General features: G+C 66.5%; 52 protein-coding genes and 1 tRNA gene (1 of these 53 cut by a window edge). 33 read left to right on the plus strand and 20 right to left on the minus strand.

Annotated elements, in window-relative coordinates; translation table 11 throughout:
- Positions 1-127: 127 nt before the first annotated feature.
- The 5 genes from IV112_RS18385 to IV112_RS18405 all read right to left on the minus strand — a co-directional run bounded on the left by IV112_RS18385 (position 128) and on the right by IV112_RS18405 (position 5,786).
- Complete coding sequence (locus tag IV112_RS18385; RefSeq protein ID WP_304005946.1) at positions 128-892, minus strand: TIGR01458 family HAD-type hydrolase; 765 nt, start codon at positions 890-892, stop codon at positions 128-130.
- Between the two features lie 123 nt (positions 893-1,015).
- Entirely contained in the window at positions 1,016-1,657 is a 642-nt protein-coding gene (locus IV112_RS18390) for a response regulator transcription factor (protein WP_304005948.1), read from the minus strand.
- Positions 1,654-2,817: a sensor histidine kinase gene (locus IV112_RS18395; protein ID WP_304005950.1), complete on the minus strand. Its 1,164-nt coding sequence runs from the start codon at positions 2,815-2,817 to the stop codon at positions 1,654-1,656. Before IV112_RS18395 ends, IV112_RS18390 begins: the two co-directional genes overlap by 4 nt.
- Before the next feature lie 138 nt (positions 2,818-2,955).
- A complete protein-coding gene (locus IV112_RS18400) occupies positions 2,956-4,362 on the minus strand; it encodes a sigma-54-dependent transcriptional regulator (protein ID WP_304005952.1) in 1,407 nt (468 codons plus the stop codon).
- Positions 4,359-5,786 (minus strand): sensor histidine kinase, encoded by a 1,428-nt coding sequence (locus tag IV112_RS18405; RefSeq protein WP_304005955.1) that lies wholly within the window; start codon positions 5,784-5,786, stop codon positions 4,359-4,361. Before IV112_RS18405 ends, IV112_RS18400 begins: the two co-directional genes overlap by 4 nt.
- Before the next feature lie 433 nt (positions 5,787-6,219).
- Between IV112_RS18405 and ccmA the strand changes: the two genes are divergently transcribed.
- From ccmA to ccmI, 9 genes are all read left to right on the plus strand, one after another.
- Positions 6,220-6,870, plus strand: a complete 651-nt coding sequence (gene ccmA / locus IV112_RS18410) for a cytochrome c biogenesis heme-transporting ATPase CcmA (protein WP_304005957.1) — start codon at positions 6,220-6,222, stop codon at positions 6,868-6,870.
- A complete protein-coding gene (gene ccmB / locus IV112_RS18415; RefSeq protein WP_304005959.1) occupies positions 6,864-7,532 on the plus strand; it encodes a heme exporter protein CcmB in 669 nt (222 codons plus the stop codon). The genes ccmA and ccmB overlap by 7 nt, the downstream gene beginning before the upstream one ends.
- Positions 7,533-7,648: 116 nt before the next feature.
- On the plus strand, positions 7,649-8,437 hold the full coding sequence (gene ccmC / locus IV112_RS18420) for a heme ABC transporter permease CcmC (protein WP_304005961.1): 789 nt from the start codon (positions 7,649-7,651) through the stop codon (positions 8,435-8,437).
- Positions 8,434-8,631, plus strand: coding sequence for a heme exporter protein CcmD (ccmD, locus tag IV112_RS18425; RefSeq protein ID WP_304005962.1), 198 nt, complete (start codon positions 8,434-8,436; stop codon positions 8,629-8,631). Before ccmC ends, ccmD begins: the two co-directional genes overlap by 4 nt.
- Positions 8,628-9,074, plus strand: coding sequence for a cytochrome c maturation protein CcmE (ccmE, locus tag IV112_RS18430; RefSeq protein WP_304005964.1), 447 nt, complete (start codon positions 8,628-8,630; stop codon positions 9,072-9,074). The genes ccmD and ccmE overlap by 4 nt, the downstream gene beginning before the upstream one ends.
- Positions 9,075-9,137: 63 nt before the next feature.
- Positions 9,138-11,141: a heme lyase CcmF/NrfE family subunit gene (locus tag IV112_RS18435; protein WP_304005966.1), complete on the plus strand. Its 2,004-nt coding sequence runs from the start codon at positions 9,138-9,140 to the stop codon at positions 11,139-11,141.
- On the plus strand, positions 11,138-11,665 hold the full coding sequence (locus tag IV112_RS18440; protein WP_020164244.1) for a DsbE family thiol:disulfide interchange protein: 528 nt from the start codon (positions 11,138-11,140) through the stop codon (positions 11,663-11,665). Before IV112_RS18435 ends, IV112_RS18440 begins: the two co-directional genes overlap by 4 nt.
- Position 11,666: 1 nt before the next feature.
- Positions 11,667-12,140, plus strand: coding sequence for a cytochrome c-type biogenesis protein (locus tag IV112_RS18445; RefSeq protein ID WP_304005969.1), 474 nt, complete (start codon positions 11,667-11,669; stop codon positions 12,138-12,140).
- Positions 12,137-12,982, plus strand: a complete 846-nt coding sequence (ccmI, locus tag IV112_RS18450; RefSeq protein ID WP_304005971.1) for a c-type cytochrome biogenesis protein CcmI — start codon at positions 12,137-12,139, stop codon at positions 12,980-12,982. Before IV112_RS18445 ends, ccmI begins: the two co-directional genes overlap by 4 nt.
- A 511-nt stretch (positions 12,983-13,493) precedes the next feature.
- Here ccmI and IV112_RS18455 read toward each other — a convergent pair.
- Both IV112_RS18455 and IV112_RS18460 read right to left on the minus strand, forming a co-directional pair.
- Positions 13,494-13,982 carry a hypothetical protein gene (locus IV112_RS18455; RefSeq protein WP_304005973.1) on the minus strand — a complete coding sequence of 163 codons (489 nt, stop codon included), beginning with the start codon at positions 13,980-13,982 and terminating at the stop codon, positions 13,494-13,496.
- On the minus strand, positions 13,975-15,102 hold the full coding sequence (locus tag IV112_RS18460) for a cupin domain-containing protein (protein ID WP_304005975.1): 1,128 nt from the start codon (positions 15,100-15,102) through the stop codon (positions 13,975-13,977). Before IV112_RS18460 ends, IV112_RS18455 begins: the two co-directional genes overlap by 8 nt.
- Positions 15,103-15,183: 81 nt before the next feature.
- Between IV112_RS18460 and rlmD the strand changes: the two genes are divergently transcribed.
- Positions 15,184-16,506, plus strand: a complete 1,323-nt coding sequence (gene rlmD / locus IV112_RS18465; protein WP_304005976.1) for a 23S rRNA (uracil(1939)-C(5))-methyltransferase RlmD — start codon at positions 15,184-15,186, stop codon at positions 16,504-16,506.
- A 105-nt stretch (positions 16,507-16,611) separates the two neighbouring features.
- Here rlmD and IV112_RS18470 read toward each other — a convergent pair whose 3' ends face one another.
- Positions 16,612-17,301 carry a Bax inhibitor-1/YccA family protein gene (locus IV112_RS18470; protein WP_304005979.1) on the minus strand — a complete coding sequence of 230 codons (690 nt, stop codon included), beginning with the start codon at positions 17,299-17,301 and terminating at the stop codon, positions 16,612-16,614.
- 140 nt (positions 17,302-17,441) lie between these two features.
- Here IV112_RS18470 and IV112_RS18475 point away from each other — a divergent pair.
- The 5 genes from IV112_RS18475 to IV112_RS18495 all read left to right on the plus strand — a co-directional run bounded on the left by IV112_RS18475 (position 17,442) and on the right by IV112_RS18495 (position 20,330).
- Positions 17,442-17,531, plus strand: a tRNA-Ser gene (locus tag IV112_RS18475).
- 174 nt (positions 17,532-17,705) lie between these two features.
- The gene (locus IV112_RS18480; protein ID WP_304005981.1) at positions 17,706-18,665 is read left to right on the plus strand and encodes a restriction endonuclease; all 960 of its coding nucleotides are present in this window, start codon (positions 17,706-17,708) and stop codon (positions 18,663-18,665) included.
- 19 nt (positions 18,666-18,684) lie between these two features.
- Positions 18,685-19,389 carry a TIR domain-containing protein gene (locus IV112_RS18485; protein ID WP_304005983.1) on the plus strand — a complete coding sequence of 235 codons (705 nt, stop codon included), beginning with the start codon at positions 18,685-18,687 and terminating at the stop codon, positions 19,387-19,389.
- A 324-nt stretch (positions 19,390-19,713) separates the two neighbouring features.
- Entirely contained in the window at positions 19,714-19,989 is a 276-nt protein-coding gene (locus IV112_RS18490) for a type II toxin-antitoxin system Phd/YefM family antitoxin (RefSeq protein WP_304005985.1), read from the plus strand.
- Complete coding sequence (locus tag IV112_RS18495) at positions 19,989-20,330, plus strand: type II toxin-antitoxin system RelE/ParE family toxin (protein ID WP_304005987.1); 342 nt, start codon at positions 19,989-19,991, stop codon at positions 20,328-20,330. Before IV112_RS18490 ends, IV112_RS18495 begins: the two co-directional genes overlap by 1 nt.
- Positions 20,331-20,333: 3 nt before the next feature.
- Here IV112_RS18495 and IV112_RS18500 read toward each other — a convergent pair whose 3' ends face one another.
- From IV112_RS18500 to rlmM, 3 genes are all read right to left on the minus strand, one after another.
- A complete protein-coding gene (locus IV112_RS18500) occupies positions 20,334-20,774 on the minus strand; it encodes a DUF4124 domain-containing protein (protein WP_304005989.1) in 441 nt (146 codons plus the stop codon).
- Positions 20,775-20,941: 167 nt separating this feature from the next.
- Entirely contained in the window at positions 20,942-22,390 is a 1,449-nt protein-coding gene (locus IV112_RS18505) for a DEAD/DEAH box helicase (protein WP_304005991.1), read from the minus strand.
- Positions 22,391-22,728: 338 nt separating this feature from the next.
- Positions 22,729-23,829: a 23S rRNA (cytidine(2498)-2'-O)-methyltransferase RlmM gene (rlmM, locus tag IV112_RS18510; protein WP_304005993.1), complete on the minus strand. Its 1,101-nt coding sequence runs from the start codon at positions 23,827-23,829 to the stop codon at positions 22,729-22,731.
- Between the two features lie 98 nt (positions 23,830-23,927).
- Between rlmM and IV112_RS18515 the strand changes: the two genes are divergently transcribed.
- The 4 genes from IV112_RS18515 to ugpQ are packed head-to-tail and all read left to right on the plus strand — an operon-like array spanning position 23,928 to position 27,341.
- On the plus strand, positions 23,928-24,977 hold the full coding sequence (locus tag IV112_RS18515) for an aldo/keto reductase (RefSeq protein WP_304005995.1): 1,050 nt from the start codon (positions 23,928-23,930) through the stop codon (positions 24,975-24,977).
- Between the two features lie 47 nt (positions 24,978-25,024).
- Positions 25,025-26,410 (plus strand): extracellular solute-binding protein, encoded by a 1,386-nt coding sequence (locus IV112_RS18520; RefSeq protein WP_304005997.1) that lies wholly within the window; start codon positions 25,025-25,027, stop codon positions 26,408-26,410.
- Positions 26,380-26,616 carry a hypothetical protein gene (locus tag IV112_RS18525; protein ID WP_020164255.1) on the plus strand — a complete coding sequence of 79 codons (237 nt, stop codon included), beginning with the start codon at positions 26,380-26,382 and terminating at the stop codon, positions 26,614-26,616. Before IV112_RS18520 ends, IV112_RS18525 begins: the two co-directional genes overlap by 31 nt.
- Positions 26,613-27,341 (plus strand): glycerophosphodiester phosphodiesterase, encoded by a 729-nt coding sequence (ugpQ, locus tag IV112_RS18530; protein WP_304005999.1) that lies wholly within the window; start codon positions 26,613-26,615, stop codon positions 27,339-27,341. Before IV112_RS18525 ends, ugpQ begins: the two co-directional genes overlap by 4 nt.
- Before the next feature lie 3 nt (positions 27,342-27,344).
- On the opposite strand, the gene IV112_RS18535 is transcribed toward ugpQ, so the two are convergent.
- Complete coding sequence (locus IV112_RS18535) at positions 27,345-28,178, minus strand: substrate-binding periplasmic protein (protein ID WP_304006001.1); 834 nt, start codon at positions 28,176-28,178, stop codon at positions 27,345-27,347.
- 187 nt (positions 28,179-28,365) lie between these two features.
- On the opposite strand from IV112_RS18535, the gene IV112_RS18540 reads away from it, so the two are divergent.
- Both IV112_RS18540 and IV112_RS18545 read left to right on the plus strand, forming a co-directional pair.
- The gene (locus tag IV112_RS18540; RefSeq protein ID WP_304006003.1) at positions 28,366-29,748 is read left to right on the plus strand and encodes a sensor histidine kinase; all 1,383 of its coding nucleotides are present in this window, start codon (positions 28,366-28,368) and stop codon (positions 29,746-29,748) included.
- On the plus strand, positions 29,745-30,395 hold the full coding sequence (locus IV112_RS18545; protein ID WP_304006005.1) for a response regulator transcription factor: 651 nt from the start codon (positions 29,745-29,747) through the stop codon (positions 30,393-30,395). Before IV112_RS18540 ends, IV112_RS18545 begins: the two co-directional genes overlap by 4 nt.
- 7 nt (positions 30,396-30,402) lie before the next feature.
- Here IV112_RS18545 and glpK read toward each other — a convergent pair whose 3' ends face one another.
- Positions 30,403-31,914 carry a glycerol kinase GlpK gene (gene glpK, locus IV112_RS18550; RefSeq protein ID WP_438362262.1) on the minus strand — a complete coding sequence of 504 codons (1,512 nt, stop codon included), beginning with the start codon at positions 31,912-31,914 and terminating at the stop codon, positions 30,403-30,405.
- Between the two features lie 192 nt (positions 31,915-32,106).
- Here glpK and IV112_RS18555 point away from each other — a divergent pair, with 192 nt between their 5' ends.
- From IV112_RS18555 to IV112_RS18565, 3 genes are all read left to right on the plus strand, one after another.
- Positions 32,107-33,129 (plus strand): LLM class flavin-dependent oxidoreductase, encoded by a 1,023-nt coding sequence (locus tag IV112_RS18555; RefSeq protein WP_304006009.1) that lies wholly within the window; start codon positions 32,107-32,109, stop codon positions 33,127-33,129.
- Positions 33,130-33,226: 97 nt separating this feature from the next.
- On the plus strand, positions 33,227-35,845 hold the full coding sequence (gene alaS / locus IV112_RS18560) for an alanine--tRNA ligase (protein WP_304006011.1): 2,619 nt from the start codon (positions 33,227-33,229) through the stop codon (positions 35,843-35,845).
- Entirely contained in the window at positions 35,842-36,135 is a 294-nt protein-coding gene (locus IV112_RS18565) for a hypothetical protein (RefSeq protein WP_304006013.1), read from the plus strand. The genes alaS and IV112_RS18565 overlap by 4 nt, the downstream gene beginning before the upstream one ends.
- Positions 36,136-36,197: 62 nt before the next feature.
- On the opposite strand, the gene IV112_RS18570 is transcribed toward IV112_RS18565, so the two are convergent.
- The 4 genes from IV112_RS18570 to IV112_RS18585 form a co-directional block, all read right to left on the minus strand.
- Positions 36,198-37,037, minus strand: a complete 840-nt coding sequence (locus tag IV112_RS18570; RefSeq protein ID WP_304006015.1) for an HDOD domain-containing protein — start codon at positions 37,035-37,037, stop codon at positions 36,198-36,200.
- A gap of 19 nt (positions 37,038-37,056) precedes the next feature.
- Complete coding sequence (locus IV112_RS18575; protein ID WP_304006017.1) at positions 37,057-38,292, minus strand: EAL and HDOD domain-containing protein; 1,236 nt, start codon at positions 38,290-38,292, stop codon at positions 37,057-37,059.
- 123 nt (positions 38,293-38,415) lie between these two features.
- On the minus strand, positions 38,416-39,792 hold the full coding sequence (locus IV112_RS18580; RefSeq protein ID WP_304006019.1) for a phosphomannomutase/phosphoglucomutase: 1,377 nt from the start codon (positions 39,790-39,792) through the stop codon (positions 38,416-38,418).
- Positions 39,793-39,900: 108 nt separating this feature from the next.
- A complete protein-coding gene (locus IV112_RS18585; protein WP_304006020.1) occupies positions 39,901-40,470 on the minus strand; it encodes a TetR/AcrR family transcriptional regulator in 570 nt (189 codons plus the stop codon).
- A 115-nt stretch (positions 40,471-40,585) separates the two neighbouring features.
- Between IV112_RS18585 and IV112_RS18590 the strand changes: the two genes are divergently transcribed.
- The 3 genes from IV112_RS18590 to IV112_RS18600 all read left to right on the plus strand — a co-directional run bounded on the left by IV112_RS18590 (position 40,586) and on the right by IV112_RS18600 (position 44,147).
- A complete protein-coding gene (locus tag IV112_RS18590) occupies positions 40,586-41,338 on the plus strand; it encodes an electron transfer flavoprotein subunit beta/FixA family protein (protein ID WP_019918690.1) in 753 nt (250 codons plus the stop codon).
- A 10-nt stretch (positions 41,339-41,348) separates the two neighbouring features.
- Positions 41,349-42,284 (plus strand): electron transfer flavoprotein subunit alpha/FixB family protein, encoded by a 936-nt coding sequence (locus tag IV112_RS18595; RefSeq protein ID WP_304006023.1) that lies wholly within the window; start codon positions 41,349-41,351, stop codon positions 42,282-42,284.
- Between the two features lie 78 nt (positions 42,285-42,362).
- Entirely contained in the window at positions 42,363-44,147 is a 1,785-nt protein-coding gene (locus IV112_RS18600) for an acyl-CoA dehydrogenase (RefSeq protein ID WP_304006025.1), read from the plus strand.
- 204 nt (positions 44,148-44,351) lie between these two features.
- Here IV112_RS18600 and IV112_RS18605 read toward each other — a convergent pair whose 3' ends face one another.
- Together IV112_RS18605 and IV112_RS18610 are read right to left on the minus strand one after the other, a co-directional pair.
- Positions 44,352-44,948, minus strand: a complete 597-nt coding sequence (locus tag IV112_RS18605; RefSeq protein WP_304006027.1) for a response regulator transcription factor — start codon at positions 44,946-44,948, stop codon at positions 44,352-44,354.
- 5 nt (positions 44,949-44,953) lie between these two features.
- Positions 44,954-46,885 carry a sensor histidine kinase gene (locus IV112_RS18610; protein ID WP_304006029.1) on the minus strand — a complete coding sequence of 644 codons (1,932 nt, stop codon included), beginning with the start codon at positions 46,883-46,885 and terminating at the stop codon, positions 44,954-44,956.
- Between the two features lie 294 nt (positions 46,886-47,179).
- Between IV112_RS18610 and IV112_RS18615 the strand changes: the two genes are divergently transcribed.
- The 5 genes from IV112_RS18615 (at position 47,180) to IV112_RS18635 (ending at position 53,103) form a co-directional block, all read left to right on the plus strand.
- A complete protein-coding gene (locus IV112_RS18615; RefSeq protein WP_304006032.1) occupies positions 47,180-48,331 on the plus strand; it encodes a methyl-accepting chemotaxis protein in 1,152 nt (383 codons plus the stop codon).
- 13 nt (positions 48,332-48,344) lie between these two features.
- Positions 48,345-48,713, plus strand: coding sequence for a response regulator (locus IV112_RS18620; protein ID WP_024300513.1), 369 nt, complete (start codon positions 48,345-48,347; stop codon positions 48,711-48,713).
- Between the two features lie 20 nt (positions 48,714-48,733).
- Complete coding sequence (locus IV112_RS18625) at positions 48,734-49,057, plus strand: STAS domain-containing protein (RefSeq protein WP_304006036.1); 324 nt, start codon at positions 48,734-48,736, stop codon at positions 49,055-49,057.
- Between the two features lie 20 nt (positions 49,058-49,077).
- Complete coding sequence (locus tag IV112_RS18630) at positions 49,078-51,333, plus strand: chemotaxis protein CheA (RefSeq protein WP_304006038.1); 2,256 nt, start codon at positions 49,078-49,080, stop codon at positions 51,331-51,333.
- 159 nt (positions 51,334-51,492) lie between these two features.
- Entirely contained in the window at positions 51,493-53,103 is a 1,611-nt protein-coding gene (locus tag IV112_RS18635) for a methyl-accepting chemotaxis protein (RefSeq protein ID WP_438362263.1), read from the plus strand.
- Between the two features lie 6 nt (positions 53,104-53,109).
- Here IV112_RS18635 and IV112_RS18640 read toward each other — a convergent pair whose 3' ends face one another.
- Positions 53,110-53,295, minus strand: a complete 186-nt coding sequence (locus tag IV112_RS18640; protein ID WP_304006043.1) for a hypothetical protein — start codon at positions 53,293-53,295, stop codon at positions 53,110-53,112.
- Here IV112_RS18640 and IV112_RS18645 point away from each other — a divergent pair.
- Positions 53,294-55,339, plus strand: the 5' portion of a protein-coding gene (locus IV112_RS18645; protein WP_304006046.1) for a methyl-accepting chemotaxis protein. 186 nt of this gene lie beyond the right edge of the window; 2,046 of the gene's 2,232 nt are visible here — the first part of the coding sequence; its start codon is at positions 53,294-53,296; its stop codon lies beyond the right edge, outside the window. The genes IV112_RS18640 and IV112_RS18645 overlap by 2 nt on opposite strands.

Below are 55,339 nucleotides of genomic sequence, written 5' to 3' on the forward strand. Positions count from 1 at the left end.
AGCTATTCCTACGCTTGCCAGGGCAGAACATACAAGCGAGCTTGCTCGCGATTGCTGGCTTGATCGAAGCCTGCGGCCCATGACAGCCGCGTCGCGGCCAAGGCTGCTCCCACCGCGGTCAGCCCGTCTACAAGAGGCGGGCGGCAAAGCTGGCAAAGTCGTTGTCGATGGCCGCGGGGTGGATGTCCGGGTGGTGCTCGTCCGCTGCCGCGTACTTGCCGGTGCGCACCAGCACGCCGGCGATGCCGGCCGCTTGCGCGCCGCCGATGTCGTCGCGCAGGTCGTCGCCGATCATGATGGCTTCTTCTGCGCGCACGCCAGCGGTGTCGAGTGCGGCCTGGAAGAAGGGGGCGGCGGGCTTGCCGGCGATCTCGGCTTGCACGCCGGTGCTGTATTCCAGGCCGGCGACGAAGGCGCCCATGTCGAGCGACAGGCCGTCCTCTTCCTTGAAGTGACGGTTGCGCGCCATCGCGATGAAGGGCAGGCCGCGCATGACGAGGCGGAAGGCGGTGTTGAGCTGTGCGTAGTCGAAGCAGTGGCCGGCGTCACCGAGCACGATGGCGTCCGGCTCGGCTGCGTCGGGCCCGACTTCGTCGCGCAGGTCCGGATGCACGATCCAGTGCGGATGCAGGCTGCGGCTGCGCACGAGATTCATCGTCGCGCCGGGGGCCGTCAGCAGTTCCTCGTCGCGCACGTCCAGACCCAGGGCCTGCATCTTCGCGACCAGCGTGCGCCGCGGCGTGCGGGTGGTGTTGGTCAGGAACACGAGCCTGAAGCCGGCGGCGCGCAGTCGCGCAAGCGCCTCGATCGAACCGGGAATGATCTGGTCGCCGACGTGCAGCACACCGGCCAGATCAATCAGCAGGGCTTTCGGGTTTGCGGGCAGAGACATGGCGTTCTCCTTCGTTCGATGCGGCGCGCCGTCCTTGCAGGAGCGGTCTTCTGACCGCGACCACAGCGGAGGTCAAGGAGCCTGCGCGTGATTACAGGCTCTGTCGCGGCCAGAAGACCGCGCCTACAGGGCCACCAGCTGATGCCGCGCGGCGAAGCTCACCAGTTCGACCGGATTCTTGATGTCGAGTTTGTCGAACAGCCGCGCGCGGTATGTGCTGATGGTATTCGCCGACAGCGACAGTTCCCGTGCGATATCACCGACCGTGTGACCGCTGGCGAGCAGCTTCAGCACCTGCATTTCGCGGTTCGACAGACTGTCGAGCGGGCTGGCGGGGGTGTCCGCGCGGACGCCGAAGGCGAGGCGTTCGGCCAGTTCCGGCGTGACGAAGAGGTGACCGCCGGCGACGCGGGCGATGGCGTCGAACAGCTGCTCCGGCGAGCAGCCCTTGTTCAGATAGCCGGCGGCGCCACTCTTCAGTGCGCGCACACCGAACTGCGATTCCGGGTAGGTCGACAGCATCAGCACGGCGACCCTCGGAAACTCGGCGCGCAGCTGCTTCAGCACGTCGAAGCCGTCGCGGTCGCTCAGTGCGATGTCGAGCAGCACGACGTCGGCGCCGTCGCCGCGCAGCAGGCGCATCAGATCGGGTCCGCCCGCTGCTTCGCCGACCACGGCGATGGCCGGATTCTCGCCGAGGATCTGCGCGATGCCCCGGCGCAGCATTAGGTGGTCGTCGACGATGATCACGCGCACCGGCTTCATCGCGTCGACTCCGGTACCCGCAGATGCACGGTGGTACCGGCGCCCGGCGTGCTGTCGATACGCAGTTCGCCGCCGAGTGCGCGGGCGCGCTCGTACATGCCGAGCAGGCCGAAGGAGGTCGGTTGCGCCGGCACCTGCATGCCGCGGCCGTTGTCGCGGATGCACAGTTCGATCGCGCTGGCCTGGCCGGTCACTTCGACATTCACCGCGCTCGCCTCGGCGTGCCGGGCGACGTTGGTGAGCACTTCCTGCACGATGCGATAGACGGCGATTTCGGCGCTGCGGCCAAGGCGCCGTTCGGGCTCCGCGTCGTTCAGCGTCAACGTGCAGCGCAGGCCGCGGCGCGACTGCATTTCCTGCAGCTGCCACTCGATCGCGGCCCACAGGCCGAGGTGGTCGAGCACGCCGGGACGCAGGTCGGTCAGTATCCGCCGCACCGCGCCCAGCGCCTGCTGGGTGACCGCCATCATGTCGTCGAGCTTGCGCTCCAGTGCACCGTCGTGCGCGAGTCGCGGGCGCAGCCAGTTCAGGTCGAACTGCAGCGCGGTCAGCGAGGCGCCCAGTTCGTCGTGTACCTCGCGCGCGATGTGCGTGCGCTCGTCTTCGCGCACCTGCTGCAGGTGGGCGGACAGCCGCTGCAGGGCGCTGTGCGACTGCTGCAGCCGCGCGTTGGCGTCCTGCAGCGCGGCGGTGCGCTCGGACACGCGGCGCTCCAGTTCGACCTGATTGGCGCGCAGCACGGCCTCGGCGCGCTTGCGTTCGGTGATGTCGGCGAAGGTGACGACGGCGCCGACGATCTGGCCGGCGTCGCGGATCGGGTAGCTGGTGTATTCGGCGGGGAAGGCGCTGCCGTCGCGTCGCCACAGCACCTCGGACTCGATGCGCACGCCCTGGCCTTCCTGGAAGGCGCGGAAGATCGGGCACTCATGGACGTCGTAGTTGCGGCCGTCGGAATGTGCGTGGTGGATCAGGTAGTGCATGTTGCGGCCGAGCACTTCGTCCGGCTCGAAACCGATCAGCTCGGCGCCGGCGCGGTTGATGAAGATGCAGCGGCCGTTCTGGTCCACGCCATAGATGCCTTCGCCAGCGGACTCGAGCAGCATTTCGAGCTGGTGGCGCCAGGCGGCGTGATGCGAAAGATGATGGAGATTGGCGAACACGTCGTTGCGTCGGCACAGGGGTGCCGCTGCCTTGCATCAAGCGTGCCACGCCGCCCGCCACGCCGATATCGCGGCGGGGCGCGGGTTTGCGCGGGGTGCGACCGACGGGCGCCGGTGCCGTGCCCCGTTCTGGTGCGCTCAGGCCGGTACGTCGCGCACGCGCAGTGCGCCGTCAGCCTCGTCCGCTTCGATCAGGCCCTGTTCTTCGTAGCGGCGCAGCTTGCGCCACAGCGATACGCGGTCGATGCCGAGCAGGCGGGCGGCCAGCGCGCGGTTGCCGCCGACGCCGGCCAGCACGTCGAGGATGTGATTGCGCTCGACCGCCTCCAGCGTGCGCACCTCGTTGCTGCCGCGACCGGCGGCGTGGCCGGCCGGCGTGCCGAGGCCGGGCGGCAGATCCTCCTCGGCCAGCATGGTGCCGCCGGCCAGCGCGACGCCGCGCTCGATGATGTTCTCCAGTTCGCGCACATTGCCCGGGTAGTCGTAGGCGCACAGCTTCTGCATTGCCGGCGGCGCAATGGCGGTGACCTTCTTGCCCATGACCTGCGCCGCGCGGCGCACGAACTGCTGGGCCAGCAGCGGAATGTCGTCGCGCCGGTCGCGCAGCGGCGGCAGCTGCAGCGTCACCACGTTGAGGCGGAAGTAGATGTCCTGCCGGAACTGGCCGGCCTCGACCGCGGCGCGCGGCTCGCGGTTGGTGGCGGCGAGGAAGCGGACGTCGGCGCGGACCGGCTCGGTACCGCCGACGCGCAGGTATTCGCGCTCCTGCAGCAGACGCAGCAGCTTCACCTGCATCGCCGCCGACATTTCGGTCACCTCGTCGAGAAACAGCGTGCCGCCCTGAGCCGCCTCGACCAGACCGCCGCGCGACTGCTGGGCGCCGGTGTAGGCCCCCTTTTCATGGCCGAACAGTTCGTTGGCCAGCAGTTCCTCGTTCAGCGCGCCGCAGTTGATCGCGACGAAGGGGCCGCTGGCGCGCCGGCTGTGCGCATGCACGTGGCGGGCGAGCAGTTCCTTGCCGGTGCCGGTTTCGCCGACGATGAGCACATTGCAGTCGGTCGGCGCCACGCCGCGGGCGATGTCGAGGATGGCGCGCATGCCTTCGTCGCGCGTGATGATGCGTTCGTCGGCGGCGTGCTCGACCAGCTGGCGCAGGCGCTGGTTCTCGGCACGCAGCTGCGCCTTGTCGGCGGCCTCGCGCACCAGCTTGCGCACTTCGCCCAGGCGAAAGGGCTTGGATACGTAATAGAAGGCGCCGGTGCGCATCGCCTCGACCGCCGATTCGGTTGTGGCGAAGCCGGTCACCACCAGCACCTCCATCGCGGGCCAGGCCTCGCGTGCGCGACGCAGCAGTTCCAGCCCGTCCATGCCGGGCATCTTGACGTCGGTCAGCAGCACCTCGTAATCGTTCTGGCGCAGCAGCGCCAGCGCGGCGTCGCCGTTGTCGGCGGTGGTGACGTCGAGGCCGTCGCGGCGCAACGCGGTGGCCAGGCCCTCGCGCGCGACCGCTTCGTCGTCGACCAGCAGGACATGTGCAGTGCTCATGCTTTCTCCTCCGCCGGTATCCAGAGCGTGACGCAGGTCCCGCCGTCCGGTTCGTTGTGTATGCCTGCCTTGCCGCCGTGTTCGGCGGCGATTTCATGCACCACGAAAAGCCCAAGCCCCGAGCCCTTGCCGACCGGTTTCGTGGTGAAGAAGGGGTCGAACACGCGCGGCAGGTTGCGCGGTTCAATGCCGGGGCCGTTGTCGCACACCGAAATTTCGGTGCCGCCATCACGCGCGCTGCCGCGCACCGTGATGTGTGGCGCGATGCCTGCCTCGACGCAGGCTTCGAGCGCGTTGCGGATCAGGTTGAGCAGGGCCTGCTGAATGCGCTGGCCGTCGGCGTGGATGTGCAGTTCGGGCTCGATCTGCAGTGTCACCGCGTCGGCCGCGTCCGGCCGCTCGGCGCGCAGCAGCGCGACGGTTTCCTCGACCAGCGGCCGCAGCGGCTGCCGAACCAGCGCGAAGCGGCTGTCGCGTGCGAAGTCGAGCAGGGTGCGCACGATGCGCTGCGCGCGCTGCACCTGGTCGTCGATCTGCTCGACGAAACCGTTGATCTGCGCCGGGTCGCAGACGTCGCGCTCTTCCAGCAGCAGCTGCGCATTCAGCGAAATGTTCGAAAGCGGATTGTTGAGCTCGTGCGCGACGCCGGACAGCATGGTGCCGAGCGAGGCCAGCCGTGCCGTGCGCAGCACCGCGAGCTGGCGCTCTTCGAGGTCGCCGAGTGCGCGGTTGAAGGCGGCGACCAGGGCGGCGATCTCGTCGTCCCGGTCGCGCGGCGTCAGGCGTGCAAGATTGCCGGTGCCGATGCGCGCGAGATCGCTTTCGACCTCGCGCAGCGGTGCCACCACGCGTCGCGTCACCAGCTGGCCGATCACCAGCACCAGCGCGACGGCGGCGATCATGATCGTGTACAGCTGCGATTCCTGGCCGGACAGCGCGCGCCGCATCGCCTCGCGCGCCTGATCGGACAGGCGCTCGCTCTCCTCGAACGCCTGCTTGCCGACCTCGGTCATGCGCTCTTCCAGTGGCGAGATCGGATCGGTCGGGCGGATGCGGCGCTGCAGCCGGTCGTCGAGCAGGTCGCGCCAGTCGTGCAGCGACTGTTCGAGGTCCTCCAGCGCGAAGCCAGGCGCGGCGCGCTGCATCAACGCGCGGTCGCGGGCGATCAGCGTGAGCGCCTCTTCCGCCTTGCCGACCGCCGACTTGAGTTCGGACGGCTTGCGGAACAGCAGGTAGTTCTTTTCCAGGCGCCGCGCTTCGCGTACCACGTCGTGCATGCGCGTGACGTGGTGTTCGTCGTCGACGCGCGACAGTAGCAGGCGCACCTGTTCGAGAGCGGCGAACACCAGCAGCACGAACAGCGCGCCGAGCACGATGTAGCCGAGCAGGATCTTGCCGTGCAAGGAACGGGGCAGCAGTTTCATGAATTGCATGCTGCAACGTCGCGTTGCGAATTTCAACAGCGACCACATGCGCGCAAGCGCCTGTTTCATGTGGACTTTCGGCAGGCGGTCGTAGGGGCGAGCGTGCACGCGCTGCAAGTTGCAACGAGCGCTGGCGGTCCATACGAGGGGTGGGTTGTAAAGCATAAATAAATCAATGCTTTGCGTTTTTCGCTAGAGGTGGCACAGCGCCTGCTAGGAAATCCGTGCCAGCCTCGCAGTGACGATTTTGAAGGCTCCTCGGGTCGTTGCTGCGGCGAGGCTTGCAATGGGGAGGCCGGTCGACCTAGCGGACAGCACCGGTTCTTTTGGCGGCTCGCGAGCAATCGCGAGCCGTTTTTCTTTGCGCCGCACGCCGCCTGGCGGATTCGGCGATAATTCGCCGCCTTTCAACGCCCCGCACCCCGCCTCCCGCATGGCCGATCCCGCTGTTCCGCTGATTTCTACGCACGCACTGGCCTGCACGCGCGGCTCGGCACGCCTGTTCGCCGGGCTGGACCTCGCCGTGGGTGAGGGCGAGCTGCTGCACGTGGCGGGCGCCAACGGCAGCGGCAAGACCAGTCTGCTGCGCATCCTGTGCGGGCTGTCGGAAGCCGAATCGGGTGAGCTGCGCTGGTGCGGGCAACCGGCGGGCAAGGTGAAGGACGAGTGGCGCGCCGGGCTGCTCTATCTCGGTCACCGCAACGCGGTGAAGGACGATTTCACGCCGCTGGAGAACCTGCGTGCCAGCGCGGCCATCGCCGGTGAAGCGATGGACGAGGACACCGCGCTGCGCGCGCTGGTCGACATCGGCCTCGGCGCGCGCCTCGACGTGCCGGCGCGCAGCCTGTCGCAGGGGCAGCGCCGTCGCGTTGCGCTGGCCCGTCTGCTGTGCGGCACGCGCGCCCGGCTGTGGATACTGGACGAGCCCTTCACCGCGCTCGACGTGCGCGCGGTGGCGCAGCTGGCCGAAGCGATGGCCGCGCACATCCGTCGCGGCGGCGCCGTCATCTACACCACGCACCAGCCGGTGGATATCGACGTGCCGCGCCGCGCGCTGCTCAATCTGGACGATTACTCATGCTGAGCGTGTTCGCCGCCGTGCTGCGTCGCGACCTGCTGCTGGCCTGGCGCCGCCGTTCCGACGTGCTGACTGCGCTCGGCTTCTTCCTGCTGGTGACCAGCCTGTTTCCGCTCGGCGTCGGGCCGGAACCGGACCAGCTTTCGCACATCGCGGCCGGGGTCATGTGGGTGGCGGCGCTGCTTGCCACGCTGCTGTCGGTGAGCCGGCTGTTCGAGGCGGACGAGGCGGACGGAACCCTCGAGCAGATGTTGCTGTCCGTGGAGCCGCTGGCAGTGATCGTGCTGGCCAAGGTGTGCGCCTACTGGTTGCTGACCGGATTGCCGCTGGTGCTGATCGCGCCGCTGATCGCGCTGCAGTTCAGCCTGACGCCGGACGAGACGCTCATCGTCTGCGCGACGCTGCTGATCGGCACGCCGACGCTGTCGCTGCTCGGCGCCGTCGGCGCATCGCTGACGCTGGGCCTGCGCGGTGGCGGCGCGCTGATCGCGCTGCTGGTGCTGCCGCTGTACGTGCCGGTGCTGATCTTCGGCGCGGGGGCGATCGACGCCTGGCGCGCGGGTCTGGGCATCGCCCCGCACCTGGCCTTGCTCGGTGCCTGCCTGCTGGTGGCGCTGGCGGTAGCGCCGCTGGCGAGCGCTGCTGCATTGCGCATCGCCCAAGATTGATAGGGGGCCAAACCGCACTCGGTTAAACTTGCGGTTTTGCCGTCGGCCCCCGCCGAGACACGCGCGTTGTATCTGCGCACACCGAGTAATCAGAACCTGGGCTAGCCGCTTCGTTGATGTCCGAATCACAGTCTTCCGCCGCGCGCGCGCCGTCGTCCGGCTTCAACTTCTTCCATTACGCCAGCCCGCAGACCTTCTTTCCGCTCGCCGGAAAGCTGCTGTGGCCGAGCTGGATCGCCGCCGTGGTGCTGACGCTCGCCGGCCTTTACATCGGCTTCTTCGTCGCGCCGACCGACGCGACACAGGGCGACAGCTACCGCATCATTTTCATCCACGTGCCGGCGGCCTGGATGTCCATGGTGGTCTATCTGGCGATGGCCTTCTGGTGCGCAGTCGGCCTGGTATTCAACACGCGCCTGTCCTTCATGATGTCGTCGGCGCTGGCGCCGACCGGTGCGATGTGGGCTTTCGTCGCGCTGTGGACCGGCGCGCTGTGGGGCAAGCCGACCTGGGGCACCTACTGGGTCTGGGACGCACGGCTCACGTCCGAACTGATCCTGTTCTTCCTCTACTGCGGCTACATGGCCCTGCAGGCAGCCATCGACGACCCGCGCCGGGCCGATCGCGCCGGCGCGCTGATCGCCATCGTCGGCGCAGTGAACGTGCCCATCATCTATTTTTCGGTGAAATGGTGGAACACGCTGCATCAGGGCGCGTCTGTAAGCCTGACGGCTGCGCCGACCATGGCCACCACCATGCTGACCGGCATGCTGGTGATGGCGCTGGCGGCCTGGGCCTACACGATAGGCGCGGCGCTGGTGCGCGTGCGCGCCATCATGATCGAACGCGAGCGGAACACCGACTGGGTGCGCCAGCTCGCCAGCAACGGAGACAGCAAGACATGAACTGGGAAAGCGCCAGCCATTTCTGGGCGATGGGCGGCTACGGCTTCTTCGTCTGGGGTTCCTACGGCGTGACTGCTGCGGTCATTGCAGCCGAACTGTTCGCGCTGTCCCGCCGCATGACGAAGGCGCGTGCGCAGGCCCGGCGCGACGTCGCGCTGGAGCGCATCGACGCCGACAAGCGGGGCCGCGCATGAAACCCCGCCACAAACGTTTCGCACTGGTCGCTGCCGGCATCGCGCTGCTGGTCGGCGCGGTCACGCTGGTGCTGAATACCTTCAGCGACAACATGGTGTTCTTCTTCAGCCCGACCCAGGTCGCGGCGAAGGAAGCGCCGCAGGGCCGCACCTTCCGCATCGGCGGCATGGTTCAGGACGGCAGCCTGGAGCGCGGCGCCGACGGTACGTCGGTCCGTTTCATCGTCACCGACACCGCCAACACCATCACCGTCACCTACAAGGGCGCGCTGCCGGACCTGTTCAAGGAAGGCAAGGGCGTGGTCGCCCAGGGCAAGCTTGGCGAGGACGGCGTGTTCGCCGCCAGCGAGGTGCTGGCCAAGCACGACGAGAACTACATGCCGCCTGAAGCCGCGCACGCACTGGAACAGGCGAAGAAGGCGCAGAGCACGGTCGTTCAGTAAGCCGCATCCACTCCGCTCCGGCGCTTCGGGCCGGAGCACCACGTTTCACGGGCAGGAGCCATCATGTTTCCCGAACTGGGCAATTTTTCGCTGTCGATCGCGCTGGCGCTGTCGGTGCTGCTGGGCGTCGTTCCGCTGGTCGGTGCGCAGCGCGGCGACGCGCGGCTGATGGCGGTCGCGCGACCGCTGACGCAGGGCGTGTTCGTGTTCGTCGCCTTCGCCTTGTTCTGCCAGATCCAGTCCTTCGTGCTGAACGACTTTTCGGTGCTGAACGTCGCCACCAATTCGAACTCGACGCTGCCGCTCGAGTACCGTGTCGCCGCCGCCTGGGGCAGTCACGAAGGTTCGCTGCTGCTATGGACCTTCATGCTGGCGCTGTGGGCGCTGGCGGTCAGCGTGTTTTCGCGCCGTCTGCCGCCGGACATGGTGGCGCGCGTGCTGGCCGTGCTGGGCTGGGTCGGCGTGGGCTTCCTCGCCTTCATGCTGGCCAGTTCCAACCCCTTCGACCGCCTGCTGCCGGCGGCCGCCGACGGCCGCGACCTGAATCCGCTGCTGCAGGACCCGGGCATGATCTTCCACCCGCCCATGCTCTACATGGGCTACGTCGGCTTTTCGGTCGCTTTCGCCTTCGCCATCGCTGCGCTGATCGGCGGCCGGCTCGACGCCGCCTGGGCGCGCTGGTCGCGCCCGTGGACCACGGTGGCCTGGATGTTCCTGACGCTGGGCATCGCGCTCGGCAGCTACTGGGCCTACTACGAACTGGGCTGGGGCGGCTGGTGGTTCTGGGACCCGGTCGAGAACGCGTCCTTCATGCCCTGGCTGGTCGGCACCGCGCTGATACATTCGCTGGCGGTGACGGAGAAGCGTGGCGCCTTCAAAAGCTGGACCGTGCTGCTGGCCATCGCCGCCTTCTCGCTGTCGCTGCTCGGCACTTTCCTCGTTCGCTCCGGGGTGCTGACCTCGGTGCACGCCTTTGCCACCGATCCGGAACGCGGTGTGTTCATCCTCGCGCTGCTGGTGTTCGTGATCGGCGGCTCGCTGCTGTTGTTCGCGATCCGTGCGCCGTCGGTCGGGCTGGGTGGCGGCTTCGCGCTGCTGTCGCGCGAAACCTCGCTGCTCGCCAACAACGTGCTGCTGGCGGTCGCCACGTCGGCGGTGTTGCTCGGCACGCTCTACCCGCTGTTCCTCGACGCGCTGGGCATGGGCAAGATTTCGGTCGGCGCGCCTTACTTCGATGCAGTCTTCGTGCCGCTGATGACGCCGGTGCTGTTCCTGATGGCCATTGGGCCCTTCGTGCGCTGGAAGAAGGACGAAGCGCCGGGGCTGGTGCTGCGCCTGCGCTGGGCGTTCGCGGTCAGCGTCGTCGCCACGCTGGTGATGATGGTGGCGACCGGGCACTACACGCCTATGCTGGGCCTGGGCGCCTTCACCGTCGTGTGGATCGCTGCCACCAGCGTGCAGCATCTGGTCGAGCGTCTGCGCGGTCGCAACGGCGACGGCAGCTGGATGGCCCGCGCCCGCGCGCTGCCCGGCGGCTGGTGGGGCATGTGGCTGGCCCACCTCGGGGTGGCGGTAAGCATCGTCGGCATCACGCTGGTCAAGGGCTTTGAGCAGAACGCCGACCTCAAGATGGCGCCCGGCCAGACGGCGACGCTGGCCGGCTACACCTTCAAGTTCCACGGCGCCTTCGAGCACGCGGGTCCGAACTACGACGCCGCCCGCGGCCGCATCGAAGTGACGCGCGACGGCAGGCCGGTGGCGATGATGCACCCGGAGAAACGCATGTACCGCGTGTCGCAGATGCCGATGACCGAAGCGGCCATCGATTCCGGTTTCACCCGCGACGTCTATGTGTCGATGGGCGAGCCGCTGCCCGATGGCCAGGCCTGGATCGTCCGCATCTTCTACAAGCCCTTCGTGAACTGGATCTGGGTGGGTGCCCTCATCATGGCACTGGGCGGCATCATCGCCGCCGCCGATCGCCGTTACCGCAAGCTCGCCCAGCGCGACGCGAAACAGGGCGCGCGCGACGGTGTGGCGACGCCGGTCCGGGAGCAGCACGCATGAAACGCTATCTGTGGCCGCTGGGCCTTTTCCTGGTGCTGGCGGGTTTCCTGTTCGCCGGCCTCTACCTGAACCCGCGCGAGGTGCCGAGTCCGCTGATCGGCAAGGCTGTGCCGGCCTTCTCCATCCCCCAGCTGGCGGCGCCCGACAAGACCTTCTCGCCGGCCGACATGAAGGGCAAGGTGTGGCTGGTGAACGTGTGGGCGTCGTGGTGCGTGTCCTGTCGCCAGGAGCATCCGCTGCTGGTCGAGCTGGCGAAGACCGGGCTGGTGCCCATGGTCGGCCTGCACTACAAGGACGAGCGCGACGCCGGCATGAAGTGGCTGGCCGAGCACGGCGACCCCTACCTGCTGTCGGCGCACGACCGCGACGGCCGTGTGGCCATCGATTTCGGCGTCTATGGCACGCCGGAAACCTTCATCGTCGACAAGACTGGCGTCATTCGCTACAAGCACACCGGCCCGCTGACGCCGCAACTGCTGCGCGACGACATCCTGCCGCGCGTCAAGCAGCTCGAGGCATCCTGACATGCGACGTTTGATGGTGTTGCTGGCAGCATTGATGCTGCCGTTTTCCGTGCTGCACGCCGAAGAGGCAAAACCGCTGGCCGACGACCCGGCGGTCGAGGCGCGGGTTCAGAAGCTGGGCGAGGAACTGCGCTGCCTGGTCTGTCAGAACCAGAACATCGCCGACTCGCACGCGGATCTGGCGATGGATCTGAAGAAGCAGTTGCGCGAGCAGATCGCCGCCGGCCGCAGCGACGGCGAGATCAAGGACTTCATGGTCGAGCGCTACGGCGATTTCGTGCTCTACCGTCCGCCGCTGAAAGCCACCACCGTGCTGCTGTGGGGCGGCCCCTTTGCGTTGCTGCTGATCGTCGTCGTGCTGCTGCTGCGCCGCCTGCGCAGCCGTGCCGAGCGGGCTGCAGTCGCCAACACACTGAGCGCCGATGAACACGAGCGCGCCCGCGCGCTGCTCGCCGGCGAGGAGAACAAGGTTTGACCACATTCATGATGGGCGCGGCGGCGATGCTTGCCGTCGCGCTGGCTTTTGTCGTCCTGCCGCTGCTGCGCGGCCGCAGCACTCAACCGGCGGACGCGCAGCGCGCGCTGACGCTTGCCATCCACCGCGATGCGCTGGCGGAACTGGACCGTGATCTGGCGGCCGGCCTGATCGACGACGCGCAATACCGCATTTCCTGCGCCGAACTGGAGCGCCGGGTGCTCGACGAGGCCGGTGCGGCAAAGTCGCCTTCAGCGAAGGGCAGCGGCCGCTGGGTGGCCATCGTGTCGGCGCTGATGGTGCCGGTGATCGCTGTTCCGGTGTATCTGGCGCTCGGTCACCCGCAGGCCATCGATGCACCACGCAGCAGTCCGCCGCAGGCCGAGGGCGAGGTGACGCCGGAACAGATACAGGCCATGGTTGCGCGACTTGCCGAGCGGATGAAGGCGGAGCCGGACAACGCCGAGGGCTGGTCGATGCTGGCGCGTTCGTACTTTGCGATGGGGCGCTTCGACGAAGCTGCCGACGCCTATTCCAGACTGGTGAAGATCGTCGACGGCGACGCCCAGGTGTGGACCGATTATGCGGACGCGGTCGCCATGAAGCAGGGGCGCAATCTGGCCGGCGAACCCGAGCAGATGCTTAAGAGGGCGCTCGAACTGGACCCGGACAACGTCAAGGCTCTGGCGCTGGCCGGAAGTGCAGCGATGCAGCGGGGTGACGCTGCCGCCGCACGTGTGCATTGGGAGCGTTTGCTGAAACTGCTGCCGGCGGATTCTCCGTTGATCGAGCCCATCAAGGAAAGCATGGGAGAGGCTGCCGCGGGTGCTGCGGCGAAGTAGGTGAGCGGGTAGCGCTTGCCGCGGCGAACGCTGCGGCGATGCGGAAAAAGGTCTTGCGATTACGGAAGCACAAAAGAAAAAAGCCGGCTTGCGCCGGCTTTTTTCATGCTCGCGGAAGAAGGATTACTTCTTTTCTTCAGCCGGGGCAGCCGGAGCAGCAGCGTCAGCCGGAGCGGCCGGAGCAGCGTCAGCCGGAGCAGCCGGGGCAGCGTCAGCCGGAGCGGCCGGAGCAGCATCAGCCGGAGCAGCCGGAGCAGCGTCAGCCGGAGCGGCCGGGGCAGCAGCCGGAGCGGGTTCGGCGGCCGGAGCCGGGGCTTCTTCCGGCTTCGAGCAAGCGGCCAGGGCAGCGGCGAGGATGGCGGCGAGGAGGAGGGACTTTTGCATTTTGATTTCCTTGGCTGTTGGCTACAACGTGAATTCGGTACAACACCCGATCGAGCTAGCGACCTCGATCAGCCCAAAATAGTAGCACGAGCGTCACGGATCAAGTTGCAGCGCTGGAAACAAGGTTTTACAAGCCAAGCTTTGTTGTGCTTATGCAACATGAACAACTGTCCCAGATCTCGGCGAATCGACCACTGTAGCCGGCGATCTCGGTGGCATCGGCGCGCACGTGCTTGCCCCGCCAGTGCGCGTGGTGAGTCCGGATCACCGCGCCAGCCGAGCCGTTCAGCATGAAGGTTTCGCTCAGATGCCGCAGCGTGCGCGGCAACTGACGGATATGCAGGCGGTGTGATTGTGCGGCGCACAGCGCCCACAGACGGGGCATGTGGTGCTGCAGCGGTCCGGCGTCGTGCAGCACGATGCGCACCTCGGCCCGCGGCGACTGTGCGAGGGCCCGGGTGAGTGCCTCGACCGCGAGGCGCGAATCGAGCGCAGTGTCGCGCAGATCGATGTCGAAGATGTCGAGCGAGCGGTCGATCTGCGCGATCAGTGCGCCGATCGCCGCCTGATAGCCGGCGCGATCGTCGAAACGGAAGACACCCGTCGACTCAGTCAATGACCGCTCCGCTGTGCAGGAAGCCGTCGCAATACCAGTCGTAGAGCAGGTCAAGCGTGCCTTCGTGGTCGGCGATCCGGGCGACGCTGCGGGCGCTGGCAAGCTCGCGCAGGGTGTCGGTACTGCCGGGGGGCAGTTCCACCGGTTCGCCGTTGATCCAGAACTGGCGGCCACTGCGCAGCAGCAGCGTCCGGCCGTCCAGTCGCACGCCGTGCTTCGACACCTGCTGCGCAAAGCGCTTCGGCGTCAACGGATCATCCGGCGGATCGAAGAACACGTGCGGCTTCGGTTCGCTCAGATAGCCGCCGAGGAAGGCTTCGACGTCCTTGCGCGACCACTTGATGGTGTTCAGCACCGCCTCGACCCTGTCTATCATCGCCGCGGGCAGTTGCGCCGGATCGGCCTGCAGCGCTAGATCCGGGTCGGCGTACATGCCGGGCATGCAGACTTCGTCGCGCAGGTAGTCGAGGAAGCCGGTCGCCAGTTCCTGCATCGACGGCGTGCGGAAGCCGATCGAGTAGGTGGTGCATTCGCCTTCGGCGATGCCGTTGTGCGCGCACTTGGGCGGCAGGTAGAGCATGTCGCCCGGCTCCAGTACCCACTCCTGTTCGGGCACGAAATTCTTCAGGATGCGCAGAGGTGCGTCCTCGACCAGCGTGAGGTCGGTCTGTTCGCTGATCTGCCAGCGGCGGCGACCGGTGCCCTGCAGTAGGAACACGTCGTAGGAATCGAAGTGCGGGCCGACACCGCCGCCATCGGTGGCGTAGCTCACCATCACGTCGTCCAGCCGCGCGTAGGGCACGAAGCTGAAACTGCGCATCAGTGCGTCGGCGTCCGGCAGCAGCATGTTCAGGCCCTGCACCAGAACGGTCCACGGCTTCGTTTTCGGTCGCCGGATCAGCGATGCGGGCAGCGGGCCGCGCGCCATTTCCCAGTTGCGGCCGTCGTGCGCGATGAAACGCGATTCGACATCTTCGTCGCGCGCGAGATCGAGCAATTGTTCGCGCGGCAGCAGGCCGTTGAAGCCGGGGATGGCGCCGCGGATGAGCAGCGGCTTCTTCTGCCAGTAGTCGCGCAGGAAGGTACGCGGGCTGAGCCCGCCGAGCAGTGTCTTGTCCATGGGTGCGGATTATCCGCGATGGCGCGGCCGCGGCGCACGCAGCAGGTAAAATCGCGCCCTTTCGCTCTCGCAGGACACGTCATGCCGGTCGCCCGTATCGAATCGCTGGACCACGAAGGTCGCGGCGTCACTCACCACGAAGGCAAGGTCATCTTCGTCGATGGCGCCTTGCCGGGCGAAACCATCGATTTCTCTCCCTACCGCAAGAAGGCGTCCTACGAACTGGCGCAGATCAGCCGCATCGTGCGTCCGAGCCCGCAGCGGGTGACGCCGCGCTGCCGTCATTTCGGCAATTGCGGCGGCTGCAGCATGCAGCATCTCGATGTCGCCGCGCAGGCATCCGCCAAGCAGCGTGTGCTTGAGGACGCGCTGTGGCACGTCGGCCGGGTGAAGCCCGAGACCGTGTTCGCGCCGCTGGTCGGGCCGGGCTGGGGCTATCGCTACCGGGCGCGGCTGTCGGTGCGCTATGTGCCGCGCAAGGGCGGCGTGCTGGTGGGCTTCCGCGAGAAGAAATCCAGCTACGTGGCCGACATGGATTCCTGTGAGGTGCTGCCGCCGCATGTGTCGGCCTTGCTGCTGCCGCTGCGCGCGCTGATCGATGGTTTCTCGCTGCGCGACCGCCTGCCGCAGATCGAGATCGCCATCGGCGGCGAGCGCGAAGAACAGATGACGGTGCTGGTGTTCCGCATCCTCGAAAAGATGACGGCCGAGGACGAAGCCGCTCTGCGTGCCTTTGCCGAGACGCATGCGCTGCACATCTATGTTCAGCCGGGCGGCCCGGACACGGTGCTGCCGTTCTGGCCGATCCCGATGCCCGAACTGGCCTACTCGCTGCCGGATTTCGGCGTGAAGCTCGCGTTTGCGCCGACCGAGTTCACCCAGGTGAACCACGGCATCAACCGCTCGCTGCTGCGTCGCGCGATGTCGCTGCTGGCACCGCAAAAAGGCGAGCGCATCGCCGACATGTTCTGTGGCTTGGGCAATTTTTCGCTGCCGATCGCTTCGCTCGGTGCCGACGTGGTCGGTATCGAGGGTGCCGATGCGCTGGTCAAGCGCGCTGCACGCAATGCGGCGGCGAATGGGCTGGCGGAGCGGTCGAGCTTTGCGGTCGCCAATCTGTTCGAAATCACGCCGGAGTCGTACGCCGCGCTCGGCCGCTTCGACAAGATGCTGATCGATCCGCCGCGCGAGGGCGCGATGGAACTGGTGAAGTCGCTGCCGCACTCGGCCGACGACGCGGCACCGTCGCGCATCGTCTACGTGTCGTGCAACCCGGCCACGCTGGCGCGCGACCTCGAAGTGCTCATCGTGCAGAAGGGCTACCGCCTGCGCGGCGCCGGCATCGCCAACATGTTCCCGCAGACCTCGCACGTCGAATCGATCGCGCTGATCGAGCGTGCCTGAGGCCTCGGCCGGACGGTGCGGGCGTCGGGTGCGATTCGCGTCCGACGCAAAAGAAAAGGCCCCGGAGGCGCGAGCCCCGGGGCCTTCTTTCAGCTCAGGCAGTGATCAGTCGCGCTGACCGGTCAGTGCCATCAGCAGGTGCAGCAGGCTGATGAACATGTTGTACAGGTTCAGATACACCGACAGCGACGCCGACACGTAGTTGGTTTCGCCGCCGCGCACGATGCGCTGGATGTCATACAGCATCCAGGCGGCCGAGATCAGCACGATGGCGGCCGAGATCGCCAGTTGAAGGCCGGGCATCTGCAGGAAGATGTTGGCGACGATGGCCAGCAGGATGACGACCATGCCGATCATCAGGAAGCTGCCCATGTTCGAGAAATCGCGCTTGGTGGTCGCTGCGACCGACGACAGCACGAGGAAGGTGACTGCGGTACCGCCGGCGGCCATGGCGATGATGGAACCGCCATTCGAGAAGCCCAGCGCCACCTGCAGGATGCGGCTCAGCATCAGCCCCATGAAGAAGGTGAAGCCGAGCAGCAGGGCGACCCCGAGGCCGCTGTTCTTGTTCTTCTCGATCCCCCACATGAAGCCCCAGGCGATGCCGAGGAAGAGCAGGAAGGAAATGAGCGGGCTGCCGGAGAAGAAGCTGAAGCGCATCTGTATGCCGACCAGGGCGCCAAGCAGCGTCGGCACCATGGAAACCGCCAGCATCATGTAGGTGTTGCGCAGCACGCGGTTCTGGCCGGCGGACAGCGAACCGGTGGTCTGCATGCTCTGGAATTGCGGTTGCATCAAGGTCTCCCGAAGGATGATTAGTGTTCTAAAGACTATCGCACAGGGTGCGAAGTTTCAACGCTGCTCATCATGCTAGACTGCGCGCCTCATCCGTAACCCTTGTCTGACGCCATTGTGCGCATGACAGGCGGCATCCAGGAAGCGTGGCAGAGTGGTTGAATGCACCGGTCTTGAAAACCGGCAACGTCGCAAGGCGTTCGTGAGTTCGAATCTCACCGCTTCCGCCACTAGAAGCTAGCGCTTACGAAGCACCTGCCAGCGTGCGAAGCGCGAGATATGCAGTAGACAGCTCAGCAGTTTCGCGGGTGAAGTAGCCACCCGTAAAAATGGGGAGCGCGAGTAGAGCGTAAGCGCGACCACAAAAGCCACCTAGGCGAGGCACACGAAGGAACAACGGCAAGATGGCAGAGCAGTTTCACTATCCTCCCGAGGTGTTCAATTTGCTGGTGGATACGATTCCGCTACTGTGCCGTAGCAAGCAAGACGTCGTTCTATTCCTCCAAGGCGCAGGGGTTGCGCCGGAGGACCTTGATGAGGTCTCTCGCATCGTTCGCGCCAACCGCGACGCGATCAACAAGTTCGAGATCGTCCGCAACGTGCTCACGAAGGTTAACGCGCGTGGGGATAGCGGGCTACGTCCTCGCCGCGAAATCATCAAGCGCGTCACCGAGTTCGACAACTTTGACACCTGTTGGGACTCCGACCGGCTTAAGGCCAAAGGGCTTGTGGCCGAGTTGGGTAAGACGGTCAACGTCAAGGACTCTTTCACGCGCATGAAACAGGAGCGTGATGCCGAGCGGGAGCAGACGCTCGCCCGTAAGCGCGCCGAACAAGCGGCAGCGGCCGAGAGGCGTCTCAAGATTGAAGATGTTGGTACGCGACTTTTCGCCCTGTTCGGCATGGACGACAAACCGCAGGAGCGGGGCAAGCTGCTCGAAGCGGTGCTGAACGACCTGTTCAAGGCTTACGGCATTCACGTCCGTGAGGATTTTAGGCGCAAGTCACCCGACACCGGCACCGTCCTTGAACAGATTGATGGCGTGATCGAGTTGGACGGGGCCATTCATCTGGTTGAGATGAAGTGGCTCAATGCGCCGGTTGGCATCGGCGAGTTCTCCCCACACCTCAGCCGTTTGTTCATGCGTGCGAACGCACACGGTATCTTCATTGCGACGAACGGCTATACAGAGTCCGTCTTGACTGAGTGCAAGAACGCGCTGAACCTCAAGACGATCTTCTTATGCTCGTTGCAGGAGTTCGTGATGCTGCTTCAACGGCAAGGCGATCTGGTTGCACTCCTCAAGAAGAAATCGCGAGCAGCCATCATCGACAAGAATCCTTACCTTGAGCTTCTTGGCTAACAATTAGAACGGAGCGCCAATGACCCTTGATGAGATTAAGGCCTGCTTGCAGGCGGGTGGATTCCAGATTGCGAGTGAAACGGCGCTGGCGAATGGAACGGGCATGCAGCTCCGCTTGCAGAATGGCGCAATCGTCAACAGCTTCCGCACAGGTAGCTTCAACGTTCAGGGCAAGAACCAAGATGCAGTGAAGGCATGCCTTGGGGTGCAGCCTGCACAAGCTGCGGCAGCACCCGCACCGCAGAACGGCGCCGCTGCCAAGCCGATGCTCAGCAAGGTGTTCGTCGTCTATGGGCACGACGCAGCAGCGCGCACTGAGCTTGAAGCAATGCTTCGCCGCTGGAGGCTTGAGCCGCTAATCTTGGACCAGCTTCCTTCGGAGGGGCAGACCATCATCGAGAAGCTGGAGAAGTACACGGCAGAGGTGAAGTTTGCTGTAGTGCTGGCGACACCTGATGACGAGGGCTTCCGCGCTGGACACGAGGACGAAAAGGCGTTCCGTGCGCGCCAAAACGTGGTGATGGAATTGGGCATGATGCTCACGCTGCTCGGCCGCAAGAACGTTGCTATTGTCATGAAGCAACAAGACAACATGGAGCGCCCGTCCGATATTCAGGGATTGCTCTATATCCCGTTCAAGGACAACCTGCAAAAAGATGCAGGGCCGCTTCTGGCGAAGGAAATGGCGGCTCAGGGCTACCCGATTTCTTTGGCGAACTTGTAGCACGCCTTGCATAGCGCTTATGCCTTGCCGCCTGAACCGGCCTAACCACAAGAGCAGTAATCTGTTAGCGCGCAAGCCTGCCAAACTCCGTGTTTGGCCTTCGGCGTGTAGGCACAGGTACAGCGGAAGGACTGCGCCTCCATGAACTCGTAAATCTCGGTGCGCAAGTAGCGGATGGGCGCGGACTTGATGTGTCCGAGCCTCACGAACTCCGGGCTTTTGCCCTTCGCGCGCGAAATTTCGACCGCTGCAATCGATTCAAGCACCTTACTGTGAGTCCATAAAAGGACTATATTCAGTCCTTGTCAGGTCTGGAGCATCGCCATGCGCTACTCATCTCAAGTCAAGCCCATCAGCTATCTCAAGGCCAACGCCGCCGAGGTTCTCACCGACCTCGCAGAGCGCCGTGAACCGATGGTCATCACCCAGAACGGCGAAGCGAAGGCTGTTCTGCAGGACGTCGCTTCGTTCGAAGAGACGCAGGAAACACTGGCCTTGCTGAAAATTCTTGCGCTGGGCAATCAGGATGTGACCGCTGGCAAGGTCAAACCCGCAGCCGAAATCGTTGCCCGCCTTCGCGGCAAGCGAGCCACAGCCTGATGGCAGGCGCACCTGCCAGGTTCGAGGTTCTGCTCACAGCGGGTGCGGAGCAGGACCTGGAGGCAATCCACGACTACATCTCCGAATTCGACTGTGTGGCCAACGCAAACCATGTGTTGGATGCGTTGATGGACGTTGTAGAGAGCCTGTCCAGCTTTCCTGAACGCGGTAGTTTTCCGAAGGAACTGGTCGGCCTCGGCATCAAGGAATACCGCCAGACCTTCTTGAAAACCTACCGAGTGATCTACCGCGTCACAGGCAGCCAAGTCGTCATCTACCTGATTGCAGATGGGCGCCGCGACATGCAATCCGTGCTTGCTCGCCGCCTGTTAGGCGCGTAACCCTCAGCACTCGCGTGCGATCTGTTTCTGCACCGCGCTCCCGCGCGCTCTGGCGTCCTCATATTGCCACTGCGTTGCGCCATTTCTCATGATGGCTTCCGCAGCGTCCCGTTCGGCCTTCAGCTCGTTGCAACGGTAGGACTTGCGTTCTGCAGCCAGGGCTTCACGTTGCCGGTCGGCGTCGCGGAGTTTTCTCGCTCGTTGATCGCTCGCGGCCTCGGTGCGCTCACGCTGCTTCAAGTCGTTTAACTGGCGCTCCCAGGCGTCGTCTCGCCATCCGTCCGGTGTCTCTCCGCGCGGCGGCTTGACGTTGACGGTCTGTGCGCCGGCTCCGCAGGGCATATCGGAGAAGACCTGCTTTCCGCTGCCGTCCTTGCACTTGTAAACCTGACCGAAAACCGGCGAGGCAATCAACGTCGCCCCCAATACGCACCATTTCAGCATGACCCCGTCCCACAGATGACTGAAGACAGAAGCATAGGCGGGGACTGCAGTCGGTTGGCCGTCCTGCTATTACCTTAGTCGTCGGTCAGAAGGATGAGGCGAGGACAGGGCTGCTGCAGCGGATTTGCCCGTCACCCCCAGGGCGACGGGCGGAGACGGCTCTCGCGTCAGCGTTTTCCGCTGCCGCCGAGCAGTGCGGCGACCTGCCGCTTGCCGCTGCGCTTGGCCGGCGTCGGCGCCGATGTTCCGTCGCCACCGTCTGCGGGGGCGTCAGGTGTCGACGATTCGTAGGGCTTGCTGAAGTCGAAGCCGTCGGCGGCGACCGTCGATGCGCTGGCGCGGGGCGCACGCGGGGCGCGGGGCGCGTCGCTGGCTGACGGGCGGCTGCGGCGTTCGCCACGCTCACCGCGTTCGCTGCGCGCTGCACGCTCCGGACGCTCTGAACGCGTTTCGCGCGTTCGCGCACGCGCCGGGTCGAAACCTTCCGGCACGACGATTTCGATCGGCTTGCGGATCAGCTTTTCGATGTCCGCCACACGACCCTTCTCTTCCGGAGCGGCCAGCGAGATGGCTTCACCCGAGCGGCCGGCTCGACCGGTACGGCCGATGCGGTGCACGTAGTCTTCGGCGTTGTGCGGCAGTTCGAAGTTGATCACGAAGGGCAGGTCTTCGATGTCGAGGCCGCGGGCGGCGACGTCGGTCGCCACCAGCACGCGCACGCTGCCGTTCTTGAACGCTTCCAGTGCTTCGGTGCGTTGCTGCTGGCTCTTGTCGCCATGGATGGCGTCGGCGGCCACGCCCTGGCGTACCAGGTGGTGGGCGAGGCGGCTGGCCCCGAACTTGGTGTTCACGAACACCAGCGCCTGACGGTCGGCGTAGCTGTCCTGGGTGAGCAGGTGGGTCAGCAGCGCGCGCTTGTCGTCTGTGCCGCAGGCGTGCACACGGTGGGTGATGGTTTCCGCGGTGGCGTTGCGGCGTGCGACCTCGATCAGCTGCGGATCGCGCAGCATGGCCTGGGCCAGCTTCTTGATTTCCTCGGAGAAGGTGGCGGAGAACAGCAGGCTCTGGCGTTGCGCCGGCAGCAGCGCGAGGATGCGCTTGATGTCCGGGATGAAGCCCATGTCCAGCATGCGGTCGGCTTCGTCCAGAACCAGCATCTGCACCTGGCTGAGGCTGATGGTCTTGCCTTCGACGTGGTCGAGCAGGCGGCCCGGCGTGGCGACGACGATTTCGCGGCCCTGGCGCAGTTCGGCGACTTGCGCCTTCATGTCCACGCCGCCGTAGATGCACACCGAGCGCAGCGGCAGGTGCTTCGAATAGGTCTTGACGCTCTCGTGCACCTGCATCGCCAGTTCGCGCGTCGGGCAGACGATCAGCGCGCGCACCGGGTGGCGGGCGGGCGAGGGCGAGCTGCTGGCGTGCGGCGCGAGGCGCTGCAGCAGAGGCAGGGTGAAGCTGGCGGTCTTGCCGGTACCCGTCTGGGCGCCGCCCATTACGTCACGGCCGGCGAGCACGATGGGGATGGCCTGCGCCTGGATGGGGGTGGGCGTGGTGTAGCCGGTATCGGCCACGGCACGCAGCAGTTCGGGGATCAACCCGAGTTCTTCAAACGACATGGATGCGAAGCTCTCTTGTGCAGAAGCGCGCGCCGGGCACATTGCCGCGGTGCGTGTTGCTTCTGTGGACTTCCGCCTGGCATGCCGGTTCAGGCTGGGGAAATCGGTTCCGGAAAACCCGGCGCGAGGCGCGCGGCGAGGGTGCATGCGCGAATGTCGTGCCCGGGGGCGCAGGCGCCAGGGCGGGGGAAGTGGGGATCGGCCGTGGATTCATGGCCGGATCGGAAACTCCGGGCCGCGCCATAACCGGCGAGGCGACTGCACACGCATTATCGCACAGGCGGGGCGGGCCCTTGTGGCTGATCTTGGGGCAGGGGGCCGCCCGGCCGCGCAGCGCCTCAGCGCTTGCGCTTGCGGCCACCGCCCGCCTTGCCCGGCACGCCGAGGTAGCAGGTCACTTCCTCGCGGTCGTGATAGAGCTGCCGGCAGCGCAGTTCGTGCTTCTTGTCGACCGAGGCCAGCGCTTCGCCGATCAGGTCGGTACAGAGCTGCAGCTCGTCATAGCGCCGCTTCATCGGCAGCTTGAGGTTGAAAATGGCGTGCTGGCACAGGCCCTGGGCAATCCAGCGCGCCACCAGCGCGGCGACGCGACGCGGCTGTTCCACCATGTCGCACACCAGCCAGTCCACCGGCTTGCGCGGCACGAAGCGGAAGCCGTCCTCGCGCTTGTGGATCACCAGGCCGGTTTCCAGCAGTTCCGGGTTCATGCGGCCGTTGTCGACAGCGGTCACGTGGATGTGGCGCGACACCAGCTGCCAGGTCCAGCCGCCGGGGGCCGCACCGAGGTCGACGGCAGTCATGCCCGGCTTGAGCAGGCGCTCCTGTTCGTCCTCGCTGAGCAGGGTGTGGAAGGCCTCGGCCAGTTTCAGCGTCGAGCGCGACGGCGCTTCGCGCGGCATGCGCAGGCGCGGAATGCCGTTCAGCCATTCGCTGCGGCGGTTCGGCCAGCTCAGCGCCACCGTGGCCCGGTCGGCCGCGGTAAACAGCACGTGCAGGCGCGGCGCCGACGGATCGTCGGTGAAGGCGCCCGCCTGTTCCAGCGCCTCGCCCATGTGCGGCTCCAGCTTCTTCGTCATCGACGACAGGGATTTCGCGCCGTCGGTGTCCGGCGTTTCGATCAGGAAGTCGCTGTAGCCGTCGCACAGCGCGCGCGCCGCGTCGACGACCGGCGTCACGCGGTCGCCCGGACTCATGCCCTCGACCGTGCGGCCGGACCACAGCAGCTGGCGGGAGAAGCACAAGTCCTGCCAGCGCAGCACGCGGGTCAGGGCCCACAGCGCGCCGCCTTCGGCGCGGGCCTCGACCCAGCCGCTGTTGGGTTCGGCCTGGACCTCGACCAGATGGCCCGCTTCGCCGCAGCGGTCGGCGACTTCCTGCGCGCATTCGCGCTCGAAGCCGGGGCGGCAATACATGAGCAGGCCGTGAAGATTAGTTTTCAAGGTATTTCCGATCAGCGGGAATCGACGTCGTGGGGCGTGGTCTGTGGTACATGTCAGGCCTTCGCCGGACGGCACCCCGTAACACGACCCACGACGCAATGAACAGCAAGGATATCGCGCGACGCCGGCTCGGGCGTTCGACGCTTGAAGTGCCGGCCATCGGCCTGGGCACCATGACCTTCGGCCAGCAGGTCGATGAACGCACCGCCCACGCGCTGATGGACGAAGCCTTCGAAGCGGGCATCGATCTGCTCGACGCGGCCGAAATGTACCCGGTCCCGGCGCGCGCCGAAACCTCCGGCGCCACCGAACGCATCGTCGGCAGCTGGCTGGCGAAGAAGCCGCGCGACAAGGTGATCGTCGCCACCAAGGTGGCCGGACCTGCGCGCGGCATGCCCTGGATACGCGGCGGTCCGCTGGCGCTGGATGCGGCGAACATCCGTGAGGCGGTCGAGGGTTCGCTGCGCCGGCTGGGCACCGACTACATCGACCTCTACCAGATCCACTGGCCGGCGCGGAACGTGCCGATGTTCGGCCAGTACGAATACGACCCGTCGGCCGAGCGCGAGGCCTCGTCCCTCCGCAGCCAGCTGGAAGCGCTCGCGAAGCTGATCGACGAGGGCAAGGTGCGCCACGTCGGCGTGTCGAACGAAACGCCGTGGGGCCTGATGAGCTGCCTGCGGCTGGCGGACGCAGGCCTGCCGCGCGTGGTCAGCATCCAGAACGCTTACCACCTGATGAACCGGACCTTCGACATGGGCCTGTCCGAAGTGTGCGAGCGCGAGCAGGTGTCGCTGCTGGCCTATTCGCCGCTCGGCTTCGGCCACCTCAGCGGCAAGTACCTCGACGACGCCGAAGCGGCCGGGCGCATCACCGCCTTTCCGCAGTTCGGTCAGCGCTACTTCAAGGAGAATGTCGCGCCGGCTTCGCGTGCCTACGCCGAGCTTGCGCGCGCGCACGGTCTGACACCGGCGCAGCTCGCGCTGGCCTTCTGCTACCGCAGGCGCACGGTCGCCTGCACGTTGATCGGCGTGACGTCGGCGACGCAGTTGCGCGAAAATATGGGCGCGTGGACAGTGGCACTGACCGACGAGGTCACCGCCGCCATCGACGCCATTCATCTTCGCTACACCAACCCGGCACCCTGACCGGGCGCCGCAGCTATGTCGTACGGCTGCGAACAGGAGAACAACTGATGCTCAAGAAGTCGTTTGCCGCGCTGCTCGCGGCCAGCGTCGTGTCGTGGCCACTGGCGGCGTTCGCAGCCGCCGACGTGAAGAAGCCGGCGGCCACCTCGTCCAAGTCGGCGACCAAGTCGGCGACCAAGCCCGCCGCCAAGTCGACGGCAAAGTCGGCCGCAAAGCCCGCGGCGCCGCAGGAACCGGCGGAGATCGAACTGGCGCACGGGCTGGATGAAGCCGGCGGATCCGCGCTGCAGACGCTGGTCGATGAGTTCAACGCCAGCGGCAAGGGCAAGCAGAAGATCGTGCTGGCCCCGCTGGGCGGCACTGGCGAGAAGCCGCCGGCGCTGCAGGTGCTCGACGACGAGGCGCGCCAGCTCTTCCTCGAAGGCAAGCCGCGTTACACGCCGCTGCACGAGGTGATGACCAAGGCGAAGGAGAAGTTCGCTACTGTGCCGATCCCGGCGCCGATGCCGCCTTACCTCGCTGGAACCAAGGGCCGTCTGAATGCGCTGCCAATCGGTCTCACCACGCCGGTCATGTTCTACAACAAGGACGCCTTCGCCCGCGTCGGCCTCGACCCGGCTGCGCCGCCGGACCACTGGTTCACGCTGCAGGCCGCACTCGGCCAGCTGCGCGACGGCGGCTATGCCTGCCCCTACACCAGCGCACGGCCGACGCAGATCCACGTCGACAACATCAGCGCCTGGCACAACGAGCCCTTCGCCCGCAAGAACGGCAAGAAGGGCGAGGCGCTGGCGATCAACGGCCTGGTGCAGGTGAAACACCTGGCGCTGATGTCGTCCTGGTACAAGAGCCGCTACCTGCACATCTTCGGCCGCGGCGACGAGGCGGTGCCGATGTTCTCCGGCGGTCAGTGCCAGGTGCTCACCGCACGTTCGTCGGCCTGGCCGCAGATCAAGCGCGACGCCAAGTTCGAGGTCGGTGTCGCCGCGCTGCCCTACCACGACGACATCCGTCAGGCGCCGCGTCACACGCTGGCCGACGGCGCCAGCCTGTGGGTGAGCGCCGGCCGCAGCACCAGCGAAACGCAGACCATCGCGCGCTTCGTCACCTTCGTTCTCGACCCGGACCGTCAGGCCGAGTGGGCGCGTGCCACCGGCTTCATTCCGCTGAACCGTGCCGGCATGGTGGCGATTAGCCCGGTCGACGCGCCGACGATAGACGGCGTTGCGCGCGTGGCACTGCGCCAGCTCGCCAGCAAGCCGGGCACCGCCGAGTCGCACCAGAGTCCGGTGGCCGACAACCCGAAGGTGCGCGCCGTGCTCGACGAGGAACTGGAAGAGCTGTGGGCCGACCGCAAGCCGGCCAAGGCCGTTCTCGATACCGCAGTGCAGAGGGTGGGGCCATGTGCGGCAGCGACCAGCTTGTCCTGCTGATCCGCGCGGCGCGCGAGGACGCGTCGGTGCGCGAGCCGCTGCTCAAGCTGCTCGCGCTGGATGACGCCGCCCGCGTGCGGGCGATCGAGAAGTGGGTGAAGGAGGGCGTGGCCGCAGGGCAGTCGATCGAACTGCTGTCGGCCATCGCCTGGCTGACCGACGACGACGTGGCGCGCGAGGCGCGCGACGTACTGGCGCAGTCGTGAGCGCCTGGCCCCGGCCGCTGTGGATTGCCCACCGCGGCGGCGGGGCCGCCGCACCCGAGAATACGCTGGCCGCCATCCGCACCGGCGCGGCGGCGGGCTTCCGCATGGTCGAGTTCGACGTGATGCTCAGCCGCGACGGCGTGCCGCTGCTGATCCACGACGAGACGCTTGAGCGGACGACCGATGGCCAAGGTCTGGTGTGCGAGCACGATTTTGCAGCGCTGCAGCGACTCGATGTGGGCAGCTGGCATGGTCCCGCCTTCGCCGGCGAACGCCTGCCCTCGCTCGAACAGGCACTCGACCTGTTGCTGGCGCTGGATCTGGACGCCAATATCGAAATCAAGCCTGCGCGCGGTTTCGAGCAGGCGACCGGCGAGACGGCGGCCCGTCTGATCGCGGCGCGCTGGCCTGCCGACCGCCGCCCCCCCTTGCTGTCTTCCTTCGACTTCCCGGCGCTCGACGCCGCCCGTCGCGTCGCGCCACAGTTGCCGCGCGGCCTGCTGTTCGAGGAGGTGCCCAAGGACTGGCGTGCGCAGATGCAGGCGCATGAAGCGGTGTCGCTGCACTGCGATCACAGCCGGCTGAGCGCCGACTGCATGCGCGACATCGTGGCGGCCGGTGTGCCGCTGCTCTGCTACACGGTCAACGACGCCGCACGTGCGGCGGCGCTGGTCGCGGCCGGCGTCAGCGGACTGTTTACCGACCGCCTCGATCTGCTGACCTGACGCCTACAGTGGCGGCATGCGGGTGACCGCGTGCTGCTTGAAGATGCGGTCCAGCGTGCCGTCTCGTTCCAGTTCGGCGAGTGCCGACTGCAGCGCCTGCGCGAGCGCCTCGTCGTCGGCGCCCACCGCCAGGCCGAGCGCCCATCCGGCCTGCGGCAGGCCGGGCAGCGGCGGCGGCATGCTCATCGTGAAGCGCTTGCCGGTGGCGGCCATCATCGGTTCGACCTGGCTGCGCATGCCGAAGAAGCCGGCAATCCGGCCCTCTTCCAGTGCGCGCTGGGCGTCGTCCATCGAATGGAAATGCTGCACCTGACTGCGCAGCCGGCCCGCGTTCGACGACAGCAGCGCCATCGACATGATGGATTCACTCTCCGCCCCCAGCGCCTGACCGTCGATGTCGGTCACCGCGTCGAGCTTGGGCAGCAGCTCGGTCGAGCGGATGGCGGCCAGGGTTTCGCGGTGGTAGGCGCCGAAGATCTTCACCTGCGGATTGCGTGCGCTCATCGTCGCATCGACCGGCACGTGCATCATCACGTCGGACACGCCCGGACCGAGGACGGTGCCTTTCCAGACGATATTGCGCAAGTCGTCGTTCATGTTCTCGTCGGCGTCGTAGCTGCGCACGTCGGCCTTCACGCCGAGCCGCTCGGCCAGCGCGCGGCCGAGGTCGACGTCGATGCCGCGCCCGGCGTCGGCGTAGGGCGAGAAATCCTTGTAGACCCCGATGCGCAATGTGCCGCTTGAGCGGACTTCAGCGAGGTCGCGCGCCTCGGCGCTTGCGCTGGTGAAGGCGCAGGCGGCGACGATCAGTGCGGTGGCGAGGGGCAGGGCAGACATCGGCAGACTCCAGTGGTGAGGTAGCGCGAGCTTATGGGCCCGCCCGCCCGCCGGCACCGGCGTTCTGCAGTGCGCCAGCCAGTCAATTTGCCCGCAGTGCGTTTGCGGCGTCCGGCCTATCATTGCCGCCGCTGCCGCCCTGTGCGTCGACAGCGTGCCCCGGTCACCCTCTCGATTGTCCCTGCCGATGAAACGCGTCGACCTCAAGCGCATCCTGCTGATGCGCATCACGCTGTTCGCGCTCGTGTTGCTGTTCTGCGCCATCGCGGTCACGCTGAAACAGACCCGCGATCGCCTGCATGCGGACATCCCGCGCACCGGCGGCACGATGAAGCAGCTGATCGAAACCGAGATCGCGCGCGCGACGCCGCCCTTCGTGCGCGATCTGCACGGCATCGAGCTGACCGGGCTGGAAGGCATAGGCCGGCTCGTGCACTTCTGCGCAGCGGTGACCGATATCTACAGCCGGCCGGTGGTGCAGCGCTGCTTCGGCGACGCCGAGGCGCCGCGCTGGCTGCCGGCCTCGCTGATGCGCAGCGTGGTCGGCGAGGAGGCGCGCTATATCGGCCCGGTCGGCAAGTATCCGGGCATCAAGGTGGGCGAACTGACGGTGACGCCCAATTTCGCCAGCGTCGCCCAGTCCGTGTGGTCGGACATCCGCAACCTGCTCATCATCACCGCTGGCGTGCTGTTGCTCAACGTGCTGGTCTATCTGCCGGTGCGCCGCGTGCTGCGGCCGACCGACGAAATTCTGCGCAGCCTCGGCCGGATGGAATCGGGCGACCTGTCGGTGCGGCTGTCGTCCTTCGAGCTGATCGAACTGCAGCGCATCAGCGATGTGTTCAACCACCTCGCCGAGCGACTGGAGCACACGATGGGCGAACAGCGCGAACTGGCGCGCCGGCTGCTCGAAGTGCGCGAGGAAGAGCGGCGCCGGCTGGCGCGCGAACTGCACGACGAACTGGGACAGTGCCTCACTTCGATACAGGCCGAGGCGGCCTATGCGCGCGAACTGGCACACGACCAGTTGCCGGCGCTGACGCCCAGCGCCGAGGCGATTTCGCGCATCACCGCGCACATGATGGAAGTGCTGCAGCTCATCCTGCGCGAACTGCGGCCGGTCGGGCTGGAAGCCTTCGGCCTGGCGGCCACCCTGGAACAGCTGATCGACAGCCGCAACCGCAGCAGCCATGGTCGCTGCCTGCACACGCTGGCGATAGACGGCGACGTCGGCGGTCTGGCCGACAACCTGAACGTGAGTCTCTACCGCATCGTCCAGGAGAGCCTGACCAACGCGCAGAAGCACGCCGATGCGCGCCGCATCGCGGTGACCCTGCGCTGCAACGATCATGAAGTACGGCTGTGCATCGACGACGACGGCCGTTCGGAGCCCGGTTCGACCTTCGACGGCGGCCTGGGCGTACTCGGCATGCGCGAGCGCGTGCAGGCGCTGGGTGGTCGACTGACGATGACGCCGCGCGACGAGGGCGGCCTGCGTGTCGAGGTCGTCGTGCCGGCGGATGCCGGACGACCAAACCCGCCCACCAACCTTCAAGAGGTGCTCGCATGATCCGTTTGCTTCTGGTCGATGACCACGCCGTCGTGCGCGAGGGCTACCGGCGCCTGCTCGAACGTCGCGCCGACCTGCGCATCGAAGCCGAAGCGGCCAGCGCCAACGAGGCGCTGACCGCCTTCCGCACCGTGCAGCCCGACGTCGTCATCCTCGATCTCGGGCTGCCCGACATGGGCGGCGTCGAGCTGGTGCGCCGACTCATGCAGCGCGAGGCCCGGGCGCGCATCCTGGTGTTCAGCATGCACCGCGATCCGCTGTTCGCGTCGCAGGCGCTGCGCGCCGGCGCGCTCGGTTACGTCACCAAGAGCTGCGCGCCGGACGTGCTGATCGACGCCGTCTATCAGGTCGCGGCACGGCGCCGCGTACTCAGCCCGGACATCGCGCCCGAACTGGCGCTGGCGCTGCTGAACGACGCCGACAATCCGCTCGACGCGCTGTCGCCACGCGAATTCGAGGTGCTGCGCATGCTGCTCGACGGCCGTTCGGCCGACGAGATCGGCCAGGCGCTGCACATCAGCCCGAAAACCGCGCAGAACACGCACTACCAGATCAAGGCCAAGCTCGGAACGCGCACCGACATCGATCTGGTGCGGCTGGCGATGAAGTGGGGACTGGGCGCGTCCGAGGGCGCCGGCGACGCCTGATTGCCGGTCAGCCGGTGGCGCGGGCGTAGTCCAGCGTGGCCGCGACCGCGGCCTGCCAGCGGGGCACCAGGCGGTCGCGAAGATCCCCCTGCTGCGCCTCGAAGCTGCGGCCGTCGCCCTCCGGTAAGGACATGTCGACATCGCAGCCGCGCGCCGCCAGCATTGCCGCACCGAGCGCCGTCGTTTCCTGTGTCGGCGCCACGCGCACGGTGCAGCCGAGCAGGTCGGCCTGCATCTGCATCAGCAGCGCGTTGGCGGTGCCGCCGCCATCGACCCGCAGTTCGCGCAGCGCGGCGCCGGCGTCGGCCTCCATCGCCCGCATCACGTCCAGCGTCTGCAGCGCGATCGACTCGAGTGCGGCACGCGCGATGTGCGCGCGTGTCGTGCCACGGCTCAGACCGAACATGGTGCCGCGTGCCGCCGCGGACCAGTGCGGGGCGCCCAGCCCGGTGAAGGCCGGTACCACGGTGACGCCACCGCTGTCCTGCACGCTGGCAGCCAGCGCCTCGACGTCGCCCGAGCGGGCGATCAGGCCGAGCCCGTCGCGCAGCCACTGCACCAGGGCGCCGGTCACGAACACGCTGCCTTCCAGCGCGTACTCGATCGCGTCTGTCGTCTGCGCGGCGCAGGTGGTGAGCAGGCCGTGACGCGAGGCGATGACCTCGCGGCCGGTGTGCATCAGCATGAAGCAGCCGGTGCCATAGGTGTTCTTGGCCAGACCGGGCGCGGTGCAGTCCTGGCCGTACAGCGCCGCCTGCTGGTCGCCGGCGATGCCGCTCACCGGCAGCGCGCGGCCGAACAGTGTGGGCTCGGTTTCGGCCAGCAGGCCGCTGGACGGTACGACCTCGGGCAGCAGCGCGCGCGGCACACGGAACAGCGCCAGCAGCTCGTCGTCCCAGCGGCCGCTGCGGATGTCCAGCAACTGGGTGCGGCTGGCGTTGGTGAGGTCCGTGATGTGACGACGGCCGCCGGTGAGCTGCCACACCAGCCAGCTGTCCATCGTGCCGCAGGCCAGTTCGCCGCGTTCGGCCCGTTCGCGCGCGCCCGGCACGTGGTCGAGCAGCCAGGCGATCTTGCTGGCGGAAAAATAGGGATCGAGCACCAGACCGGTCCGGCTGCGCACGAAGTCTTCGTGGCCATCGGCGCGCAGGCGGTCGCAAGTGTCGGCGGTGCGCCTGTCCTGCCAGACGATGGCCGGCGCCAGCGGCGCGCCGGTCGCGCGCTCCCACAGCAGCACGGTTTCGCGCTGGTTGGTGATGCCGATGGCGGCGATTCCGTCCACCTTCACCGCGGCGCGCAGCAGGGCTTCGTGCGCGCAGGCCAGCGTGTCGGTCCAGATGCGCAAGGCGTCGTGTTCGACCCAGCCCGGTTGCGGATAGCTTTGCGGCAGCTCGCGCTGCGCCATCGCGACGACGCGGCCGGTGGCGTCAAATATCAGCGCGCGCGAACTGGTGGTGCCCTGATCGAGCGCGAGAATGAAGCGCTGTGCAGTGTTCGAAGAGGCGGTCACGGCGGTAATCCTCCATTCGCGGGTCGATGTGACTGGGGCGGGTACGCGCGCGCTGGCGGCAGGCCCGACGATACCGGGCCGGCTCGTGCTTGCAAACTTTCGCGCCGCCCCGATATCCACTGACATGCCGGCGAGCAGCGCAGGCAGGGCGCGCCGCGCCGACGCCCGCCCTCACCGCAGTACTTTCAAGCTGGAGTCCCGATGTCCGAACCGTTCACCATCCCGCTGTCCATGCTCGATCTGGTACCGGTCCGCCAGGGCGGCAGCGTGGCCGATGCGCTGCAGGAATCCGTCGCGCTGGCGCGCCATGTCGAGCAGCTCGGCTTCCGGCGATACTGGCTGGCCGAGCACCACAATATGGACGGCATCGCCAGCGCAGCGACCGCGGTGCTGATCGGTCATTTCGCGGGCCAGACCTCGCGTATCCGCGTCGGCTCGGGCGGCGTCATGCTGCCCAATCACGCGCCGCTGGTGGTGGCGGAGAACTTCGGCACGCTGGCGACGCTGTACCCGGGGCGTATCGACCTGGGTCTCGGCCGTGCGCCGGGCGCTGACCGCGCGACCATGCGCGCCCTGCGTCGCGATCTGTCGGGCAACGGCGACGACTTCCCGGAGCAGGTGGCGGAGCTGCGTGCCTTGCTGGCACCGGCGCAGCCCGGTCAGGCGGTGCGCGCGATGCCGGGTGAAGGCACCGAAGTGCCGGTGTGGCTGCTCGGGTCCAGCCTGTTCAGTGCGCAGCTGGCGGCCCAGCTGGGCCTGCCCTATGCCTTCGCCGCCCATTTCGCGCCACGCATGATGCTGGAGGCCGCCCGCCTCTACCGCGGACTGTTCCGGCCGTCCGCTGTGCTTGACCGCCCGCATCTGATGCTGGGCGTGCCGGTGGTGGCCGCCGACAGCGACGATGAGGCGCGCTGGCTTGCCACCTCGACGCAGCAGCGCGTGCTGGCGCTGCTGCGTGGCGAGTCGCTGCGACTGCGGCCGCCGGTGGCCGACATGACGCCGCTGTGGGCCGGGCACGAGAAGGCGTCGGTCGATGCTTTCCTCGCCGAAGCGGTGGTCGGCGGACCGGATACGGTGCGCCGAGGCCTCGAATCGCTGGTCGAGCGCACCGGGGCGGACGAGCTGATGGTGGTGACCGACATCCACGACTTCGCGCTGCGCCTGCGCTCCTGCCGCATCGTCGCCGAGGTGGCCGGCGTGAGTGCGGAGCCGGCCGTCGCCTGAGCGCTGCTGCGGCAATCCGGCCGGCGGCGGCGCGAATGCTAGAATCCGCGACTGTTTTCGCGCCGCAGCGCGCGCCCTGAAATCCTGATTGCCGACCATGAACAGCGCCGATATCCGCTCCGCCTTCCTGAATTTCTTCGCTTCCAAGGGCCACCAGATCGTGGCTTCCAGCTCGCTGGTGCCGCACGAGGACCCGACGCTGCTGTTCACCAACGCCGGCATGAACCAGTTCAAGGACGTGTTCCTCGGCTTCGACAAGCGCAGCTACAACCGCGCGACCACCTCGCAGAAATGCGTGCGCGCCGGCGGCAAGCACAACGACCTGGAGAACGTCGGCTATACCGCGCGCCACCACACCTTCTTCGAAATGCTGGGCAACTTCAGCTTCGGCGACTACTTCAAGCGCGACGCCATCGCGTTTGCGTGGGAACTGCTGACCGAAGTGTTCAAGCTGCCCAAGGACAAGCTGACGATCACCGTCTATGCCGAAGACGACGAAGCCTTCGACATCTGGACGAAGGAGATCGGCGTGCCGGCCGAGCGCGTCATCCGCATCGGCGACAACAAGGGCGCGCGCTACGCCTCCGACAACTTCTGGATGATGGGCGACACCGGCCCCTGCGGCCCGTGTACCGAAATCTTCTACGACCACGGCGCCCACATTCCGGGCGGTCCGCCGGGTTCGCCGGACGAGGACGGCGACCGTTTCATCGAAATCTGGAACAACGTGTTCATGCAGTACAACCGCGACGAAGCGGGCGTGCTGCATCCGCTGCCCAAGCCCAGCGTGGACACCGGCATGGGTCTGGAGCGCATCGCCGCCGTGCTGCAGGGCGTGCACAGCAATTACGAAATCGACCTGTTCGTCGCATTGATCGCCGCCGCCGCGCGCGAAACGAACACCACCGATCTCGACAATCCGTCGCTGAAGGTGCTGGCCGACCACATCCGCGCCTGTTCCTTCCTGATCGCCGACGGCGTCATTCCGGGCAACGAAGGCCGCGGCTACGTGCTCCGCCGCATCATCCGCCGCGCCATCCGCCACGGCTACAAGCTGGGCGCACGCGCCGCCTTCTTCCACCGCATGGTGCCGGACCTGGTGGCGCAGATGGGCGCCGCCTACCCGGATCTGGCGGCGGCGCAGCAGAAGGTGATGGACGTGCTGCGGCAGGAGGAGGAGCGTTTCTTCGCCACCATCGCCAACGGCATGGACATCCTCGAATCGGCGCTGGCCGCGCTGGCGCAGGGCGCCGCGCTGGACGGCGAGACGGCGTTCAAGCTGCACGACACCTACGGCTTCCCGCTCGACCTGACCGCGGATATCTGCCGCGAGCGCGGCGTGACCGTGGACACCGAAGGCTTCGACGCCGCGATGGCGCGCCAGAAGGAACAGGCGCGCGCCGCCGGCAAGTTCAAGATGGCCACCGCGCTGGAATACGACGGCGTGCAGACCACCTTCCGTGGTTACGACACGCTGGACGCGGGGGGCAAGGTGGTCGCGCTGTACCGTGACGGCGCGCCGGTGAATGAACTGTACGAGGGTGAACTGGGCGTCGTCGTGCTCGACGAGACGCCGTTCTACGCCGAATCCGGCGGCCAGGTCGGCGACCGCGGCGAACTGCGCGCGGCGCAGGGCATTTTCAAGGTCGAGGACACGCTGAAGATACAGGCGGCGGTGTTCGGTCACCACGGCGTGGTCGGCACCGGCCGCATCGCGGTCGGCGACAGCGTGAGCGCGCGCGTCGATGTGCGCGCCCGCGCCGCCACCGCGCGCAACCACTCGGTCACCCACCTGATGCACAAGGCGCTGCGCGAGGTGCTGGGCGATCACGTGCAGCAGAAGGGTTCGCTGGTCGATGCCGACAAGACCCGCTTCGACTTCGTTCACAACGCGCCGATGAGCGACGACGAAATCGGCCGTGTCGAACGCATCGTCAATGCCGAAATCCTCGCCAACGCCGCCACCCAGGCGCGCGTGATGGGCATCGAGGACGCGCAGAAGTCGGGCGCCATGATGCTGTTCGGCGAGAAGTACGGCGACGAGGTGCGCGTGCTGGACATCGGCTCGTCGCGCGAACTGTGCGGCGGCACCCACGTCGCACGCACCGGCGACATCGGCCTGTTCAAGATCACGGTAGAGGCGGGCGTCGCCGCCGGCATCCGCCGCGTCGAGGCCATCACCGGCGAGAACGCGGTGGCTTTCGTGCAGCGTCAGGACAGGCTGGTGTCGGAAGCGGCCGCCGCGTTCAAGGCGCCGGCCAATGAGCTGCCGGCCAAGATCGCCCAGGTGATCGACAACGTGCGCGCGCTGGAAAAGGAGATCGCCCGCCTGAAGAGCAAGCTCGCCGCCAGCCAGGGCGACGAGCTGGCGGCGCAGGCCGTCGCTGTCGGCGGCGCCAAGGTGCTGGCCGCGGTGATGGAAGGGGCCGACGTACCGGCACTGCGTGAAACGCTGGACAAGCTGCGTGACAAGCTCGGCTCGGCCGCCATCGTGCTGGCCGCGGTGAACGAGGGCAAGGTGAGCCTGATCGCCGGTGTCACGCCGGATCTGACGGCGAAGGTGAAGGCCGGCGAACTGGTCAATTTCGTCGCCGGGCAGGTCGGTGGCAAGGGCGGCGGCAAGCCGGACATGGCGCAGGCGGGTGGCACCCAGCCGGAGAACCTGCCGGCGGCGCTGGCCGGTGTCGGCAAATGGGTGGAAGGAAAGCTCGGATGAAAACCGTTGCAGTGTTGCTGATGGCGCTGGTGTCGGCCGGCGCGCTGGCCGGCGAGGGCGTGGTGATCGAGGCGACCACCGCCGCCGGCGAGAAGGTCGAACTGATGCCGGACGGCCGCTGGCGCTTCGTCGACGCGGCGAAGCAGGCGGAGGCGAAGAAGGTGGCCGACACCTACCCGCAGAATCACCTGCGGCCGGAAGGGGCGCAGGGCGGCTGGTTCGGCACCCGCGTCATCCTGCCCGGTGACAAGGACTACAACCGCGGCACGCTGAATCCGAAGATGCGCTGAATGCTGTAACGAAAATGCCGCCCGCGGGCGGCATTTTTCATTGCGGCGCGGTCGTGGTGCCTTCAGTCCGCCTGGTGGTCACCGGCCGCACGCTCGGCGCAGCTGCGGATGTCCTGCAGGATGCCGGCGGGGGCGAGTCCGCACATGTCGGTCACCGTGTTGTCGAGCCGCTGCACGATGTCCTCGGGCGCGGTCTGCTGCTCGAGTTCGAAGGCGCACTGCGCGGCCACGTGGGCCAGACGGGCGAGCAGACTGGCGTCCGGATTGCGCGGCTGGCAGTAGTACTCGAGCGCGGCTGCAATATCGTCCGGGAAGTTCCAGCGCATCGCCAGTTCGGCACCAACCTCGCAGTGATGGGTGTTCAGCTTGTGCTGTTCCACCGTCGCGCGCTCGCTCATGCCCAGCCCTTGGCATTCGCGCAGGATTTCGTCGGCGACGCGCGGGAAGGCGATGTGGATCATCAGCTGGCCGACGCGCAGCATCAGGCCGGCGCTGTAGGCGCGCTCGGCGTTCTCGCCGGCGCGTCGCGCCAGCTGCGATGTGATCGATGCGGTAAGCAGCGCGTGGCGCCAGAAAGACTGCAGGTCGACGCCCGGCACTTTGGGAAAACTGCTGCTGACGCCGGCCGAGATCACCAGCGTGCGCATCGCGCGCGTGCCGATCAGCGACACCGCCTCGTCGATCGACCCCACGGCACGGCGGCTGCCGTAATAGCCCGAGTTGGCAAGTTTCAGCACGCGCGCGGAAATGGTCGGGTCGGTGCGGATCTCGCCGATCAGCGGCAGCAGATCGGCATCTTCGTCGCGCAGTGTCTCTATCATCTTCTGCACGACGCGCGGAATGCTCGGCAACTGGCCGGCCGCGGCGAACAGGCGTTCGATGGCATGTGTATGGGAAATCATTGCTGCGTCTTTCCGGCAGTCATTGTCCGAGGCCGGCGGCCCAGCCCATGGCTTCGGACACGGCAACGGTGAAATCTTCGCCACTCAGCGGCGGCAGAGCGGCCAGCGTGGCGGCGAAGTCGGTCGTGGCGTCTTCCTCCCAGCAGCGCAGCAGCCGGAGCAGTGCGCCCAGCGTGCCCGAGCCGTCGGTCAACGCGCTGTGGATGCAGCGATCGACAGTCAGCGTCTTCAGCACTTCGTCCATCGACACGCCGAGCAGCGCGGGCAGCAGCGACAGGATGCCGGTCAGGAAAGCGCTGTCGGGGTCGCCGTCACGCATGTCGCAGCGCTCGGCGAGCAGTTCCATCGTGCGTGCGCGGGTCGCCACCATGTTGAGCAGCGGCGTGTGCGCCTTGCCGCTGCCCTGCGTACAGAACAACAGCAGTTGCAGCCAGCGCTGCAGCTGACGGCGCCCGAGCAGCGTGATCGCCTCGCGCGCCGTCGATATCTGGCGCTTGCTGCCACTGCCGACCGAATTGGTGATGCGCATCAGGTTCACCAGCAGCGCCGGCTCCTGCTTGATCAGCGGTTCCATTGCCGACGTGTCGGCGTCGCCGATCACCATGCCGAGCAGGCGCAGCAGGGTCGTTTCGCCTGCGCTCAGCGTGCGGGTGCTCAGCACGCTCGGGCGGGCGAAGAAATAGCCCTGGAAATAGGCGAAGCCGAGTTCGTGGCAGCGCCGGGCCTGTTCGGCGCTGTCGACCTTTTCGGCCAGCAGCTTGGCCGAATAGGGCCGGAAGCGTTCGACCAGATCGGGCAGCGCGTCGGGGGCGACGCCCAGCAGGTCGATCTTGATGAAGGACGCGATCTCGATCAGCGGCTTGTAGTCCTCTTCCAGATCAAGCACGTCGTCGAGCGCCAGCCGGAAGCCTTTGCGCACCAGTTCGCGCGCCCGCGCGATGACTGCAGGCTTTGGCGGAACGGTTTCAAGCAGTTCGATGACGATCTTGTCCGCCGGCAGCAGTTCGAGCGCCTCGGACATCAGCATGTCTTCGCTGACGTTGATGAAACCGAAAGCGTCGCCCAGCGCCTGTTCGAGACCGAGTTCGTTGAACACCGAGGTGATCACCCGCGCGGTGGCGCTGACGTCGCAGTGAAATTCGGCCTGTTCGACGTTCCCGGAGCGGAACAGCAACTCGTAGGCGTAGAGTGCCTGGTTCCGGTCCAGTATGGGCTGGCGGCCTACGTAGATGTTGTTTGTGGCGGCAGTGAGCATGCTTCTGTTGTCGGCATGCCGGCCGCCACATTTAGGGTGCGAGCGGGGTTTATTTCATGGCGATGACGGCGTCGGCCGAGCGCCGGAAACCGGCACCCGACCGGGCGCCGGGGAAGGGGACACTCAGAAGGGCAGGGTGAGGTCCGGGCGGGCGCTGCCGAGCACGCGGCGGAAATCCGCCTGAATGCGTTCGAGCGCCGTGGCGTCGTCCGCCTCGAAGCGCAGCACGACCACCGGCGTCGTGTTCGACGCCCGCATCAGCCCGAAACCGTCGGCGTATTCGACGCGCAGGCCGTCGATCTTGATGATGTCACGGGCGCCATCGAAAACCGCCGATTTCTGCATTTCGGCGATCAGCGCGTGCGGTTCGCCCTCGTTCATCTTCAGATTCAGTTCGGGCGTCGAGGTGGCGGTCGGCAGCGCCTTCAGCACCGCGTTGCCGTCCGGCGCGGCGGACAGGATTTCCAGCAGACGGGCACCGGCGTACAGGCCGTCGTCGAAGCCGAACCAGCGCTCCTTGAAGAACATGTGACCGCTCATCTCGCCAGCCAGCGCGGCGCCGCTCTGCTTCAGCTTGGCCTTGATCAGTGCGTGGCCGGTGTTCCACATGACCGGCTCGCCGCCGTGTTCGCGGATCCACGGTGCCAGCAGGCGGGTGCATTTGACGTCGTAGACGATCTGCGCGCCGGGCTGGCGCGACAGCACGTCGGCGGCGAACAGCATGAGCTGGCGGTCCGGGTAGATGATTTCGCCGTCGCGGGTGACCACGCCCAGGCGGTCGCCGTCGCCGTCGAAAGCGAGGCCGATTTCGGCGTCGCCAGCGGCCAGCACGCGGATCACGTCTTCCAGATTTTCCGGCTTGGACGGGTCCGGGTGGTGGTTGGGGAAATTGCCGTCCACTTCGCAGAACAGCGGCACGACCTCGCAGCCCAGCGCTTCGAACAGGCGCGGCGCGATGTCACCGGCGACGCCGTTGCCGCAGTCGATCACCACCTTCATCCGGCGCTTGAGCTTCACGTCGCTGGTGACGCGGGTGATGTAGGTGTCGCGCACGTCGGCGTGGCGGGTGGTGCCCTGGCCGTGCACCAGATCGTTGTCTACGATGCGGCGGCGCAGGTCCTGGATCATGTCGCCGTACAGCGTCTGACCGCCCAGCACCATCTTCAGGCCGTTGTAGTCGGGCGGGTTGTGGCTGCCGGTCACGCTGACCGCGCTGTCGGTGCCGAGGTCGAAGGCGGCAAAGTAGGACAGCGGCGTCGGCACGCAGCCGATGTCCAGCACGTCGACGCCGGCGGCATTGATGCCTTCGGCCAGCGCGCCCGCCAGTTCAGGGCCGGACAGGCGGCCGTCGCGGCCGACGGCGATGGTGCGCTGGCCGCGCTTCACCGCCTCGGAGCCCAGTGCGTGGCCGATGGCGCGCACCGCGTCGGCGGTCAGCGTCTTGTCCACGATGCCGCGGATGTCGTAGGCCTTGAAGATTTCGGGTGCCGGGAAGGACATCGGTTTTCCTTTCTGCGTTCTGTTCTGTTGTAGGCCCGCACGGATGCGGCATTGCATCAATTATCCCGTGCGAACGATGACGGCCGCGCGGCATTGTTTTGCAAAATATCAACGACCCGTGATCAGGTTGGCGATGAACTGGCGTGCCGCCGCCGGTCGCGCCGTGTCTCGCGGGACATCCATCATGCCCAGGCCGAACACATAGGCATACAACAGCAGGCTGCGATTGGTCGCTTCGTCGGCGCCGCAGCCGGCGGCGCGGAACAGCGCGGCCGCGCATTCCAGCCGCACGCTGTCCACCTCGTCGACGGCGGCGCGCGCCGCTTCGTCGTGGCGCGCCCAGTCGCGCAGCGCCAGTTCGACCTGCATGCCGCGGCGGTTGCGCGCCAGACTGTAGGTGTCGATCACATGCTGCAGTTGCGCGATTTCGTCGCCGGGCGCAGATTGCGTGCGGTTGCGGATGTCGTCGATGCGCCCGTCGCGCCAGTGCTCCAGCACCGCGTCGAGCAGGGCGCGGCGGTCCTTGAAGTGCCAGTAGAAGCTGCCCTTGGTCAGGCCGAGACCGCGCGCCAGCGTCTCCACCCGTATGCCGTCCACACCGCTGTCGGCCAGGGTCTGGGTGGCCGCTCGCACCCAGGTGTCGCGGTCGGTCTGCGGGCGGGCGGCGGTGTCGGGCATGGCGGTATTCCTGCGGCGTTGTTGACCTTGAAGTGAAGCATACGCTAGCGTATGGACTGAACATACGCATCCGTATGGGTGCGTGGAACCGTGAGCGGCAACAGGAGGCACAGGCATGAAGATTGTGGTCCCGGTCAAACGGGTGATCGATTACAACGTGAAGATCCGCGTTGCCGCCGATGGCAGCGGCGTTGAAACGGCGAACGTGAAGATGTCGATGAATCCGTTCGACGAGATCGCGGTGGAAGAGGCGGTGCGGTTGAAGGAGGCGGGCGTGGCAACCGAGGTGGTCGCGGTGTCCTGCGGCGTCGCCGGCTGCGTCGATACGCTGCGCACTGCACTGGCACTGGGTGCCGACCGCGCGATCCATGTGAATACCGATGTCGAACTGCAACCGCTGGCGGTGGCCAAGCTGCTCAAGGCGGTGGCCGGTCGCGAACAGCCGCAGCTGGTGATCTGCGGCAAGCAGGCGATCGACGATGACGCCAACCAGACCGGCCAGATGCTGGCCGCGCTGCTCGGCTGGGGGCAGGCCACCTTCGCGTCCAAGGTCGGCGTCGCCGACGGCCGTGCGACCGTGACGCGCGAAATCGACGGCGGCCTGGAAACGGTCAGCGTGGCGCTGCCGGCGGTGGTCACCACCGACCTGCGGCTGAACGAACCACGCTTCGCCAGCCTGCCCAACATCATGAAGGCGAAGAAGAAGCCGCTCGACACGGTGACGCCGGACGAACTGGGCGTCGATGTCGCGCCGCGCCTGAAAACGCTGAAGGTGGCCGAGCCGCCGAAGCGTCAGGCCGGTATCAAGGTGGCCTCGGTGGCCGAACTGGTCGCGAAGCTGCGCGACGAAGCCAAAGTGCTGCGCTGAGGAGCCCGTCATGAGCATTCTGGTCATTGCAGAACACGACAACGCCGGCCTGCGCCCGGCCACGCGGAACACCCTGGCCGCCGCGGAGAAGATCGGCGGCGACATCACCGTGCTGGTCGCCGGCAGCAACTGCGCCGGCGCAGCCGCTGCGGCGGCGGCGGTGCCGGGTGTTGCGAAGGTGCTGAGCGCCGATGCCGCTCATCTGGCTCACCCCACCGCGGAAGACCTTGCAGCGGCGGTGCTGGCGGTCGCCGCCGGCCACAGCCACGTACTGGCACCGGCCGGCAGCTTCGGCAAGAACTTCATGCCCCGCGTCGCGGCCACACTCGACGTGGCGCAGATTTCCGACATCGTCGAGGTGGTGTCGGCGGACACCTTCGTGCGCCCGATCTACGCCGGCAATGCGCTGGCCATGGTGCAGAGCGGCGATACGGTCAAGGTGATCACGGTGCGCGCGACCGCCTTCGACCCGCTGTCGGCGAGCGGCGGTGCCGCACCGGTCGAGGCGGTGACGCCGCCGGCAGCCAGCGGCCTGTCCGCCCATGTGTCGCAGGAACTGTCGCAGTCGGCCCGCCCGGAACTGGGGGCCGCGCGCGTCGTCGTGTCCGGCGGACGCGGGCTGGGCAGTGCCGAGTCCTATCACGCCGTGCTCGAACCGCTGGCCGACCGGCTCGGCGCCGCACTCGGCGCCAGCCGCGCCGCCGTCGATTCCGGTTATGCACCGAACGATTACCAGGTCGGCCAGACCGGCAAGATCGTTGCGCCGGATCTCTACATCGCAGTCGGGCTGTCGGGTGCCATCCAGCATCTGGCCGGCATGAAGGATTCGAAGGTGATCGTCGCCATCAACAAGGATGCGGACGCGCCCATCTTCCAGGTGGCCGACTACGGTCTGGTTGGCGACCTGTTCGAACTGGTACCGCAGCTGGTGCAGGCACTGGACTGATCGGCAGCGGGCGGCACTCGCCCGCTGCCGTCATCGATCAATTTCGAGGGCCGTCAGAGCCCGATGGAGGAGAGGCTCATGAGCGAATACGTCGCGCCGCTGCAGGACATGCGTTTTGCGCTGGAACTGGCTGGCCTGAACGAAGTGGTGACCTTGCCCGGCTACGAGGACGCGAGCCCGGACGTCGTTGACGCGGTGCTCGAAGAGGCCGCCCGTTTCACCGGCGAGGTGCTGTCGCCACTGAATCGGGTGGGGGATCGCGTCGGCGCGAAGCTCGGCGACGACGGTCGCGTCGCCATGCCGGACGGATTCGCCGAGGCCTATCGCACCTATGCCGACAACGGCTGGAACGGCATGGGCTGTGACCCGGCGCACGGCGGCGCCGGCATGCCGCACCTCGCGGTGGCGCAGATCCAGGAGATGGTGATGGGCGCCAATATGGCGTTCTCGCTGTGTCCGCTGCTGACCGCGGGCGCCATCGAGGCGCTGGCGCTGTGCGGCTCCGACGAGCAGAAGGCGCTCTATCTCGAACGCATGGTGAGTGGCGAATGGACCGGCACCATGAATCTGACCGAGCCGCAGGCCGGTTCCGATCTGGCCGCCGTGCGCAGCCGCGCCGAACCGCAGCCTGACGGCAGTTACCGCGTCTTCGGGCAGAAGATATTCATCACCTTCGGCGAGCACGAACTGGCGTCCAACATCGTGCATCTGGTGCTGGCGCGCACGCCGGGTGCGCCCGACGGGGTCAAGGGCATTTCGCTGTTCATCGTGCCCAAGTTCATTCCCGATGCCGACGGCAATCCGGGCGCGCGTAACGACGTGCGCTGTGTGTCGCTCGAACACAAGCTGGGCATACATGCCAGCCCGACCTGCGTGATGGCCTTCGGCGATGCCGGCGGCGCCACCGGCTGGCTGTGCGGCGAAGAGAACCGCGGCATCGAGTACATGTTCATCATGATGAACGCCGCGCGCTACGCGGTTGGCCTGCAGGGCATCGCGGTGGCCGAGCGTGCTTTCCAGCAGGCGCGCGAGTACGCCAACGAGCGGCGTCAGGGCGGCGAGGCGGGCGTGAAGGGCGGCGGCAGCGTGGCCATCGTGCGCCACCCGGACGTGCGCCGCATGCTGCTGCGCATGAAGTCGCAGGTCGAGGCGATGCGCGCGCTGGCCGCGGTCACCGCGGCGGCACGCGATCGCGCAGCGCGCCATGCGGACGAGGCCGAACGCACGCGCGCCCAGGCCTTCGTCGAACTGATGATTCCGCTGGTCAAGGGCTGGAGCACCGAAGGCGCGAACGAGATCGCCTCGCTTGGCGTGCAGGTGCACGGCGGCATGGGCTATGTCGAGGAAACCGGCGCCGCGCAGTACCTGCGCGACGCGCGCATCACCAATATCTACGAGGGCACGACCGGCATACAGGCGAACGATCTGGTCGGCCGCAAGATCGCGCGCGACGGCGGTGCGGCCGCGCGCGCGGTGATCGCCGACATGCGCGATGTCGTCGCGGCGCTCGATGCTGCACGGCTGCAGGCGTTGTCCGTGCCGCTGGGCGAGGCCGCGGCGGCGCTTGAACGCAGCGTCGATTTCGTCGTCGCGCACTGGCGCAGCGATGTGCGTGCCGTGCTGGCTGGCGCGGTACCGCTGCTGATGCTGTTCGGCCGCGTAGCGGGCGGCTGGCAACTGGCGCGCGGTGCCCTGCTGGCGCAGCAGCGTCTGGCCGCCGGCGAGGGCGACGCCGACTTCCTGCGCGCCAAGATCGTCACCGCGCGCTTCTATGCCGATCACGTGCTCAGCGAGTGCGGCGGCCTGGCGCACATGGTCTGCAGTGGCGCCGCTGCCACGCTGGACGACGCGGCAGGTCTGTAGTCCGGTCGCCACCCCGGAACCCGGGTTTCCGTGGGGGCTGCTGACCCCGACGGCACTCTGCATCGAAGCCGGCGGGTCGCAGCGGCCCTGTCGCGGCCAAGGCCGCTCCCACAGGGGTTGCGCCCGCCCCACCGCCGGAGCCTGGACCGGAACTCTGTGGGAGGGGTCTTCTGACCCCGACGACGGCGGTGAACGTGCGCGGTGCTACTTCCTGGCTGCCAGTACCTGCGCCAGTTCCACCGCCGACCGCACGCCCATTTTCTCGAAGATGCGGGCGCGATGGACTTCCACGGTGCGCATGGTGACGCCGAGGTCGCTGGCGATCACCTTGTTCATCTGGCCGGCCAGCACGCGCTCCATCACTTCGATCTCGCGCTGCGTGAGCTGGGCGACACGCTCCTCGATGACCTGTGCGGCAGCGCGCTTCGACAACTGTTGCTGGTGCATGTCCAGCGCGGCCAGCGCGCGGTCCACCAGTTCGTTGTCGTTGAACGGCTTCTCGACAAAATCGAAGGCGCCCTGCTTGATCGCGCCGACCGCCATCGGCACGTCGCCGTGGCCGGTCAGGAAGATGACCGGCATGTCGTGGCCGTGCTCGTGCAGCCAGCCGAACAGTTCGAGCCCGCTCATGCCGTCCATGCGGATGTCCAGCAGCAGACAGCCGCAATGCGCGATCTCGCCACTGCCGATCAGCGCTTCGGCCGACGGCCAGGTGCGCACCGTGTGGCCGCGCGAGCGGAACAGCCAGCCCAGTGCGTCGCGGATGGCTTCGTCGTCGTCGACGATGAAGATCTGGCTCATCGGCTTCACTCCCCGGCCGGCAGCTTCAGGATGAACACGGTACCGCCGCCGTCGGCGGATTCGAACCACAGCCGGCCGCGGTGCAGTTCGACGATGGAGCGGCAGATGTTGAGACCCATGCCCATGCCGTCCGGCTTGGTGGTGAAGAAGGGGGCGAACAGCTTGTCCGCCACTTCAGGCGGGATGCCGCTGCCGCTGTCGCGCACCGACACCTGCACGCCTTCGGCGTCGGCGCTGGTCTGTATCAGCAGTCGGCGTCGTTCCAGCGGGCAGGCGGCCATCGCGTCCATACCGTTGCGGATCAGGTTCAGCAAGACCTGTTCGATCATGACGCGATCGGCGCTGACCGCGGGCAGGGCGCCGGCCAGCGAGCTGGAAATGCGGATGTCGCGCTTGCGCGCATCCGCCTCGATCAGGCCCAGCGCTTCCTCGACCACGTCGTTCAGAGAACAGGCGACGCGCTTCGGCTCGGAGCGGCGGACGAATTCGTGCACGCGGCGGATGATGGTGCCGGCGCGGCGCGCCTGCGCGTTCATTTTCGCCAGCGGCTCCTTCAGGTCGGCCAGCGAGCCGCTGCCGTTATCGACCATGTTGAGGCAGGCCGTGCTGTAGCTGGCGATGGCCGACAGTGGCTGGTTCAGTTCGTGTGCCAGCGTCGATGCCATTTCGCCCATGGTGATCAGGCGGCCGGTGAACTGCAGCTTTTCCTGCTGCTGCCGGTACAGCTCCTCGGCCTGCTTGCGCTCCGTGATGTCGAGTACCGAGCTCATCCAGCCGACGTGACGGCCGTCGGCGTCGACCAGCGGCGCCTCCGAAATGAGCACGTCGAAGCGCTCCCCATTGCGGCGGATGAACTTCAGTTCCAGCGCTTCGTGCGAAGTCGCGCCGCCGGCCAGAATGCCGTCGTGCAGCGCGCGGATGTGTTCGGCCTCTTCCGGAGCCCAGTAGGGCATGGGTGGGCGCATCGCCATCAGTTCCTCGGCGCTCCAGCCGACCATGCGACAGAAGGCCGGGTTCACGTGGGTGATGCGGCCGCTCAGGTCGCGCGCGCGCAGACCGATGCTGAGCGAATTTTCCATCGCTGAACGGAAGGTGTGTTCCTCGCGCAGCGCCTGTTCCGCTTCGAGCCTGCGCACCAGGTGGCGACGCAGCGCCCACAGACTCCACAGCATCGTGAACGCCAGACCGACGATGGTGACCACCAGCAGCGCCGGCAATAGACGGGTTTCGCTGCGGTAGGCGGTGACACGCAGCCGCAGGCCGTGGCCGGGTGGGTCGAACACCAGCGCGTAATTCATTTCGTCATGTTCGGCCGCCACTTTGGACTTGCTGGCCAGCACCGCTTCGGTGTTGTCGATCACGTCCAGCTTGTAGCGCTCGGCGAACCACCAGGGCACCGATTGCGACAGCATCTGTTCGATCGAGTAGGTGCCGCGCATCCAGCCCTGACCACCCCCGAGCGGCACCAGCACGTCGAAATGCACGTCGCCGTCGGCGGTCGCGTAGGGCGGCAGGTAGGCGGCGCGGCCGAGCTGCTCCGCCAGCCGCGCCGGGCCGGACAGATCCGGATCTTCGCCGTCGATGTGCGCGAGGGTATCGACGCGCAGCAGACCGTGGCCGTTGGCGATCATGTTGCGCTGGCGTGCCTCGATCACCCGCGCATCGAGCCGGCCGTCGGCCGCCTCGCGCCCGATCTGCGCCATCTGCTCGGCATTGCGGTCGAGATGGAAGCGCAGGTCCTGCTCCATCCACAGCACGTCGTTGATCATCGTCGCGCGCTGCTCGTCCAGATCGTTGCGGTGCAGCCACCACACCAGCGTGCCGATGGCCAGCAGGAAGAGCGCGATGGCGATGCGCGGCACCATCCAGTACCAGCCCGGTGCTGCGACAGGGGTTGCGCGAGGACGGAATGTGGACACGAACGAAGGACTGTTCATCTGGGACTGGGGCCCTGGTGGTGCAGACGGCGCCGACAGGTATCAGAAGCAATCATACGTTCATGGCAGCGGCTGCTGATGTCGGATATCCACAGTGCGCGGCCGCTGGATGGGGCGGGAAAAATTCCCGTAGATCCGCGGTTTCTCGCGGTATGTGAACAATAAAAAAATGCGTCCGGGCGACCTAAAGTCCATGGGCGTTCAGACCGTTAGCCTGAACGTGGCCACAGTGTCAATTACATATGTAACAAGGCCCGGCCCGTCAATGTCTGCCATGCGAAACGGGAGAGTGAGTTGAACAGAACGATAGTCAGCGTGACCCACACGGTGGTCGCAACGCTGGTCGGAGCCTGGGCGGTTGCGCCGATCGAAATGCCTCTCTGGGTGCGTCTGACGGTCGGCATCGCCGCGGGCTGCGGTCTCCTGTGGTCAATGATCGTGCTCGGTCGCCGCGATGTGGTCGCACCCGCTGCGGTCGCCCAGCGAGCACCGGAACCCGATCCGCTTGCGCAAGCCCTGCACGGCAGTCTGGTACTGGTGTCGTCCGAGGCGGCGCCGATCTGGAAGCGACAGATCAACGGCGTGCGCAAGCAGGCCGAGGTGGCCATCGGCGAGCTGATCCAGCGCTTCTCCGGTCTCGTATCCAAGCTCGACGCGGCCGTTGCAGCCTCGTCCGGAGCGGGATCGTCGGCTGCGCAAGGCGGTGTGGATACCGTACTCAAGACTTCCCAGACGCAGCTTACCCAGGTGCTGGACAGCATGTCCGGCGCGCTCACAGACAAGAATCTCGTGCTCGCGCAGATACGCGAACTGGCCAGTTACGCAGACGATCTGCGCGGCATGGCAACCTCGGTGCAGCAGGTTGCCGACCAGACCAATCTGCTTGCCCTCAACGCCGCCATCGAAGCCGCCCGCGCCGGCGAGGCCGGTCGCGGCTTTGCCGTCGTGGCCGACGAGGTGCGCAAGCTGTCGACGGCGTCGGGCGATACCGGCAAGAAGATCGCCGAGAAGGCGAAGCTGGTCAGCGACGCCATCCTGGCGTCTGCTCGTCTGGTCGAGAGCTCGACCAGCCGCGACATCGAATCCTTCAAGGTTTCCGAAGCCAGCATCCAGGGGGTGCTCGGCGATTTCTCCGGGCTGCTCGACGTGCTGGCCGCGTCCAACGCCGAACTGCGCCGCCAGGCAGAAGGCATCCAGCACGAGATCGCTGAAACCCTGCCGCACCTGCAGTTCCAGGATCGCATCGACCAGGTACTCGCCCACGTCTGCGAAAGCCTGGACGAACTGGAGCAGCAGGTGGCCGCCATCCCCGCCGATCAGGCGCCCGACTTGCGGCCGCTGGTCGCCAACCTCGAACGCAGCTACACCACGCCCGAAGAGCGCGGCAATCACGGCGGCTCGGGTGGTGCGTCCAGCACGGCCAGCGACGATCTCGTTTTCTTTTGAGGAGTAGTGACACATGGCAAAGACAATCATGGTCGTGGATGACTCGTCGTCATTGCGCCAGGTGGTCAGCATCGCGCTGAAGGGCGCGGGCTATGACGTATTCGAGGCCTGCGACGGCAAGGACGCGCTGTCCAAGCTCACCGGCCAGAAGGTGCACCTCGTGGTAAGCGACGTGAATATGCCGAACATGGACGGCATCACCTTCGTCAAGGAAATGCGCAAGCTGCCGGCCTACAAGTTCACGCCGGTCATCATGCTGACCACCGAGAACCAGGAGTCGAAGAAGGCCGAAGGCCAGGCGGCCGGCGCCAAGGCGTGGATGGTGAAGCCGTTCAAGCCGGACCAGATGCTGATGGCCGTGTCCAAGCTCTGCCTGCCCTGAAGCGAAGCGGAGCCGACGACATGGAAATCGAACGCACCGACGACGGTGACGTGACCGAACTTAAGGTGGTCGGCGAACTGACCATATACGGTGCTGCAGAAGCCTACGGCTTCCTGACGCGTGCGCTGTCGGAACGGCGCGATCTGCGCGTCAATCTTGCGCAGGTCAGCGAGGTGGACAGCAGCGGCGTGCAGTTGCTGCTGGCAGCCAAACGGGCGGCCGAGAAGCAGGGGCACAGTTTCGAACTGGTGGCGCACAGCGAAGCCATGCTCGAAGTGATGGAACTGCTGCAGTTGAGCCACGTGTTCGGCGACCCGCTGGTGATGCCGGCGCAGGCTGCCTGAACAGGACGAGGAATTCACCGATGAATCTCGAACCCGCCCTCGAGGCCTTCTTCGCCGAAGCGGACGAACTGCTGACGCGGATGGAGGAATCCCTGCTGCAGCTTGAAAGCGAGCCGGACAACGACGAACTGATCAACGATATCTTCCGCGCGGCGCACACCATCAAGGGTACGGCGGGTGTGTTCGGATTCGACGATGTCGTTCATTTCACGCACGAGGTCGAAAGCGTGCTCGACCGCGTCCGCGACGGCCAGATGCAGGTCAGCAATGACGTGATCGGCCTGCTTCTGCGCAACAAGGACCATATCGGCGCGCTGGTGCGCGCGGTGGCCGAAAAGCGCGAACTCGACGCCGCCCAGCGCGCAGAAGGCGAAGCGCAGATGGCGGCCCTGCTTGCCTTGCTTGGCAAGCAGCCGGACAAGCCCGCCGCGACAGCCGTGGTCGCTGCTTCGGCGGATGTCAGCCGCAGCGAGTCGGCTGTTTCCGACAGTTGCGCGAACGAGAACTGGCATCTGTCGATCCGCTTTGGGGCCGACGTGCTGCGTGGCGGCATGGATCCGCTGTCCTTCATAAGGTATCTGTGCACGCTGGGTGAAATCGTTCACCTCGACACCCTGTTCGACGCGCTGCCTCAGTGGCTGCAGCTTGACCCGGAGTCCTGCTACCTCGGCTTCGAGATCGACTTCCGCAGCGAGGCATCGAAGGCGGAAATCGAGGGCGTGTTCGAGTTCGTTCGCGACGAATGCGTGCTTCACATCATTCCGCCGCGCTCGCAGATTTCCGAGTACATCAGCGTTCTGCGTGCGCTGCCCGAGGACGAGCTGAAGCTGGGCGAGATGCTCGTGCTCAGCGGCGCGCTGACCCGCGCCGAACTCGATCGCGGCCTGTCGCTGCAGTCGGAAGCGGCGTCCGCTGTCAGCGCTGAAGGTGATGGCGGACCGTCGGCAGCACCGCCGCAGCTGGGCGAGATACTGATCGAGAGCGGAGCGGTGGGCGCCGGCGTGGTCGACGCTGCGCTCGTCAAGCAGAAGCAGGTCAAGGACACCAAGGCGCAGGAAGCCCGTTCGCTGCGCATCGACGCGGACAAGCTCGATCAGCTGATCGAACTGGTCGGCGAACTGGTGGTGGCCAGCGCCGGCGTGCAGAACGTTGCGCAGATGCTTGCCCAGGCTCAACTCACGGAAGCGAGCGAAGTACTTACGCGTCTGGTCGAGGAGGTGCGCGACCAGGCGCTGTCGCTGCGCATGGTGCAGATCGGCGCCACCTTCCAGCGCTTCCAGCGCGTCGTGCGCGACGTCAGTCGCGAGCTGGGCAAGGACATCGAGCTGCAGATCAGCGGCGGCGAGACCGATCTGGACAAGACCGTGGTGGAGCGCATCGGCGATCCGCTGATGCATCTGGTCCGCAACTCGATGGACCACGGCATCGAAGCCACCGAGGTCCGTCTTGCCGCCGGCAAGCCGGCGCGCGCCAAGGTCATGCTGAACGCCTATCACGAGGCAGGCAGCATCGTGATCGACGTGGCCGACGACGGCGGCGGCCTGAACCGTCAGAAGATCCTGCGCAAGGCGATCGAGCGCGGGCTGGTGGCCGAGGACGCCCAGCTCAGCGAGCGCGAGATCGACCGTCTGATCTTTGCCCCCGGTTTTTCAACTGCCGACCAGGTGAGCAATCTTTCGGGCCGCGGCGTCGGCATGGACGTGGTCCGCCGTGACATCGAAGCGCTGCGCGGCACGGTCGATATCGATACCGAGCCGGGTAAGGGCACGCGCATCCGGATCCGGCTGCCGCTCACGCTGGCCATCATCGATGGCTTCCGCGTCGGCATCGACAAGGCGAGCTTCGTGCTGCCGGTCGACATGATCGTCGAGTGCGTCGAACTGGCCGGCTCGATCCGCGATGCCGCCCGTAGCCGAGGCTATCTGGACATGCGTGGCGAAGTGCTGCCGCTGCTCTGGCTGCGCGAGGTTTTCGATATCGACAGTCCGGCCCCCGAGCGACGCGAGAACGTGGTGGTCGTCCACTTCGGGCAAACCAAGGCCGGCATCGTCGTCGATCAACTGATGGGCGAACACCAGACCGTCATCCGCCCGCTCGGCAAGCTGTTCAGCGCACTGCGCGGAGTCAGCGGCTCGACCATTCTCGGCAGCGGTGAGATTGCGCTCATCCTCGATGTCGCGGGGCTGATGAAGATGGCCGGCAGTACCGGCATGACCGCGGCGGGCATCACTGAAATGCAGGGGCAGAACTCGCGGGAGATGAGCGCGCCGAGCTGACGGCGCCAGACCGCAGGTGTAATGCATACGTGGTGGAGCCTTGCAGGTCGGGGGTGAAGCCGAAATGGATTTTTTCGGACCTGGCTTTGCCGGACTCTTGGAGCTCCAGGCCGATTCTGAATGCTGTCGAAGGAAGGAGTAGTAGCCATGTTGTCCAACATGAAGATCGGGATCCGACTGATTCTCGCGTTTGTCGCTCTGGTGATCATCACCGCTGTTGTGGGTTGGGTCGGAATCTCGAACTCCGGAAAGATCAACGCGCTGGCGGATGATCTTTACTACAAGGAGTTGCTTGGCCTCTCGTACATCAAGGAGGCAAACATCAACCTCATCTACATCGGCCGCGCCCGGGGCAATGCCCTGCTCGCCGATACGAAGGAGGAGCGTGAGCGGCATCTGGCCGCCATCGACAAGTACTCCGCGGCGATTCAGGACTATGTGCAGAAGTCGAAGGACCTGTTCGTCACCGACGAGGCCAAGCGGCTCTTCTCCGTGTTCGATTCGACGTGGACGGCCTATCAGCAGGAGATGCAGCGCGCTACGACGCTGATCCGCACGCAGGACCTTGCGCACAAGGATGCGGTGCTGACCGAGACCCTCGACAACGTCCGGAAGAATGCGAACGTTCTCGATGACACGCTGACCGCGCTCACCAAGTCGAAGGAGGCGCGCGCCCTGCAGGCGTCGAATGAGACGACCCAGATCTACGAGAGCGGTCGCACGACCATGATCATATTGATCATCGGCGGCATGATCGTTGGCATTGCCCTGGGCCTTCTGATCAGCCGCAGCGTGACCAAGCCGCTGGGCGTCGCGGTCGATGTCGCCAACCGTCTTTCAGAAGGCGATCTGACCATGTCCATCGACGCGACGTCGAAAGATGAAACCGGTCAGTTGCTGCAGGCGATGAAGAATATGGTGGTCAAGCTTGAATCCGTCGTGTCCGAGGTGAACGGCGGAGCCAACGGTCTTGCGAGCGCGTCGGAAGAGGTGTCGGCGACGGCACAGTCGCTGAGCCAGGGGGCGAGCGAGCAGTCGGCGGGTGTCGAGGAGACGTCGGCGTCGATCGAACAGATGTCGGCATCGGTGAACCAGAACAGCGAGAACGCACGGGTGACCGACGGCATTGCGACGCAGGCCTCGCGCGAAGCGGCCGAGGGCGGTGAAGCGGTGAAGCAGACGGTGGAAGCGATGCGCAAGATTGCCGAGCGCATTTCGATCATCGACGACATTGCCTACCAGACGAATCTGCTGGCGCTGAACGCGGCGATCGAAGCGGCGCGTGCGGGCAGTCACGGTCGGGGCTTTGCGGTGGTGGCGACGGAAGTGCGCAAGCTGGCGGAGCGCTCGCAGGTTGCGGCGCAGGAGATCGGCGGTGTGGCGAACGAGTCGCTGAAGGTTGCGGCGCGAGCGGGCGAGGTGCTGCAGCAGCTGGTGCCGTCGATCCAGAGGACGTCGGATCTGGTGCAGGAGATCTCGGCGGCGTCGGGCGAGCAGGCGAGTGGCGTGTCGCAGATCAACAGCGCGATGAGTCAGCTGAGCCAGACGGTGCAGCAGACGGCATCGGCGTCGGAAGAACTGGCGGCGACGGCAGAAGAGATGAGCGGCCAGGCGCAGCAACTGCAGCAGGCGATGGCCTTCTTCCGCCTGCGCGACAACGCATCGGCGCAGACCCTGTCGTCGCGTCGGACGACGGTCCGGTCGTCTTCGGCACGCATCGGCATGGCGTCGTCGGAAATGCCTGCGGAGGCGGATTTCGCCCGATTCTGATTGTTTTCAAAGCTTGCCGTCGCGCAGCGATCGCGACGGCGGATGGTCTGGCTCGTTCATCGCTTCGAATGGATCGGAGAACTGGATAATGAAAAATGCTTCGGGCGTGAAATTCTCGACCCGCATAGGCTTGGCATGCGCAGCGCTATGCGTACTGGCCGGCGCTGCAGTGTGGTCCGGATTCGGCAGCATGGACGAGCTTCTCGGACTGTCGGCCGCCTCGGGTGCCGATGCGCGTGCAGCCAGTGAGGCGGCCAGTGCAGGGCGCACGCTGCTTCTGGCGCTGACCGGCGCGATCGTTGTCCTGACGATCTTGTCCGGCTGGCTTCTGCTCCGCTTGCGCAACGGCGTGTTCGGCGGCGACCCGGAAGCCCTTGCCGCGGCGGCCGGAAAGCTCGCAGCCGGCGAGTTCTCGGCTGCTGCCGGGTTTGCCGGCGCTCCGGCGGGCAGCATTGCCGCTTCGCTGAACCAGGTGTCGGCGAATCTCGGTCTGTTGATGGAGCAGATGGGCAGGATGTCGGCCGAACACGACAGGGGCGATATCGACGTGACGATCGACGTTGGCCGCTTCGGCGGAGACTTCCGTGTCGTCGCCGAACAGGTGAACCAGATGGTGGCCGGCCACATCGCGGTGAAGAAGACGGCGATGGCCTGCATCAGGGAATTCGGCGAGGGCAACATGGATGCGCCGATGGAGCAGTTGCCGGGCAAGAAGGCCTTCATCAACGAAACCATCGAACAGGTGCGCGCCAACATCAAGGACTTCATCGCGGAGATGAATCACATGTCGGCCGAGCACGACCGTGGCGACATCGACGTGATGATGGACGAGGCCCGCTTCAAGGGCGCTTACCGGACCATGGCGCACGGCGTGAACCAGATGGTGTCCGGCCATATCGCGGTGAAGAAGAAGGCGATGGCCTGTTTCAAGGAATTCGGCGAAGGCAACATGGATGCGCCGATGGAACAGTTGCCGGGCAAGAAGGCATTCATCAACGACACCATCGAACAGGTGCGCGCCAACATCAAGAACTTCATCGCCGACATGAACCACATGTCGGCCGAGCACGACCGTGGCGATATCGACGTGATGATGGACGAGGGCCGCTTCAAGGGCGCTTATCGGACCATGGCCCAGGGCGTGAACCAGATGGTGTCCGGCCACATCGCGGTGAAGAAGAAGGCGATGGCCTGCTTCAAGGCATTCGGCGAAGGGAATATGGATGCACCGATGGAACAGTTGCCGGGCAAGAAAGCCTTCATCAACGACACCATCGAGCAGGTACGCGGGAACATCAAGGCGCTGGTCGCCGACACCGACATGCTGTGCCGCGCCGCGCTCGTGGGCGACCTGGACAAGCGTGCCGACTCGAGTCGGCACAAGGGAGACTTCCATCGCATCGTGCAGGGTATCAACGACACGCTGGACGCGGTGATCAACCCGGTCAACGAAGTGATGTCCGTGCTGGCGGCGATGGAGCGCAATGACCTGAGCACCCGTGTCCACGGTGACTATCGCGGCAAGCTGCTGGATCTGAAGAACTCGATCAACAGCACCAGCGACCGTCTGTCACAGACCATAGGCGAGGTCATCGGTGTCGCCAACGGTCTTGCGAGCGCGTCGGAAGAGGTGTCGGCGACGGCACAGTCGCTGAGCCAGGGGGCGAGCGAGCAGTCGGCGGGTGTCGAGGAGACGTCGGCGTCGATCGAACAGATGTCGGCATCGGTGAACCAGAACAGCGAGAACGCACGGGTGACCGACGGCATTGCGACGCAGGCCTCGCGCGAAGCGGCCGAGGGCGGTGAAGCGGTGAAGCAGACGGTGGAAGCGATGCGCAAGATTGCCGAGCGCATTTCGATCATCGACGACATTGCCTACCAGACGAATCTGCTGGCGCTGAACGCGGCGATCGAAGCGGCGCGTGCGGGCAGTCACGGTCGGGGCTTTGCGGTGGTGGCGACGGAAGTGCGCAAGCTGGCGGAGCGCTCGCAGGTTGCGGCGCAGGAGATCGGCGGTGTGGCGAACGAGTCGCTGAAGGTTGCGGCGCGAGCGGGCGAGGTGCTGCAGCAGCTGGTGCCGTCGATCCAGAGGACGTCGGATCTGGTGCAGGAGATCTCGGCGGCGTCGGGCGAGCAGGCGAGTGGCGTGTCGCAGATCAACAGCGCGATGAACCAGCTGAGCCAGACGGTACAGCAGACGGCATCGGCGTCGGAAGAACTGGCGGCGACAGCCGAG

The sequence above is a fragment of the Methyloversatilis discipulorum genome (genome assembly GCF_018780585.1).
Classification (GTDB): domain Bacteria; phylum Pseudomonadota; class Gammaproteobacteria; order Burkholderiales; family Rhodocyclaceae; genus Methyloversatilis; species Methyloversatilis discipulorum_B.

Coding starts and splice junctions, on each gene's coding strand:
- ccmD (WP_304005962.1), top strand. CDS start 8,434: ATGAACTGGGAAAGCGCCAGCCATTTCTGGGCGATGGGCGGCTACGGC.
- IV112_RS18470 (WP_304005979.1), bottom strand. CDS start 17,301: ATGCAACCGCAATTCCAGAGCATGCAGACCACCGGTTCGCTGTCCGCC.
- ccmB (WP_304005959.1), top strand. CDS start 6,864: ATGCTGAGCGTGTTCGCCGCCGTGCTGCGTCGCGACCTGCTGCTGGCC.
- ccmC (WP_304005961.1), top strand. CDS start 7,649: ATGTCCGAATCACAGTCTTCCGCCGCGCGCGCGCCGTCGTCCGGCTTC.
- IV112_RS18400 (WP_304005952.1), bottom strand. CDS start 4,362: ATGAGCACTGCACATGTCCTGCTGGTCGACGACGAAGCGGTCGCGCGC.
- IV112_RS18585 (WP_304006020.1), bottom strand. CDS start 40,470: ATGCCCGACACCGCCGCCCGCCCGCAGACCGACCGCGACACCTGGGTG.
- IV112_RS18405 (WP_304005955.1), bottom strand. CDS start 5,786: ATGAAACTGCTGCCCCGTTCCTTGCACGGCAAGATCCTGCTCGGCTAC.
- IV112_RS18500 (WP_304005989.1), bottom strand. CDS start 20,774: ATGCTGAAATGGTGCGTATTGGGGGCGACGTTGATTGCCTCGCCGGTT.
- IV112_RS18575 (WP_304006017.1), bottom strand. CDS start 38,292: ATGCTCACTGCCGCCACAAACAACATCTACGTAGGCCGCCAGCCCATA.
- IV112_RS18610 (WP_304006029.1), bottom strand. CDS start 46,885: ATGAACAGTCCTTCGTTCGTGTCCACATTCCGTCCTCGCGCAACCCCT.
- rlmD (WP_304005976.1), top strand. CDS start 15,184: ATGCCGGTCGCCCGTATCGAATCGCTGGACCACGAAGGTCGCGGCGTC.
- IV112_RS18620 (WP_024300513.1), top strand. CDS start 48,345: ATGGCAAAGACAATCATGGTCGTGGATGACTCGTCGTCATTGCGCCAG.
- IV112_RS18490 (WP_304005985.1), top strand. CDS start 19,714: ATGCGCTACTCATCTCAAGTCAAGCCCATCAGCTATCTCAAGGCCAAC.
- IV112_RS18445 (WP_304005969.1), top strand. CDS start 11,667: ATGCGACGTTTGATGGTGTTGCTGGCAGCATTGATGCTGCCGTTTTCC.
- IV112_RS18390 (WP_304005948.1), bottom strand. CDS start 1,657: ATGAAGCCGGTGCGCGTGATCATCGTCGACGACCACCTAATGCTGCGC.
- IV112_RS18545 (WP_304006005.1), top strand. CDS start 29,745: ATGATCCGTTTGCTTCTGGTCGATGACCACGCCGTCGTGCGCGAGGGC.
- IV112_RS18525 (WP_020164255.1), top strand. CDS start 26,380: ATGTGCGGCAGCGACCAGCTTGTCCTGCTGATCCGCGCGGCGCGCGAG.
- IV112_RS18520 (WP_304005997.1), top strand. CDS start 25,025: ATGCTCAAGAAGTCGTTTGCCGCGCTGCTCGCGGCCAGCGTCGTGTCG.
- ccmE (WP_304005964.1), top strand. CDS start 8,628: ATGAAACCCCGCCACAAACGTTTCGCACTGGTCGCTGCCGGCATCGCG.
- IV112_RS18590 (WP_019918690.1), top strand. CDS start 40,586: ATGAAGATTGTGGTCCCGGTCAAACGGGTGATCGATTACAACGTGAAG.
- IV112_RS18505 (WP_304005991.1), bottom strand. CDS start 22,390: ATGTCGTTTGAAGAACTCGGGTTGATCCCCGAACTGCTGCGTGCCGTG.
- IV112_RS18385 (WP_304005946.1), bottom strand. CDS start 892: ATGTCTCTGCCCGCAAACCCGAAAGCCCTGCTGATTGATCTGGCCGGT.
- IV112_RS18535 (WP_304006001.1), bottom strand. CDS start 28,178: ATGTCTGCCCTGCCCCTCGCCACCGCACTGATCGTCGCCGCCTGCGCC.
- IV112_RS18630 (WP_304006038.1), top strand. CDS start 49,078: ATGAATCTCGAACCCGCCCTCGAGGCCTTCTTCGCCGAAGCGGACGAA.
- IV112_RS18435 (WP_304005966.1), top strand. CDS start 9,138: ATGTTTCCCGAACTGGGCAATTTTTCGCTGTCGATCGCGCTGGCGCTG.
- IV112_RS18625 (WP_304006036.1), top strand. CDS start 48,734: ATGGAAATCGAACGCACCGACGACGGTGACGTGACCGAACTTAAGGTG.
- IV112_RS18460 (WP_304005975.1), bottom strand. CDS start 15,102: ATGGACAAGACACTGCTCGGCGGGCTCAGCCCGCGTACCTTCCTGCGC.
- IV112_RS18570 (WP_304006015.1), bottom strand. CDS start 37,037: ATGATTTCCCATACACATGCCATCGAACGCCTGTTCGCCGCGGCCGGC.
- IV112_RS18440 (WP_020164244.1), top strand. CDS start 11,138: ATGAAACGCTATCTGTGGCCGCTGGGCCTTTTCCTGGTGCTGGCGGGT.
- IV112_RS18600 (WP_304006025.1), top strand. CDS start 42,363: ATGAGCGAATACGTCGCGCCGCTGCAGGACATGCGTTTTGCGCTGGAA.
- IV112_RS18495 (WP_304005987.1), top strand. CDS start 19,989: ATGGCAGGCGCACCTGCCAGGTTCGAGGTTCTGCTCACAGCGGGTGCG.
- IV112_RS18485 (WP_304005983.1), top strand. CDS start 18,685: ATGACCCTTGATGAGATTAAGGCCTGCTTGCAGGCGGGTGGATTCCAG.
- IV112_RS18540 (WP_304006003.1), top strand. CDS start 28,366: ATGAAACGCGTCGACCTCAAGCGCATCCTGCTGATGCGCATCACGCTG.
- IV112_RS18595 (WP_304006023.1), top strand. CDS start 41,349: ATGAGCATTCTGGTCATTGCAGAACACGACAACGCCGGCCTGCGCCCG.
- ccmA (WP_304005957.1), top strand. CDS start 6,220: ATGGCCGATCCCGCTGTTCCGCTGATTTCTACGCACGCACTGGCCTGC.
- alaS (WP_304006011.1), top strand. CDS start 33,227: ATGAACAGCGCCGATATCCGCTCCGCCTTCCTGAATTTCTTCGCTTCC.
- IV112_RS18635 (WP_438362263.1), top strand. CDS start 51,493: ATGAAGATCGGGATCCGACTGATTCTCGCGTTTGTCGCTCTGGTGATC.
- IV112_RS18580 (WP_304006019.1), bottom strand. CDS start 39,792: ATGTCCTTCCCGGCACCCGAAATCTTCAAGGCCTACGACATCCGCGGC.
- IV112_RS18515 (WP_304005995.1), top strand. CDS start 23,928: ATGAACAGCAAGGATATCGCGCGACGCCGGCTCGGGCGTTCGACGCTT.
- IV112_RS18480 (WP_304005981.1), top strand. CDS start 17,706: ATGGCAGAGCAGTTTCACTATCCTCCCGAGGTGTTCAATTTGCTGGTG.
- IV112_RS18565 (WP_304006013.1), top strand. CDS start 35,842: ATGAAAACCGTTGCAGTGTTGCTGATGGCGCTGGTGTCGGCCGGCGCG.
- IV112_RS18640 (WP_304006043.1), bottom strand. CDS start 53,295: ATGCTGCCGAATCCGGACCACACTGCAGCGCCGGCCAGTACGCATAGC.
- IV112_RS18555 (WP_304006009.1), top strand. CDS start 32,107: ATGTCCGAACCGTTCACCATCCCGCTGTCCATGCTCGATCTGGTACCG.
- IV112_RS18605 (WP_304006027.1), bottom strand. CDS start 44,948: ATGAGCCAGATCTTCATCGTCGACGACGACGAAGCCATCCGCGACGCA.